At 70.1% G+C, this 57,671-nt stretch carries 50 protein-coding genes, 1 tRNA gene and 1 pseudogene; 16 read left to right on the forward strand and 36 right to left on the reverse strand.

All coding sequences use genetic code 11. The annotated features are described in order from the left end of the window. Positions 1-195, reverse strand: a 195-nt coding sequence (locus tag ACWIE7_RS00525; RefSeq protein ID WP_454068333.1) for an SAM-dependent methyltransferase, incomplete at its 3' end; no start/stop codon positions are given. Then, a complete protein-coding gene (locus ACWIE7_RS00530) occupies positions 192-965 on the reverse strand; it encodes an SDR family NAD(P)-dependent oxidoreductase (protein WP_454068334.1) in 774 nt (257 codons plus the stop codon). The genes ACWIE7_RS00525 and ACWIE7_RS00530, both read right to left, overlap by 4 nt. Before the next feature lie 85 nt (positions 966-1,050). Between ACWIE7_RS00530 and ACWIE7_RS00535 the strand changes: the two genes are divergently transcribed. Then, positions 1,051-1,458 (forward strand): PPOX class F420-dependent oxidoreductase, encoded by a 408-nt coding sequence (locus ACWIE7_RS00535; RefSeq protein ID WP_454058171.1) that lies wholly within the window; start codon positions 1,051-1,053, stop codon positions 1,456-1,458. 5 nt (positions 1,459-1,463) lie between these two features. Here the strand turns inward: ACWIE7_RS00535 and ACWIE7_RS00540 are convergent, their stop codons facing one another. After that, positions 1,464-2,570 carry a M24 family metallopeptidase gene (locus ACWIE7_RS00540; protein ID WP_452098832.1) on the reverse strand — a complete coding sequence of 369 codons (1,107 nt, stop codon included), beginning with the start codon at positions 2,568-2,570 and terminating at the stop codon, positions 1,464-1,466. 90 nt (positions 2,571-2,660) lie between these two features. Here ACWIE7_RS00540 and ACWIE7_RS00545 point away from each other — a divergent pair, with 90 nt between their 5' ends. Beyond that, on the forward strand, positions 2,661-3,590 hold the full coding sequence (locus tag ACWIE7_RS00545) for a 5'-3' exonuclease (RefSeq protein WP_454058172.1): 930 nt from the start codon (positions 2,661-2,663) through the stop codon (positions 3,588-3,590). Between the two features lie 127 nt (positions 3,591-3,717). Here the strand turns inward: ACWIE7_RS00545 and ACWIE7_RS00550 are convergent, their stop codons facing one another. The 10 genes and pseudogenes from ACWIE7_RS00550 to ACWIE7_RS00595 form a co-directional block, all read right to left on the reverse strand. Beyond that, positions 3,718-6,396, reverse strand: coding sequence for a DEAD/DEAH box helicase (locus tag ACWIE7_RS00550; protein ID WP_454068335.1), 2,679 nt, complete (start codon positions 6,394-6,396; stop codon positions 3,718-3,720). Further along, entirely contained in the window at positions 6,380-7,354 is a 975-nt protein-coding gene (gene tatC, locus ACWIE7_RS00555) for a twin-arginine translocase subunit TatC (protein WP_454058194.1), read from the reverse strand. The genes ACWIE7_RS00550 and tatC overlap by 17 nt, the downstream gene beginning before the upstream one ends. 114 nt (positions 7,355-7,468) lie before the next feature. Further along, entirely contained in the window at positions 7,469-7,849 is a 381-nt protein-coding gene (gene tatA / locus ACWIE7_RS00560) for a Sec-independent protein translocase subunit TatA (RefSeq protein ID WP_454068336.1), read from the reverse strand. 108 nt (positions 7,850-7,957) lie between these two features. Continuing rightward, the gene (locus ACWIE7_RS00565; protein ID WP_452098837.1) at positions 7,958-8,932 is read right to left on the reverse strand and encodes a helix-turn-helix transcriptional regulator; all 975 of its coding nucleotides are present in this window, start codon (positions 8,930-8,932) and stop codon (positions 7,958-7,960) included. Next, a complete protein-coding gene (locus tag ACWIE7_RS00570) occupies positions 8,929-9,897 on the reverse strand; it encodes a helix-turn-helix transcriptional regulator (RefSeq protein ID WP_452098838.1) in 969 nt (322 codons plus the stop codon). The genes ACWIE7_RS00565 and ACWIE7_RS00570 overlap by 4 nt, the downstream gene beginning before the upstream one ends. Positions 9,898-9,908: 11 nt before the next feature. Further along, a complete protein-coding gene (gene pafA / locus ACWIE7_RS00575) occupies positions 9,909-11,315 on the reverse strand; it encodes a Pup--protein ligase (RefSeq protein WP_454068337.1) in 1,407 nt (468 codons plus the stop codon). Between the two features lie 5 nt (positions 11,316-11,320). Then, a complete protein-coding gene (locus ACWIE7_RS00580; protein ID WP_454058176.1) occupies positions 11,321-11,497 on the reverse strand; it encodes a ubiquitin-like protein Pup in 177 nt (58 codons plus the stop codon). A 43-nt stretch (positions 11,498-11,540) separates the two neighbouring features. After that, positions 11,541-13,049: a depupylase/deamidase Dop gene (gene dop, locus ACWIE7_RS00585; protein WP_454068338.1), complete on the reverse strand. Its 1,509-nt coding sequence runs from the start codon at positions 13,047-13,049 to the stop codon at positions 11,541-11,543. A gap of 26 nt (positions 13,050-13,075) precedes the next feature. After that, positions 13,076-14,746, reverse strand: a pseudogene (gene arc, locus ACWIE7_RS00590) (proteasome ATPase); the annotation flags it as partial. A 103-nt stretch (positions 14,747-14,849) separates the two neighbouring features. Beyond that, positions 14,850-15,689, reverse strand: coding sequence for a tRNA (adenine-N1)-methyltransferase (locus ACWIE7_RS00595; protein WP_344996005.1), 840 nt, complete (start codon positions 15,687-15,689; stop codon positions 14,850-14,852). Positions 15,690-15,804: 115 nt separating this feature from the next. Between ACWIE7_RS00595 and ACWIE7_RS00600 the strand changes: the two genes are divergently transcribed. Together ACWIE7_RS00600 and ACWIE7_RS00605 are read left to right on the forward strand one after the other, a co-directional pair. After that, entirely contained in the window at positions 15,805-16,707 is a 903-nt protein-coding gene (locus ACWIE7_RS00600) for a RecB family exonuclease (RefSeq protein WP_452099058.1), read from the forward strand. Further along, positions 16,704-17,471 (forward strand): thioesterase family protein, encoded by a 768-nt coding sequence (locus tag ACWIE7_RS00605; RefSeq protein ID WP_452098843.1) that lies wholly within the window; start codon positions 16,704-16,706, stop codon positions 17,469-17,471. The genes ACWIE7_RS00600 and ACWIE7_RS00605 overlap by 4 nt, the downstream gene beginning before the upstream one ends. A 116-nt stretch (positions 17,472-17,587) precedes the next feature. Here the strand turns inward: ACWIE7_RS00605 and hisG are convergent, their stop codons facing one another. The 4 genes from hisG to metH form a co-directional block, all read right to left on the reverse strand. Next, on the reverse strand, positions 17,588-18,439 hold the full coding sequence (hisG, locus tag ACWIE7_RS00610; RefSeq protein WP_454058178.1) for an ATP phosphoribosyltransferase: 852 nt from the start codon (positions 18,437-18,439) through the stop codon (positions 17,588-17,590). 46 nt (positions 18,440-18,485) lie between these two features. After that, the gene (locus ACWIE7_RS00615) at positions 18,486-18,749 is read right to left on the reverse strand and encodes a phosphoribosyl-ATP diphosphatase (protein WP_230928958.1); all 264 of its coding nucleotides are present in this window, start codon (positions 18,747-18,749) and stop codon (positions 18,486-18,488) included. Then, a complete protein-coding gene (locus tag ACWIE7_RS00620; protein WP_454058179.1) occupies positions 18,746-19,462 on the reverse strand; it encodes an HAD family hydrolase in 717 nt (238 codons plus the stop codon). The genes ACWIE7_RS00615 and ACWIE7_RS00620 overlap by 4 nt, the downstream gene beginning before the upstream one ends. Positions 19,463-19,598: 136 nt before the next feature. Beyond that, on the reverse strand, positions 19,599-23,159 hold the full coding sequence (gene metH / locus ACWIE7_RS00625; RefSeq protein WP_454068339.1) for a methionine synthase: 3,561 nt from the start codon (positions 23,157-23,159) through the stop codon (positions 19,599-19,601). 50 nt (positions 23,160-23,209) lie between these two features. Here metH and ACWIE7_RS00630 point away from each other — a divergent pair, with 50 nt between their 5' ends. Further along, on the forward strand, positions 23,210-24,136 hold the full coding sequence (locus ACWIE7_RS00630; RefSeq protein ID WP_454068340.1) for a PAC2 family protein: 927 nt from the start codon (positions 23,210-23,212) through the stop codon (positions 24,134-24,136). Positions 24,137-24,142: 6 nt separating this feature from the next. Here ACWIE7_RS00630 and mshC read toward each other — a convergent pair whose 3' ends face one another. The 5 genes from mshC to ACWIE7_RS00655 are packed head-to-tail and all read right to left on the reverse strand — an operon-like array spanning position 24,143 to position 28,434. Continuing rightward, on the reverse strand, positions 24,143-25,396 hold the full coding sequence (mshC, locus tag ACWIE7_RS00635) for a cysteine--1-D-myo-inosityl 2-amino-2-deoxy-alpha-D-glucopyranoside ligase (protein ID WP_454058182.1): 1,254 nt from the start codon (positions 25,394-25,396) through the stop codon (positions 24,143-24,145). Positions 25,397-25,423: 27 nt separating this feature from the next. Then, positions 25,424-26,203 (reverse strand): SCO1664 family protein, encoded by a 780-nt coding sequence (locus ACWIE7_RS00640; RefSeq protein ID WP_454068341.1) that lies wholly within the window; start codon positions 26,201-26,203, stop codon positions 25,424-25,426. Then, positions 26,200-26,787 carry a DUF3090 domain-containing protein gene (locus tag ACWIE7_RS00645; protein WP_452098849.1) on the reverse strand — a complete coding sequence of 196 codons (588 nt, stop codon included), beginning with the start codon at positions 26,785-26,787 and terminating at the stop codon, positions 26,200-26,202. The genes ACWIE7_RS00640 and ACWIE7_RS00645 overlap by 4 nt, the downstream gene beginning before the upstream one ends. A gap of 55 nt (positions 26,788-26,842) precedes the next feature. Beyond that, positions 26,843-27,547: a histidine phosphatase family protein gene (locus tag ACWIE7_RS00650; RefSeq protein ID WP_230928951.1), complete on the reverse strand. Its 705-nt coding sequence runs from the start codon at positions 27,545-27,547 to the stop codon at positions 26,843-26,845. A gap of 41 nt (positions 27,548-27,588) precedes the next feature. Further along, positions 27,589-28,434, reverse strand: a complete 846-nt coding sequence (locus ACWIE7_RS00655) for an undecaprenyl-diphosphate phosphatase (protein WP_452099059.1) — start codon at positions 28,432-28,434, stop codon at positions 27,589-27,591. Between the two features lie 187 nt (positions 28,435-28,621). Here ACWIE7_RS00655 and ACWIE7_RS00660 point away from each other — a divergent pair, with 187 nt between their 5' ends. Together ACWIE7_RS00660 and ACWIE7_RS00665 are read left to right on the forward strand one after the other, a co-directional pair. Next, complete coding sequence (locus tag ACWIE7_RS00660; protein ID WP_454058184.1) at positions 28,622-29,650, forward strand: YncE family protein; 1,029 nt, start codon at positions 28,622-28,624, stop codon at positions 29,648-29,650. 37 nt (positions 29,651-29,687) lie between these two features. Continuing rightward, the gene (locus ACWIE7_RS00665) at positions 29,688-30,773 is read left to right on the forward strand and encodes a quinone-dependent dihydroorotate dehydrogenase (RefSeq protein ID WP_452098851.1); all 1,086 of its coding nucleotides are present in this window, start codon (positions 29,688-29,690) and stop codon (positions 30,771-30,773) included. A 19-nt stretch (positions 30,774-30,792) separates the two neighbouring features. Here ACWIE7_RS00665 and ACWIE7_RS00670 read toward each other — a convergent pair whose 3' ends face one another. Then, positions 30,793-31,335 (reverse strand): YbhB/YbcL family Raf kinase inhibitor-like protein, encoded by a 543-nt coding sequence (locus tag ACWIE7_RS00670; RefSeq protein ID WP_454068342.1) that lies wholly within the window; start codon positions 31,333-31,335, stop codon positions 30,793-30,795. A gap of 190 nt (positions 31,336-31,525) precedes the next feature. Between ACWIE7_RS00670 and ACWIE7_RS00675 the strand changes: the two genes are divergently transcribed. The 4 genes from ACWIE7_RS00675 (at position 31,526) to ACWIE7_RS00690 (ending at position 34,806) form a co-directional block, all read left to right on the forward strand. After that, positions 31,526-31,611 (forward strand) — tRNA-Leu (locus ACWIE7_RS00675). 185 nt (positions 31,612-31,796) lie between these two features. Next, positions 31,797-33,245, forward strand: a complete 1,449-nt coding sequence (locus ACWIE7_RS00680; RefSeq protein ID WP_452098853.1) for an SDR family NAD(P)-dependent oxidoreductase — start codon at positions 31,797-31,799, stop codon at positions 33,243-33,245. Between the two features lie 2 nt (positions 33,246-33,247). Beyond that, positions 33,248-33,760, forward strand: coding sequence for a mycothiol transferase (locus tag ACWIE7_RS00685; RefSeq protein ID WP_454068343.1), 513 nt, complete (start codon positions 33,248-33,250; stop codon positions 33,758-33,760). Next, a complete protein-coding gene (locus ACWIE7_RS00690; protein ID WP_454068344.1) occupies positions 33,757-34,806 on the forward strand; it encodes a nucleoside hydrolase in 1,050 nt (349 codons plus the stop codon). The genes ACWIE7_RS00685 and ACWIE7_RS00690 overlap by 4 nt, the downstream gene beginning before the upstream one ends. A gap of 17 nt (positions 34,807-34,823) precedes the next feature. On the opposite strand, the gene ACWIE7_RS00695 is transcribed toward ACWIE7_RS00690, so the two are convergent. Beyond that, positions 34,824-35,897, reverse strand: coding sequence for an NAD(P)/FAD-dependent oxidoreductase (locus ACWIE7_RS00695; RefSeq protein WP_454068345.1), 1,074 nt, complete (start codon positions 35,895-35,897; stop codon positions 34,824-34,826). Positions 35,898-36,064: 167 nt separating this feature from the next. Here ACWIE7_RS00695 and ACWIE7_RS00700 point away from each other — a divergent pair, with 167 nt between their 5' ends. Together ACWIE7_RS00700 and ACWIE7_RS00705 are read left to right on the forward strand one after the other, a co-directional pair. Then, positions 36,065-37,498 carry an acyltransferase family protein gene (locus ACWIE7_RS00700; protein WP_454068346.1) on the forward strand — a complete coding sequence of 478 codons (1,434 nt, stop codon included), beginning with the start codon at positions 36,065-36,067 and terminating at the stop codon, positions 37,496-37,498. 124 nt (positions 37,499-37,622) lie between these two features. Continuing rightward, entirely contained in the window at positions 37,623-38,417 is a 795-nt protein-coding gene (locus ACWIE7_RS00705; RefSeq protein ID WP_452098858.1) for a class I SAM-dependent methyltransferase, read from the forward strand. A 168-nt stretch (positions 38,418-38,585) separates the two neighbouring features. On the opposite strand, the gene meaB is transcribed toward ACWIE7_RS00705, so the two are convergent. From meaB to ACWIE7_RS00720, 3 genes are all read right to left on the reverse strand, one after another. Beyond that, the gene (gene meaB / locus ACWIE7_RS00710) at positions 38,586-39,620 is read right to left on the reverse strand and encodes a methylmalonyl Co-A mutase-associated GTPase MeaB (protein WP_452098859.1); all 1,035 of its coding nucleotides are present in this window, start codon (positions 39,618-39,620) and stop codon (positions 38,586-38,588) included. Between the two features lie 65 nt (positions 39,621-39,685). Continuing rightward, a complete protein-coding gene (gene scpA / locus ACWIE7_RS00715; protein WP_454068347.1) occupies positions 39,686-41,977 on the reverse strand; it encodes a methylmalonyl-CoA mutase in 2,292 nt (763 codons plus the stop codon). A gap of 1 nt (position 41,978) precedes the next feature. After that, positions 41,979-43,724 (reverse strand): methylmalonyl-CoA mutase family protein, encoded by a 1,746-nt coding sequence (locus ACWIE7_RS00720; protein ID WP_454068348.1) that lies wholly within the window; start codon positions 43,722-43,724, stop codon positions 41,979-41,981. Positions 43,725-43,957: 233 nt separating this feature from the next. Between ACWIE7_RS00720 and ACWIE7_RS00725 the strand changes: the two genes are divergently transcribed. Continuing rightward, entirely contained in the window at positions 43,958-44,593 is a 636-nt protein-coding gene (locus tag ACWIE7_RS00725; protein WP_452098862.1) for a TVP38/TMEM64 family protein, read from the forward strand. Here the strand turns inward: ACWIE7_RS00725 and ACWIE7_RS00730 are convergent. Beyond that, positions 44,577-45,398, reverse strand: coding sequence for a DUF3097 domain-containing protein (locus ACWIE7_RS00730; protein WP_452098863.1), 822 nt, complete (start codon positions 45,396-45,398; stop codon positions 44,577-44,579). The two genes, ACWIE7_RS00725 and ACWIE7_RS00730, sit on opposite strands and share 17 nt — an antisense overlap. A gap of 67 nt (positions 45,399-45,465) precedes the next feature. Between ACWIE7_RS00730 and ACWIE7_RS00735 the strand changes: the two genes are divergently transcribed. After that, entirely contained in the window at positions 45,466-46,293 is an 828-nt protein-coding gene (locus ACWIE7_RS00735; protein ID WP_452098864.1) for a hypothetical protein, read from the forward strand. 10 nt (positions 46,294-46,303) lie between these two features. On the opposite strand, the gene ACWIE7_RS00740 is transcribed toward ACWIE7_RS00735, so the two are convergent. From ACWIE7_RS00740 to ACWIE7_RS00775, 8 genes are all read right to left on the reverse strand, one after another. Further along, positions 46,304-47,347 (reverse strand): ferrochelatase, encoded by a 1,044-nt coding sequence (locus ACWIE7_RS00740; RefSeq protein WP_452098865.1) that lies wholly within the window; start codon positions 47,345-47,347, stop codon positions 46,304-46,306. A 1-nt stretch (position 47,348) separates the two neighbouring features. Further along, entirely contained in the window at positions 47,349-48,194 is an 846-nt protein-coding gene (inhA, locus tag ACWIE7_RS00745) for an NADH-dependent enoyl-ACP reductase InhA (protein ID WP_454068349.1), read from the reverse strand. 1 nt (position 48,195) lies between these two features. Next, positions 48,196-48,927: a 3-oxoacyl-ACP reductase FabG1 gene (gene fabG1 / locus ACWIE7_RS00750; protein WP_230928934.1), complete on the reverse strand. Its 732-nt coding sequence runs from the start codon at positions 48,925-48,927 to the stop codon at positions 48,196-48,198. Between the two features lie 69 nt (positions 48,928-48,996). Next, positions 48,997-49,977, reverse strand: a complete 981-nt coding sequence (locus ACWIE7_RS00755) for a VWA domain-containing protein (RefSeq protein WP_452098867.1) — start codon at positions 49,975-49,977, stop codon at positions 48,997-48,999. Beyond that, the gene (locus ACWIE7_RS00760; protein WP_454068350.1) at positions 49,974-50,951 is read right to left on the reverse strand and encodes a DUF58 domain-containing protein; all 978 of its coding nucleotides are present in this window, start codon (positions 50,949-50,951) and stop codon (positions 49,974-49,976) included. The genes ACWIE7_RS00755 and ACWIE7_RS00760 overlap by 4 nt, the downstream gene beginning before the upstream one ends. After that, positions 50,948-52,012, reverse strand: a complete 1,065-nt coding sequence (locus ACWIE7_RS00765) for an AAA family ATPase (RefSeq protein WP_372459525.1) — start codon at positions 52,010-52,012, stop codon at positions 50,948-50,950. Before ACWIE7_RS00765 ends, ACWIE7_RS00760 begins: the two co-directional genes overlap by 4 nt. A 141-nt stretch (positions 52,013-52,153) precedes the next feature. Then, positions 52,154-53,713: an NlpC/P60 family protein gene (locus tag ACWIE7_RS00770; RefSeq protein WP_454068351.1), complete on the reverse strand. Its 1,560-nt coding sequence runs from the start codon at positions 53,711-53,713 to the stop codon at positions 52,154-52,156. 348 nt (positions 53,714-54,061) lie between these two features. Next, on the reverse strand, positions 54,062-54,601 hold the full coding sequence (locus ACWIE7_RS00775; protein ID WP_452098870.1) for an Rv1476 family membrane protein: 540 nt from the start codon (positions 54,599-54,601) through the stop codon (positions 54,062-54,064). Between the two features lie 242 nt (positions 54,602-54,843). Here ACWIE7_RS00775 and ACWIE7_RS00780 point away from each other — a divergent pair, with 242 nt between their 5' ends. Then, on the forward strand, positions 54,844-57,651 hold the full coding sequence (locus ACWIE7_RS00780) for an aconitate hydratase (protein WP_454058410.1): 2,808 nt from the start codon (positions 54,844-54,846) through the stop codon (positions 57,649-57,651). Positions 57,652-57,671 lie beyond the last annotated feature (20 nt).

The raw sequence follows: 57,671 nt of genomic DNA on the forward strand, positions 1-57,671 counted from the left end.
GTCCACGACCCTCGCGGTGGGCGGCATCAGGGACATGGCCTCCCGGGGCACGAGGCCGTGGGCGTGGAGGCAGGTCCCGCTCATCGCGATCAGGCGTGAGGCCCGTACCGTGAGCAGGTCGACAGGGCCGGGTCCCACCCCGACGAGGTGCACCTGCGCGGGCTCGCCGGACGCGGGCCCTCCCGGGCGGCTCACCGGGGCATCCGTCGCCAGATCGGCTGGGGTACGAGACGGGCGACGGCGAACATCACCCGCAGCTGCCACGGTATCCACACGACACCCGCGCGGCGCGCGAGAACGCGGGCGACCACGGCGTCCGCCACCTCGTCCGGGGTCGAGGAGAACGGTGCGGGATCCATGCCCGTGGTCATGCGACCGATCACGAAGCCCGGCCGCGGGATCACCAGGGTGACGCCGGTGCCGTGCAGAGCGTCGGCCATCCCGGAGGCGAAACCGTCCAGTCCCGCTTTGGCCGACCCGTACACGTAGTTGGCGCGCCGGACGCGCTGCCCGGCTACCGACGAGAACGCCACGAGAACGCCCTGCCGGCGGGATTTCATCCGCTCGGCCAGCGTCGTCAACAGTGCGGCCTGGGCCACGAAGTCGGTGTGGAGGATCTGCGCGGCGGCCTCGGCGTCCCGCTCGGCGATCTCCTGGTCACCGAGGATGCCGAATGCGAGGACCGCGATGTCGACGGGGCCGACCCGGGACTCGATCCGGTCGACCACCGCGGCGTGGGTGCCGATGTCGTCGGCGTCGAAGTCCATGATCTCTACCGCGGCAGCGCCCGCCGCCTCGAGCGGAGCGGCAAGCGTCGATACGTCGCCGCCCGGCCTGGACGCCAGCACGACGGTACGACCGGGCGCGAGGCGGCGCGCCACGGCCAATCCGATCTCACTGCGGCCGCCGAAGATGACGACGACCTCGCCACCGGGCCGGGAGGACGACGATGCGGGTGTGGGCATGTGCTCAGTGTTTCACGCAGGCCCGCGCCGGCGGGCCTCACGGCCCACCTCGGCGATTCCTGACCGCTGTGGCAGTCTCGAGCACATGGCCCGCACCCTGACCGAGCTGTCCGACGAGGCTCACCAGTTCCTGTCGACCTACCATCTGGGCACACTGACCACCCTCCGTGCCGACGGGTCCCCGCACGTCGTGGCCGTGGGCTTCACGATAGATACCGAAGGCGGGCTCGCCCGGGTGATCACCAGGCGCGGGTCACAGAAGGCGCGCAATGCCGAGCGGGGCGGCCGCGCGGCGGTGTCCCACGTCGACGGCGGCCGCTGGCTGACCTTCGAGGGCCCGGTCCGGCTGCTGACAGACGCCGACGCGGTTCACGAAGGCGAGCGCCGATACGCACTACGGTACCGGGAACCGCGCCCGAACCCCGAGCGCGTGGTGGTCGCGATCGAGGTCGACCGCGTGCTCGGATCCGCCCGGATGTTCACCGGCGCCTAGTCCCTCTACAGGACCCGGAGGCCCCGCTCGCCGTTGTTGAGATCGCGACGGCCGTCCGCGGTCACCGCGACGATGTCCTCCAGCCGGGCACCCCAGTGCCCGTCCAGGTAGATTCCCGGCTCGACGGAGAAGGTCATCCCCTCGGCCAGCACGGTGTCCGCCCCGGGCGCCACGAACGGCGGCTCGTGCAGCCCGAGCCCGATCCCGTGACCGGTGCGGTGGATGAACCGCTCCCCCAGCCCGGCCGCCGCCAGGTACTCACGTGCCGCCGCGTCGACCTCGCCGATGGCCACCCCGGGCCGCACGGCCTCGCGTGCCAGTCGCTGCGCCTCCTGCAACGCGGCGTACTCGCGGGTGACCTGCTCGGACGGCTGGCCCATCGAATAGGTGCGGGTGCAGTCGGAGTGGTAGCCGCTGGGCAGCGGCCCGCCGATGTCGACCACGACGACGTCACCCGCCTGCACCACGCGGTCGGAGACCCCGTGGTGCGGGTCCGCACCGTGCGGGCCGGAGCCGACGATCACGAACTCGGCGTGCGTGAGCCCCACCGCCTCGATGGCGGCCGTGATGAGTTCACCGACCTCCGACTCGGTCCGTCCCACCTGCAGGAACTCGCCCATTCGCTCGTGCACGGCATCGATGCGGCGGGCGGCCTCGGCGAGCTCACCCACCTCGTGCGCGTTCTTGACGGCCCGGACGTGATCGATCACGTCCGAGGCCAGCACCACCTCGCCGTCGACGCCCTGCTGTAGCGGCACCAGGTGCAACGCCGGCATGGCGGTCGACACCGACACCCGTCCGGACACCTTCCCCGCGACCAGCGCCACCGCGTCCGTCCCGTCCGCCCACGGGTGCACGGTCGCGCCGACCTGCTCGGCGGCACGGCGGACCGGATCGGTGAGCTCGAGTGACGGCAGGATCAGCAGCGGCGCGTCACCGGCCGCGGGGACCACCAGCGCGGTGAGCCGCTCGTGGGAGTCCATCCGTAGACCTGTCAGGTAGGCCATGTCCTCCCCGGAATAGACCACCACGTGGTCGATCCCGATCTCCCGCGCGCGGGCGCGGACGGCGTCGAGGCGGTTCGGGTGGAGATCCGGGGAGTCGGCATTCATGTCCCCCAGAGTAGGCCGAGCCGCGCTTCGCCCGCCTCCGTCGGCGGCTATCCTTGCGGGGTGGTCCAGACCAGATCTCCAGGAGGCGCGATGTCCCAGGGGCCGTTGATGGTTCTCGACAGCGCCGGGCTGTGGTTCCGGGCGTTCCACTCGGTCCCGGAGAAGATCACCGGCCCCGACGGCGCCCCGGCGAATGCGGTGCGTGGGTTCTGCGACATGGTGGCGGTTCTGGTCGAGGAGTACTCGCCGAGCGGGCTCGTGGCCGCGCTGGACCGTCAGTGGCGGCCGGATTGGCGCGTGGCGCTGTTGCCGTCGTACAAGACGCATCGGGTCGGCGACGACGGCGAGGAGGACGCCCCCGCCTCGTTGGCGCCACAGGTGAATTCGATCCGTGCGGTCCTGTCCGCGGCGGGCATCACCCAGGCGTGGGCCGAGGACGCGGAGGCCGATGACGTGCTCGCCGAGCTCTCCGCCCGCGATCGAGAGGTACTGGTCGTCACCGGCGACCGTGATCTGTTCCAGCTCGCATCGGCGTCCACCACGGTGGTGTACGTGGGCGCCGGGATGAAGAAGCGGCTGGCGTACACGCCGGGGGTGGTGGCCGAGCGCTTCGATCTGCCCGAGGCCGCCGATGCCGGCGTGTACGCCGACTACGCGGTGTTGGTGGGTGACGCCTCGGACGGGCTGCCCGGTGTGGCGGGCGTCGGTGCCAAGACCGCGGCGACTCTGCTGCGCGAGTACGGCGATCTCGACGGGATCGTGGCCGCGGCGACGGACCCGGGATCGGGGCTGACCGCACGCCAGCGCAGCTCCGTCCTGGCGGGCACCGACTATCTGGACGCGGCCCGCGGGGTGGTCCGTCTGGGCGGGCGGGCGTTCGAGCTGGAGTTCGACGGCGACACCGACGGCCGACGCGGTCCGGTCGACGATGGGCGACTCGAAGAGCTCGGTCGGGCGACCGGACAGGCCCGGGCGATCGGCCGGCTGGTCGAGACGACGGCGACGCTGGACGAGGCCTGAACCCGTCCCTCTCCTGATATTCCCCCGCTGCGGCCAACATCGAGAAGAGCGTTCGACGCACCTGTCTCTCGCGTTTTGTGTGCCGAACACTCTTGTCGATGCGGGAGTGGGCGCGGGAGTGGGCGGGTCAGGCCATGTGGTCGAGGACGACGCCCCGCCGCAGCGAGCCGACCGCGGATCGTGCGGTCCGGGCGAGGTCGGGTTCCGCGACCTGGCCCACCTGCGCGAGTACGTCCACCACCAGGCGGGCGGATCGGACGAAGTCGCCGGCGGTCAGCTCCACGCCTTCCTGCCACGAAGCGGCCAGGATCGAGGACAGGGCGCCGCCGGATACCCAGTGGTGGAGCACCGGCGCGAGACCGGCATCCAGGTCGGGGGTCGCGGGCAGCCGGTGCGCGCGTTCGACCCCGGCGACGTCCGAGGCCACCCGTTCGGTGTCCGCCAGGGCGGTGCGCAGGGTCTCGTCCGACGGTTCGCGAACGGCCGATTCGCTGCGCGGGTGCGCGACCACGGTGGCGATCACGGCGGCCAGCCCTGCCGGGTCGAGTCCGCGCCAGACGCCGCGTCGGAGGCACTCGGCCACGAAGAGGTCCTGTTCGGTATGCACTCCTGCCAGGAGTCTGCCGGCATCGGTGGCGCGCAGCGCGCCCTCGTACTCCGCCAGGTACCCGAGCTGTAGTAGCAGCTCGACGATGCGGCGGAACCGGCGGGCCAGCGAGTCGGAATCCGCATCGACCTCGGCGGTGAGGGCGGCGACATCGGCATCGGCTTTCGCCCAGCGTTCGTGTAGGCGGGCGAGCTTGTCGATGCCGGGATCGTCGTGGAGCGGATGCTGGCGCAGCTCACGGCGCGCGGCGGCGATGCGGGGATCCTTGCGCATCGGCTTCCCGCCGGAGTTCTTCATGCGTCCCTTGGCCTTGCCCCGCAGGTGCTCCATGCGTTGGACGAGCGCTCTCTTGGCGCGCCCGTCGAGCTTGCGTCGGCCTCTGGGCAGGTCCACCCGGCCGACGGGAACGGGCGGTACGGAGAAGTCGTGCTGGTGCAGCCACCCTGTCCAGCCGGTGTCGGTGAGGCACAGCAAGGCCGGGTCGGACGGGATGTCGGTGCGCACCTGCAGGACCGTGGCGACGATCCCGTATCGCTTGCGGCCGACCGTGATGACCGAGCCCGCGGTCTGCCTGAGCATCGCCTCACGGACGGCGGAGAGCCGGTCGTCGCGTGAGGATTTCTCGACCTTGCGCTCGAGCCGACTCAGATTCGAACGGGCCGCCATGTACTCATCGAGCTCCTCGTCGCCTCCCGCCTCGACGAGGGTGGCGCGCATCCGGTCACGCTCGTCGGCGCGGCGCTCGATCGCGCGGGAGCGTGAGACGAGTGTCCGGTCCGTCTGGAACTGCGCGAAGGACCGGCCGATCAGCGAGGTGGCCTCGTCGACTCCACGTTGCTCGACGAGGTTGACCGCCATCGAGTAGTCGGGTGCGAAAGCGCTGTGCAACGGGAAGCGCGGAGTGTCCACGAGGGCCGCCAACGCGTCGAGGTCGAGATCGGGCTGACTCAGGACGACCGCGGTGCCCTTGGTGTCGATACCGCGCCGGCCGGCGCGGCCGGTGATCTGTGAGTACTCCGACGAGGTGAGCATCGCGTGGGTGTCGCCGTTGAACTTGGTGGTCTTCTCGAGCACCACGGCGCGCGCCGGCATGTGGATTCCCAACGCCAGGGTCTCCGTGGCGAACACGACCTTGATGAGCCCCGCCGAGAACAACTCCTCCACGACCGTGCGGAACAGCGGGAGCATCCCCGCGTGGTGCGCCGCGATCCCGCTGACCAGCCCGGCCCGGAACGCCGGGTAGTCGAGGGCGTCCAGGTCGTGCTGCGGGACCGGGGCGCACGCGGCGTCCACATGAGAGGCGATGCGCCGGGACTCCTCCCCGGTCGTCAGCCGCAGCCGGGCGCGGCGCATCTGCGCGACCGCACCGTCACACCCGGCGCGGGAGAAGACGAAGTAGATGGCGGGCAGCAGACGCTCGTCGTCGAGCTTGTCGATGACATCCCGACGGCGGGCCCACTGCGCGCCCTGACGGGGGGCCACCCGCTCGTCGTGGTACCCGGCGTGGGTTCGCCGGCGCTGTTCGGCAGCCGCCCGGACGGGGACCAGGTCTCCGTCGGTGTAGAGCATGTGGGCCAGGGGCACGGGCCGGTGATCGGAGAGCACCACGGCGGTGTCACCGCGGATCTCGGTGATCCAGTCGCCCAGCTCGTCGGTGTTGCTCAGCGTGGCCGACAGGCCGACCAGCCGCACCGCGGGATCGAGGGTGAGGATGATCTCCTCCCACACCACGCCTCGTGACCGATCCCCCAGGTAGTGGATCTCGTCCATCACCACGCAGTCGAGATCGTGCAGCGCCGATGATCCGCTGTAGATCATGTTCCGCAGGACCTCGGTGGTCATCACCACGATGGGCGCGTCCGCATCGATGGAGTGATCGCCGGTGAGCAGGCCGACGTTCTCCGGGCCGAACCGCTCGCGGAACTGACGGAACTTCTGGTTGCTGAGGGCCTTGATCGGCGTCGTGTAGAAGCACCGGCCCCCGCCGGCGAGAGCACGATAGGCCGCGTACTCGCCCACCAGCGTCTTGCCGGAGCCTGTGGGAGCCGACACGAGGAGGTTGCGCCCGGCGTCCAGGGCGGTGAACGACTCGAGTTGGAACGGGTCCGGGGTGAATCCCTCGCCGGAGAGGAACGAGTCGAGCAGCTCTCCGGAATGGTCTCCCTCGTCGGGGCCGGTGATGTCAGGTGATGTCGTCATACGGTGACCCGCCGCCGGTGGGCGCCTGGAGCGGGCTGGAGTTGTGCGGCGCGGGGGCGCCACCGGCGGGAGCGGAGGTGGGTACCGGAGCCGGACGACCCAGCGGCCCCGAGGCGCCGATCCCACCCGAGGAGTCGATGCCCCCGGACGCCTCGATCGGGGACGCCGATTCGTCGTCCACCTCGAGCCACTCCGCGCGGGCCTTCTTCTTGCGCTTGTCGCGCAGGCGGGCGAACTGGATGGAGAACTCGACCAGGATGCACACGGCCACGGCGAGCGCGAGCATCGAGAACGGGTCCTGCCCGGGCGAGGCGACCGCGGCGAACACGAAGATGCCCATGATGATCCCGCGACGGGACTTGGCGAGCATCTCGTAGCTGAGCACCCCGGCCACGTTGAGCATCGCGAGCAGCAGGGGGATCTCGAAACTCACGCCGAAGATGAGGATGAGCTGGATGAGGAAGGTGAAGTACTGCGTTCCCGACAGTGCTGTGGTCTGGACGTTGTCGCCGATCGACAGCAGGAACTCGAGGGCGTGGACGATCACGATGTACGCCAGCACCGCGCCACCGATGAACAGCACGGCGGCGAGGGTCGTGAAGACGATGCCGTAGCGCTTCTCGTTCTTGTGCAGCCCGGGCGTGATGAACGCCCACAACTGGTAGAGCCAGACCGGACTGGAGATCACGATGCCCGCGGTGGCCGACACCTTGAGTCGGAGCATGAACTGCTCGAACGGGCCCGTGGCCAGGAGGCGGCACTGGTCGCCGTCCCCGAGCTGAAGCCGGGCGCCCGGCGGGATGTCACAGTACGGGCCGGTGAGGATCTCACCGAGTGACGGGATCACGCCGATGCCACTGCCGTACCACCAGAAGCCGAAACCCATGAACACCACGATCGCCGCCATGGCGATGAGCAGCCTGGTGCGCAGTTCGTAGATGTGCTCGATGAGCGGCATCGTGCCGTCCGGGTTACGCCGACGACGACGGCGCTTGGACAGCAGGCGACCGGCGCCCCCCTGTGGGGAGGCGCCGGTCGTCGGGGACCCGGTATCAGTCATCGATGAGGAGACCTACTGCCCCTGCCCGCCCTGGTACGGAGCGGTGGGGTCCGAGTGCTGCTGCGGCTGCTGCGGCGCGGCGGGAGTCCGGTGCTGCTGAGGGTGGGGCTGCGGCTGGGAGACGGGCTGCTGATACTGCGGGGCCGGTGCCGGTGCCGGCTGCTGGCTCTGCGGCTGCACGTACTGGGCCGCGTTCGGCTGGCCCTGGGTGAGGGCCTGGGGCTCGTCGTTCTCCGCCGGGGAGCCGTCGTTCTGCATCTCCTTCATCTCGGACTTGAAGATGCGCATCGACCGCCCGAGACCGCGCGCGGCGTCCGGGAGCTTCTTCGAACCGAACAGCAGGAGCACCACCGCGAGAACGATGAGCCAGTGCCAGATGCTCAACGCACCCATGTCAACCTCCGTTTGTCTGACAACGTTTCCATGCTAGCGCACCCCGCGCGACCGCCGACACCGCGGTATCGGCGTTTACCGGCGGTGACCTGCACGTTCACGGAACATTCACATCCCTGGCGCGGGCTCTTCTTCCGTCGGTTCCGACACACTTCCGGTGTAGACGGCCAGACCCGCGGTGGCACGCTCCGCGATCTCCCTCGCGAGCACGGGATCGGCCGGTGTCACCACGTCGGCGTGGCCCAGCAGGAACCGCACGAGCCAGGCCCGGTCGAAATACGCGATCTCGACGTCCAGATCGCCGTCCGGGCGGCGGGCCACGGAATGGAAACCGAACTCGTCGAGGAACCAGGCACCGGCCGCGGGGACGATCGCCCGCTCCAGGCGGCGCTCACCCTCGCCGTCGTCCTGGGGCTCGGGTCCCAAAGCGCGGCGCGGTCCCACCTCCTCCACACGGCTCATCCGGTCGGTCCGGAACGTGCGCCACGCGCCCGAGCCACGGTCCATCCCGTGGACGTAGGAGTGGCCGTCCGCGACCGACAGCCTGGCCGGGTCCACCACGCGGATGGTCGAGCTGTCCGAGCTCGCGGAGTGGTAGACGAACCGGAGTGCGCGACCCGAGTGGACGGCGGTGCGAACCACGTCGGCGTCGGAATCCCCTGTGTCGGATCCGTGGGGCGCGGGGGCGCTCTCGGCGCCGGCCGCCGTCCGCAACGTGGCCAGCAGATCGCGCAGCGCGGCCTGTTCGACGACCTCGGGGCGGTCCAGGAACACGGCCAGCCCGGTCTCCAGGGTCACGGCCTCGGCGGCGGTCAGCCGCACGGGCCGGTCGATGCCGGCGGTGAACGTCACCTCCACCATCTCGGCGTCGTCCAGATCCTCCGCGGAGAAGGCGAGGTCGATGAGGTCGCCGGGGCCGTAACCGGGTAGGCCGCAGGACCACAGCTGCCACAGGGCGTACCGCAGCGCCTTGTCGGTCATCCCCAGGTCGCGCGCGGCCTCGGAGACGGGGACGGCGCCGCGGCTGTGGAAGTACGGGACCACGCTGAGCAGGGTCGCGAGCGGGACCGAACGAGTGCTCATCGGATCGCCTCCTCGGCGGCGGTCAGGATCGACACCACGCGGACGCGGAGCTCGGCCGGCCGCAGGGCCACCGCGTCGGCACCCTGGGCCGCGACGAGCGAGGACAGTTCACCCAATGGTGCGGACAGCTCGAGATCGGTACCACTGCGATCGAAGCGATGGGCCGACGTCTCCGAGCGGGCCATGGCGCGGAGTTCCGCTGCCCGAGCCTTGGCCGCCCACACCGTGGCCTGTACGACGGGGTTGAGCCTCGAGACCGCATCGTCGAGCAGTTCGAGAACGCGCTCGGTGGGCGGCACCGGGGCGGTGCGCCTGCCGCGGCCGAGACGAACGTCCGACATGCGGATCAACCGGAACGTACGGGGCTCGCCGCGGTCCTGGTCATGGCCCACGAGATACCAGTGCCCGTGCCGTGAACCGGTCCACCAGGGCTCCACGCGACGGTCGCTGGACTCGGTGGCCCCCGCGGGAGTGTGGGAGAACATCACCACGGCGCCCTCCGCTGCAGCCTCGGCGACGACCGCCGCGGTGGCCAGTTCGGCGGGGTCCTCGACGGAGACGGTCGTACCGACGTCCCGCACCGGATCGATGCCCGCGGCGGTGAGCTTGGCCAACGCCCCGTCCGCGCGGGCGGACCGCTCCCCTTCGCGCCAGACCTCGGCGGCCACCGCGAGGACTCCGGTCTGCTCGGCCGTCAGGGTGATCTCGGGGAGCTCGTAGTCACGAGCCGGGATCCGGTACCCGGCCGGCGAACCGTGGGCCAGCGACGCCCCCTGCTCGAGCGGCACGCCGGCGTCGCGGAGTTCGCGCTTGTCCCGCTCGAACATGCGCAGGTAGGCGGCCTCGTTCTCGCAGTCGTCGTAGCCCTGCACCATCCGGCGGATCTCGTCGGCCGACAGGTAGGCGTTGGTCGAGCGCAGACAGATCACCAGGTTGACCAGTCGCTGTGACTTCGAGGTGGACACGTGCAGGAACGCTATCGTCCGAGCGCGGAGATCAGGTCGTCGACACGCGGGTCCCCGTCGGCGAACGGGTCCGTCAGCGCGACGGTCGGGAGGGTGCCGTCGGTGACCTTGAGATGCACCCAGTCCACGGTGTGGTCCCGCCCGGCCTCGCGCGCGGCGGTGATGAATCGACCACGTAGTGCCGCCCGGGTCGTCTCGGGGGCGACCGCCCGTGCGTGCTCGACCTCGGCGTCGTCCACCACCCGGGAGACCAGACCGCGCCGCTCCAGGATGGAGTGCAGACCTCGGCCGGGCCGGATGTCGTGGTAGGTCAGGTCGATCTGCGCGAGCCTGGGGTGGTCAAGGTCGACGCCGGTCCTGTCCTGGACCTGCCGGATCAGCCGGAGCTTGGCCGCCCAGTCGATGTCGGCGGCGATCGAATCGTGGTCACCCGATTCGACGGCGTCGAGTACGCGCTCCCACAGGGCGACGCACTCGGTCACCACGTCGCGGTCGTCGCGCTCCCAGCCGCCCGCGTCCAGGTACCGGTGGACCGCGGCCAGGAACTCCCGCTGGATCTCCAGGGCGCTCATCGTGGTGCCGTCGGTCATGGCCACGGGGCGGGTGCCGGTCAGGTCGCGGCTGATCTCGCGGATCGCACGCACGGGGTGCGCCACGGCCATGGGACGCAGCTCGACCCCGGCCTCGAGCATCTCCAACACCAGCCGCGTGGTGGCGATCTTCAGCAGCGTGGTGGTCTCGATCATGTTGGAGTCGCCCACGATCACGTGCATGCGCCGGAACCGGGTGGAGTCCGCGTGGGGCTCGTCGCGGGTGTTGATCAGCGGCCGGGAACGGGTGGTGGCCGAGGAGACCCCGTCCCACATGTGCTCGGCCCGCTGCGAGAAGCAGAACGTCGGTCCCGGGGTCTGGTCGAGCCCCACCCCGGGGGGCGTGCCCGGCAGGATCTTGCCGGCGCCACAGTAGAGCTGCCGGCTCACCAGGAACGGCAGCAGTGTGGTGCCGATGCTGCGCACCTGGGTGGCGCGGTCGAGCAGGTAGTTCTCGTGGCACCCGTAGGAGTTGCCCACCGTGTCGGTGTTGTTCTTGAACAGGTAGACCTTCGCGTCGATCCCCTCGGCGGCCAGCGACTGTTCGGCGCACAGTCCGAGGTCGTCGACGATCCGCTCCCCCGCCCGGTCGTGGGCCACGAGCTGGCGCAGGCCGTCGCATTCGGCCGTGGCGTACTCGGGGTGCGAGCCGACGTCCAGGTAGAGGCGCGAGCCGTTCTCGAGGAAGACGTTCGAGCTACGCCAGCGCTCCACGACGGGGCGGAACAGGTAGCGCGCGATCTCGTCGGCGCCGAGCGACCGGGCACCCTCTCCCCCAACGCTGGTGATCCCGAACTCGGTCTCGATCCCGACGATGCGACGCAACATGGGGTCTACTGCCCGCCCTTCTGGACGTAGGACTTCACGAACTCCTCGGCGTTGGTCTCGAGGATGTCGTCGATCTCGTCGAGCAGCGAGTCGGCGGCGCTGGTGTCGGTGGCCTTGGCGACCTGGCCGGCCTCGTCGTCACCGTCGCCGGGGCCGCCGGCGTGCTTCTGGATCTGGGCCATGGTGGTTGCTCCTTGTTCGCTGGTGCTCTGCTGTCGGCGGTGATCAGGTGGTGGGGCCGTCGGGCCCCAGGAAGCCGGGGTTGGCCTCGCAGAACTCCCGGCTGCCGGTGTAGGGGTCGGAGAGGTCGACGTGCCGTTCCCGGCCGCGGGTGTCGACGACGACGACGTGGTCCCATCCGGCGGCGTGGACGCGATCCCCGAGTTCGGCCAGGAAACGTCCGCGGGCCCAGGCCCGCGTCGTCTCCGGGGGTGTCGTGATGGCGGCGTCGATCTCGGCATCACCGGTGAGCCGGCGGATCGCGCCCTTGGCGACCAGTCGGTTGTAGAGGCCACGCCCGGGGTCGATGTCGTGGTACTGGAAGTCGATCAGGGCGAGCCTGGCGTGGTCCCAGCCCAGGCCGTCACGGGTTCGGAAGCCCTCCAGCAGCCGGAGCTTGGCCGGCCAGTCGAGCCGGTCCGCGCACGACATCGGGTTCTCCTCGAGGGCGTCGAGGATCTCCCGCCACTCGGCGAGCACCTCGAGAGCCCACGCTGGTCGGCCGGAGCCGTCGCCCACCATCTCGGTGACCCGCGCCAGGATCTCCCGCTGCATCGCCAGTGCGGTGATCTCACGGCCGTCGGCGAGCGGCACCGTCGCCGTGAGGCCCGGGTCGTGGCTGATCGTGTGCACGGCCTCGACCGGGTCCGTGGGGAGCAGATCCGCGAAGTCGACGCCGGTCTCGATCGCGTCCAGCACCAGGCAGGTGGTGCCGATCTTGAGGTAGGTGGACAGCTCCGCCATATTGGCGTCACCGATGATGACGTGCAGGCGTCGCCACGTCTCGTCGGTGGCGTGCGGTTCGTCGCGCGTGTTGATGATCCCGCGGCGCAGCGTGGTCTCGAGCCCGGTCAGAACCTCGATGTAGTCGGCCCGCTGGGAGATCTGGAACCCGGCGGTCTGCCCTTCCTGACCGATGCCCACCCTGCCCGCGCCGGTGTACACCTGCCGCGACAGCAGGTGGGTGGCCAGACTGAGGGTCAGCGCGTCGAAGTCCACGTCGCGACGCACGAGGTAGTTCTCGTGGGCGCCGTACGAGGCCCCCTTGCCGTCCACGTTGTTCTTGTAGAGCTTGAGCTCCGCGTTGTCCTCCGTGGTCGAGGACTCCACGCCGGCCCGGTGCATGATGACCTCGCCCGCCTTGTCCCAGATCACGGCGTCCCGCGGCGAGTCGACCTCCGGGGCCGAGTACTCGGGGTGGGCGTGATCGACGTAGAAGCGCGCGCCGTTGGTGAGCACCCGGTTGGTCACACCGAACTCGCTGGGGTCGTACGCCCGGGCGATGCCGAGGTCGAACCCGCGGGCGTCCCGGAGCGGCGACTCGGACTCGTAGTCCCACCGCGCCTCGTCGGCGCCGCCCGCGCCCTCACCCGGATCGGTGTAGGCCTTGACCACCTGGGTCGAGGTGACGACCGAGCTCAGCAGCGGCTGGCTCACGGCGACGATCCCGAACTCGATCTCGGTTCCGATGATCCGGCCGCGCACGGGGCGGGGCGGGCGGGCACTCGCGTTCATGCGCTCTCTTCCCTGTTCGGCACGGTGACCTCCACGACCCGCTCGCCACGCACGCCGGTCAGGCGCGCCCACTCCTGTGGGTTGGAGGTGTTGGGCAGGTCGGTGTTCTCCGCGAACTCGGCCTCCACGGCGTCCAGGAAGTCGTCCGTGGTCAGGCCCTTACCGGTGCCGTGCACGATGTCCTTGATCGCGAGCTTCTTGGCGCGGTCCACGATATTGCGCAGCATGGCCCCCGACGTCAGATCTGCCAGGTACATCGAGGAGCGGCGGCCGGAGGCGAACACCAGGTGTGCGTACGTGGTCGAGGCATCACGGGTGTAGAGGCGCTCGGTGACGCGCTGGATCAGAGCCGCCACGTGTTGGTCGGCGGCGGCCCCCGCCATGTCGTCGGGGTCGAAGCGCAGATCGGTGGTGACGTACTTGCCGAGGATGTCGACCGCCGCCTCCCGGTCCGGGCGGTCGATCCTGATCTTCAGGTCCAGCCGGCCCGGGCGCAGGATGGCCGGATCGATCATGTCCTCCCGGTTGGAGGCGCCGATCACGATGACGTTGCGCAGGTCCTCCACGCCGTCGATCTCCGCGAGCAGCTGCGGGACGATCGTGGTCTCCATGTCCGAGGAGACGCCCGATCCACGGGTCCGGAAGATCGAGTCCATCTCGTCGAAGAAGACGATCACCGGATTGCCCTCGGTGGCCTTCTCGCGGGCCCGTTCGAAGATCGAGCGGATGTGCCGCTCCGTCTCGCCCACGTACTTGTTGAGCAGCTCGGGGCCCTTGATCGACAGGAAGTACGAGTTCGGGTATCGGCCGTCGTCCACGTCGTCGCCCCGCGACACCGCCGCGGCCCGGGCCAGCGAATGCGCCACAGCCTTGGCGATGAGTGTCTTGCCGCAGCCGGGCGGGCCGTAGAGCAGCACGCCCTTCGGCGGCGCGAGATGGAACTCGCGGTACAGGTCATGGTGGATGAACGGGAGCTCGATCGCGTCGCGGATCTGCTCGATCTGCTGGCCGAGCCCGCCGATGTCCGAGTAGTCGACGGTCGGGACCTCCTCGAGCAGGAGTTCGTCGACCTCCGCCTTGGGCACCACCTCGTACGCCACGGCCGCCTTCGGGTCCACCAGGACCGCGTCACCGGGCCGTACCGGCGCCGGATGGTCGGCGGTCCGGCTGCCCCGGAGGTGATCGGCCAGGTGCACGATGTGCTCCTCGTCGTTCCCCATGACGACCCGGGCACGCAGCCCGTCCGCCAGGACGTCCCGGAACATCGCCGTGACGCCGGTGGTGGGCAGGTCGGACGAGGCCTCCAGGACGGTCAGCGCCTCGTTGAGGCGGACCGTCGTGCCGACCGTGAGCGTCGCCGGTTCCACGCCGGGCGCGAGCGTCAGCAACATACGGCGGCCGGAGGTCATGACCTCGACGGTGTCGCCGTCCACCGGCTTCGAGAGAACGACCCCGTAGGTGCTGGGCGGATTGCCGAGCCGCTCGACCTCGCCCTTGAGGGCCTCGAGCTGGTCCCGGGAGTCCTTCAGCAGCTCCGCGAGACGCACGTTGCGGGCGCCGAGGGCATCGATCTTGACCGTCTTCTCGCGATCCGACCGGGCCCCCTCGTCGGCCGCCTTGCGCAGCCGCACCAGCTCCGCCCGGTCGACCGAGACCCGATCATCACCCTGTCCGGCCGGGGAACGTCCCTCGGTCACGCGATCACCTGCCCTCCGGTTCGCCGACGAGACCCCTCGTCGTCGTCACCTCCACCCTATCGCCGCGGTGAGGCGCGGGCGCGCCGGCCAGGCTGTTATCCGATCAGCCCTTTCCGGCGCGGCGTTTGGGCTTGAGGGTGGTCACACCCTCGGCGAGGCGACGCGCGGTCACCAGGAACGCGGTGTGGCCCTGCATGCGGTGCTCGGGGCGCACGGCCAGACCCACCACGTGCCACCCGCGGTTGATCGACTCCCACGCGCGGGGCTCCGTCCAGCACTGCTGGCGGCGCAGGCCCTCCACCACATCCGACAGCTGCGTCGTGGTGGCCACGTAGACCACCAGTACGCCGCCCGGGACCAGGACGTCCTTCACGGTGGGCAGGCACTCCCACGGCGCCAGCATGTCCAGGATGACCCGGTCGACCTGACCGTCCAGCTGCTCGACCGACGTCTCCGCCAGATCCGCAACCCGCAGATCCCAGTTGTCGGGCAGGTCGCCGTAGAAGGTGCGGACGTTGCGCTCGGCGTGTTCGGCGTGGTCCTCGCGGATCTCGTAGGAGAACACCCGGCCCGACGGGCCGACCGCGCGCAGCAGCGAACACGTCAGCGCGCCCGAACCGGCTCCGGCCTCCAGGACGCGTGCGCCCGGGAAGATGTCGCCCTCGTGCACGATCTGCGCCGCGTCCTTGGGATAGATGACCTGGGCGCCACGGGGCATCGACAGCACATAGTCGGTGAGCAGCGGCCGCAGTGCCAGGTAGTCGGCGTCCTTGGTCGAGGTGATGATCGACCCCTCGGGCGCACCGATGAGATCGTCATGCTTCACCGCGCCGTGATGGGTGAAGAACTCCGCCCCCTCGACCAGGACGACGGTGTACTTGCGCCCCTTGGTGTCGGTGAGCTGCACGCGGTCGCCGATCGCGAACGGGCCGGATCGCTGCACTGTGGACCTCCAGGGTGACGGTGGGGGCCGGATGTCCGACCGGTTGTCTACCCTGCCAGGTGTGATTGATCCCCTCGAAATCGGTGACGGTAACAATGTGGGCGCCGCCCGGGACATCGGCGGCGGCGAGGATGTCGGTGGCACCGGCCCGGTCGTCCCCGAGCGTAAGCCGCTGGCGCTCTCGGCCTCGCGCGCGTCGGACTTCCAGCGGTGCCCCCTGCAGTACCGGTTCCGTACCGTGGACCGGATCCCGGAGCCAAAGACGCGCGCACAGGTGCTCGGCACGGTCGTGCACTCCGTGCTCGAGGAGCTGTACGGACTCGAGCAGTCGGAGCGGGCCCCGCAGCGTGCCGCGCAGCTGGTGCCCGGCGCCGTGGAGCGCTTCTACGAGGTCGAGGGCGGCGCGGAGGTCGTCCCGCTCGCGGGGCGGGACGAGTTCCAATCGGATGTCGCCGCGATGGTGGCCGGGCTCTACGGCGTCGAGGACCCGCAGCGCTTCTCCCCCGCCTCGTGTGAGCAGTACCTCGTCACGGCCACCTCCGCCGGCACCCCGCTCCACGGCTACCTCGACCGCGTGGACCTGGCGCCGACCGGTGAGGTGCGGGTGGTGGATTACAAGACGGGCAAGCCGCCGCACCCGCGTTTCCAGGACCAGGCCATGTTCCAGATGCGGTTCTACGCGCTGATGTACCAGCGCATCCACGGGGTCCTGCCCGCCCAGCTGAAGCTGATCTACCTGAAGAACGGCAGCTGGCTCACCCTCACACCGGATCTGGCCACGATGGTCGAGACGGAGTCCACGCTGGACGCCCTGTGGACGGAGATCGAGGAGGCCGGCAGGACCGGGGACTTCCGCCCCCGTACGTCGAAGCTCTGCGGCTGGTGCGATCATCAGGCGTTGTGTCCGGCGTTCGGGGGGACCCCGCCGGAGTACCCGGGCTGGCCCGGGTCGCGAGTGGTGCCGGTCGATGCCCCGAATCTGCTGGCCGGTGATCAACGAACCGAGGAGCGGTCATGACGGAGGCCTATTACGAGCGGCTGGGTGCCGAGGACGGCTGGGAGGTGTTCCGGGCGTCCGAGCACACCGTGAGCGCGTGGGGGCCGGAGCTCCAGCACGGGGCGCCGCCGTCGGCCATACTCACCCGCGCCATGGACCGACTCGACGGAACCGACGGGACCCGCATCTCCCGGATCGCGGTGGACCTGCTGGGCCCGGTACCGCTCGGTGAACTGCGGACGCGGGCGCGGATCGCGCGCCCGGGCAAGCGGATCCAGCTCGTCGAGTCGGAACTCGAAGCGGGCGGCCGCGTGGTGGCCCGCGCCAGCGCGTGGCGGATGCGTGCCGGGGACACCTCGGCGGTGGAACAGACGGTCGACAGCCCACGGGTACTGCCCGCGGCCGACTTCGACAGCTCGTTCTTCACCCGGTGGACCAGCGGATACATCGACTCGCTGCAGATTCGCGGTGCCGAGGACGGGATCGTGTGGGCGCGCCCCAGGTATCCGCTGGTCGCCGGCGAGACAATGTCACCGGTCGAGCACGTCATGTGCATCGCGGACATCGCCAACGGGGTCGGAGCGGTGCTGGAACCGACCGAGTGGCGCTTCCTCAACACCGATCTCGTCACGCACCTCCATCGCCTGCCCCGGGGCGAGTGGATCGGGGTGGACGCCCACGCCTCGATCGGACCCGACGGGGTCGGTGCGACGTCCGGAACGCTCTATGACGCGTCGGGCGCGCTCGGGCACACGCTCCAGGCATTGCTCATCGAGCCGGTGTAGATCCCTGCCGGCGGGCGCCGTCGAAAGGGGCTGGGAAGCCGGACAGCCCCGGAAAGCCTGAACGCGTGGCGTCCGGTCCTCCGTGGCTGACGGCGATTCGCCGAGTGTTGTGGGCGTCAGCCCATCCGGCAGGAACGGATATCGGTCGCGATGATCGACTTCGCGCCGGCCACGGCGAGTTTGTCCATGATCGAGTTGACCCGCTTGCGCGGCACCATCGACCGCACCGCGATCCACGCCGGGTCCGCCATCGGCGAGACCGTCGGCGACTCGAGGCCGGGGGTGATCGTCGAGACCTCGTCGAGCAGTTCACGGGGGCAGTTGTAGTCGAGCATCATGTACTGCTGTGCGAACACCACGCCCTGCAACCGCGCGCGCATCTGGGCCATCGCCGGCGACACATCGGCGTCGATCCGCGAGATGAGCACACCCGAGGAATCGCACAGGATGTCGCCGAACGCCTCAAGTCCGTGGACCTTGAGGGTTCGACCGGAGCCCACCACGTCTGCGATGCAGTCCGCCACGCCCAGCTGGATCGAGATCTCCACGGCGCCGTCGAGACGGATGACCTCGGCCTCGATCCCGCGGTCGGCGAGATCGCGTCGGACGATGTTGGGGTACGAGGTCGCGATCCGGGAGCCCGCGAGACGCTCGGCCGACCAGCCTTCGCCGGCCGGGCCCGCGTAGCGGAAGGTCGAACGGCCGAAGCCCATCTCCAGCAGTTCGTCGACCTCGGCCATCGAGTCGGCCGCGAGATCCCGGCCGGTGATACCCAGATCGAGACGGCCGGAGCCGACGTAGACGGCGATGTCCTTCGGGCGGAGGAAGTAGAACTCGACATCGTTCTCGCGGTCGATCAGCGAGAGATCCTTGCTGCCCTCCGGTCGGCGGCGGTACCCGGCCTCGGAGAGCATCTCGGAAGCGGACTCGGACAGGGCGCCCTTGTTGGGCACTGCGACGCGCAGCATGGTGGCTCCTGGGAATAGGTGCGTAGGGGTGGGCGTGGGTGACGGTCTACAGATGTCGGTAGACGTCTTCGAGGCCCAGGCCCCGCTTGAGCATCATGACCTGCGTCCAGTAGAGAAGCTGGGAGATCTCCTCCGCCAGTTCGGCGTCCGACTGGTATTCGGCTGCGATCCAGACCTCGCCGGCCTCCTCGATGACCTTCTTGCCGAGATGGTGTACGCCCTTGTCGAATGCGGTGACGGTCCCGGAGCCCTCAGGGCGCGCGGCGATCCGCTCGGACAGTTCGGCGAACAGCGAGTCGAAGGTCTTCACACGCCCGATTCTCCCACAGCGACAGCGGCGGGTGTCCCTGAGGTGAGCGTGTGCAGTGCGGAGACCCCGACACCCACGAGTGTCGGGTGGGTGTGTGCGCCGGTCACGTCGGGCTGACCATCAGTGGACGGCACGTACAGCACGCGGCAGCCGGCGGCCACGGCGGCGGTGGCGCCGGTGACGGAGTCCTCGATCGCCACCGAGGAGCGGGGGTCCACACCCAGACGCGCGCAGGCGAAGAGATAGGGGTCCGGCGCGGGCTTCGCGTCGGGGACCATGCACCCGGTCACCACCACGTCGAATCGCGACCGGTTGATGAACTCGAGGGGCACCTGAGCCACGTCTGCCGTCGTGTTGGTGACCAGCGCCACCGGGGTTCCGGTCTCCGCGATCTCCGCGAGGAGCTCCTCCGCCCCGGGGCGCCACGTCATGTCGGTCCGCATCAGTTCGGTGACCCGTGAATTGAGCCGGTGCGCGAGACGATCGAACTCCTCCCCCTCGATCCGGTGGCCCGTGTATTCACCGAGGATCTCGAAGAAGCCGTGCAATGAGTTTCCGAGCGTCCGCTCTCGAGTCGACTCGTCCAGGGGGCGCCCCATGTGCTCGGCGAGCTCATAGACGGCGACGTCCCATAGTCGTTCGGTGTCGACGAGGGTCCCGTCCATGTCGAGACAGATGGCGGACGGGGCACGATCACACGCGATGCTGGTCACGGCCTACTGTCTACCCGAACGCCCCGACCCGAGGAGTGGGCGTGCGCGGACGGGGGCACGCCCACTCCCCCGGCGAGCACACGGAAACGACGACGCGGCCCGGACCGCTGTGGGTCCGGGCCGCGTCGCACACCGATCAGGTGTTGAAGTACTTGGCCTCCGGGTGGTACAGCACGAACGCGTCCGTGGACTGCTCGGGGTGCAGCTGGAGCTCCTCGGACAGTTCGACTCCGATCCTCTCCGGCTGAAGCAGGTCGATCACGACCTTGCGGGACTCCAGATCCGGGCACGCCCCGTAGCCGAAGCTGTACCTCGCGCCGCGGTACTTCAGGTTGAAGTACTCATCGATGCTGTCCGGGTCCTCGGCGGAGACGGCACCCTCCGGCAGTCGGAGTTCGTCGCGGACGCGGCGGTGCCAGAACTCGGCGAGGGCCTCGGTGAGCTGGACGGAGAGGCCGTGCACCTCGAGGTAGTCGCGGTAGTTGTCGCCCGCGAACAGCTCGTTGGCGAAGTCCGCGATGGGCGTGCCCATCGTGACCAGCTGGAACGGGAGCACGTCGACCACGCCTTCCGCCCGGCACCGCTCGCGGGATGCCAGGAAGTCGGGGATGGACAGGAATCGTGGTCGCTGCTGACGGGGGAAGGCGATCTTGTGGATCACCTCGGCGTCCGGCCGCGGTTCGGCCAGCACCCAGATCTCGTCGCCGACCGAGTACGCCGGGAAGTACCCGTAGACCACGGCGGCGTGGGACAGGATGCCCTTGGTGGTCAGGCGGCTGATCCAGTCCCTCAGCCGCGGACGGCCCTCCGTGGCGACCAGCTCGTCGTAGTCGGGCCCGTCGCCGCCGCGGGTGCCGCGCAGTCCCCACTGGCCGAAGAAGAGCGCGCGCTCGTCCAGGTGGCCGGCGTAGTCGGCGACCGGGATGCCCTTGGCGATCCGCGTTCCCCAGAACGGCGGCGTCGCGATGGGCTGATCCGCCGCCACGTCCGACCGTTCCGGGACGACCACGGGCTCGGCCTCCGCCGCGCGCTTGGCCGCGATCCGCTCCGAACGGGCGCGGCGCTCACGACGTTCGGCGGCCTTGGCCGCGGACTCCGACGACTCGGCCATCGGGACACCGGTGCGCTTGGAGGTCATCACCTCGTCCATCAGACGCAGGCCCTCGAACGCGTCGCGGGCGTAGAACACGTCGCCCTTGTACATGTCGGCCAGGTCGACCTCGACGTACGCGCGCGTCAATGCGGCTCCGCCCAACAGCACCGGGAACTCGTCCGCGATCCCCTCTGTGTTGAGCTCGGACAGGTTGTCCTTCATCACCACGGTGGACTTCACGAGCAGGCCGGACATGCCGATCACGTCGGCCTTGTGCTCGCGGGCCGCGGAGATGATGTCCGCGATCGGCTGCTTGATGCCGATGTTGACGACGTCGTAACCGTTGTTGGACAGGATGATGTCCACCAGGTTCTTGCCGATGTCGTGGACGTCGCCCTTGACCGTCGCCAGGACGATCCGGCCCTTGCCGTCCTCGTCGCTGGCCTCCATGTGGGGCTCGAGGTGGGCGACCGCGGCCTTCATCGTCTCCGCGGACTGCAGCACGAACGGTAGCTGCATCTGCCCGGACCCGAAGAGTTCGCCGACGGTCTTCATGCCGTTCAGCAGGTGCTCGTTGATGATCTGCAGCGGCGGGATCTGCTCCATCGCCGCGTCGAGGTCCGCCTCGAGACCCTTTCGCTCACCATCGACGATGCGTGCGGCAAGGCGCTCCATCAGTGGCATCGCCGCGAGTTCGGCGGCCCGGGCGTCCTTGGCACTGGCGGCGGAGACTCCCTCGAACAGCTCCATGAACACCTGGAGCGGGTCGTAGCCCTCGCGGCGGCGGTCGTAGACCAGGTCCAATGCGACCTCACGCTGGCGCTCGTCGATCTTGCTCATCGGCAGGATCTTGGAGCTGTGCGCGATCGCCGAGTCGAGGCCGGCCTGGATGCACTCGTGGAGGAACACGGAGTTGAGGACCTGACGGGCCGCGGGGTTCAGGCCGAACGAGATGTTCGACAGTCCCAGCGTGGTGTGGATCGCCGGGTGCGCGTCGGTCAGTCGTCGGATGGCCTCGATCGTCTCGATACCGTCGCGACGTACCTCTTCCTGACCGGTGGAGATGGGGAAGGTCAGGCAGTCGATGATGATGTCGTCCTCGGCCACCCCCCAGTTCGCGGTGAGGTCGGCGATGAGACGTTCCGCGATCTCGACCTTGCGGTCCGCCGTGCGCGCCTGGCCCTCCTCGTCGATGGTGAGTGCGACCACGGCGGGACCGTGCTCGGCGACCAGACGCATGATCTTCTGGAACCGGGAGTCCGGCCCGGCACCGTCCTCGTAGTTCACCGAGTTGACCGCGCAGCGGCCGCCCAGGTGCTCGAGGCCCGCCTTGATCACCTCGGGCTCGGTGGAGTCGAGCATGATCGGGAGCGTGGAGGCGGTGGCGAAGCGGCCCGCGAGTTCGGCCATGTCGCCGGCGCCGTCGCGCCCGACGTAGTCGACACAGAGATCGACCATCTGGGCGCCGTCGCGCATCTGCTCCTTGGCGATATCCATGCAGGTGTCCCAGTCGGAGGCCAGCATGGCCTCACGGAACCGCTTGGAGCCGTTGGCGTTGGTGCGCTCGCCGATCATGATGATGCCGGCGTCGGCCCGCATCGGCGTGGAGGTGTAGAGCGAGGAGACGGCATTGATCGGCTCGACGGGTCGCTCGGCCTTCGTGCGGGACAGGACCTGCTCCTTGAGCCGCGTGATGTGCTCGGGGGTGGTGCCACAGCAGCCACCGACCATCGTCAGGCCGAACTCGGAGACGAAGTCCGCGACCTGGGGCGCGAACTCCTCGGCACCGAGCGGGTAGATCGCACCGTTCGGGCCCAGCTCGGGTAGGCCGGCGTTGGGCATGACCGACACCGGGATCTCGGAGTGCTGGGACAGGTAGCGCAGGTGCTCCACCATCTCGGACGGGCCGGTCGCGCAGTTGAGCCCGATCATATCGATCCCCAGGGGCTCGAGCGCGGTGAGGGCGGCGCCGATGTCCGAGCCGAGCAGCATCGTGCCGGTTGTCTCGATGGTCACGTGCGAGATGATCGGCAGCCGACGGCCGGCGGCGGCCATTCCGTCTTTACAGCCGAGCACGGCCGCCTTGACCTGGAGCAGGTCCTGGCTGGTCTCGATCAGGTAGGCGTCGGCGCCGCCGCGGGCGAGGCCCTCTGCGGCCTGGGCATAGGCGCTACGGATCTCCTCGAAGGTGGTCTGACCGAGCGAGGGCAGTTTGGTGCCCGGACCGAGTGACCCCAGGACCATGCGGGGGGTCCCGTCCTCGGACGGGCCCATCTCGTCGGCGACCTTGCGGGCGATGGCCGCCCCCTTCTCGGCGAGCTCGCCGATCCGGTCGACGATGTCGTAATCACCGAGGTTGGACAGGTTGCAGCCGAAGGTGTTGGTCTCGACGAGGTCGGCGCCGGCCTCGAAGAATGCGCGGTGGATGTTCTCGACGACGTCGGGCCGGGTGGCGTTGAGGATCTCGTTACAACCCTCGAGGCCGAGGAAGTCGCCGTCGACGGTGAGGTCAACAGCCTGCAACATCGTGCCCATCGCCCCGTCGCCGATCAGCACACGCCCACGTGCGGCATCCAATAAGGGCGAATCGAAATCGACAGACATGGGCCCCAGTGTATGGGTGAGGCGGAATCGGACGTACGTAGGCTGTACTGATGACTGTCGAATGGAGTCCTGACGGGCATCTGGATCTGGAGAGCCCGGTCATGATCGTGGCCTTCGAGGGCTGGAACGACGCCGCGGATGTCGCGACCGGGACGATCGAGCATCTCGCCCTCAACCTGGAGGCGCGGGAGATCGCGGAGATCGGCGGCGACGAGTTCTTCGACTACCTGGATCAGCGCCCTGTCATCCGGCATTCGGGCGGGGTATCGCGGTCGATCGAGTGGCCGCGCATCGTCGTGTCCGCGTGTCGTCCCGATGGCGTGGCCAATGACGTGTTGCTCGTCCGCGGCCCGGAGCCGGCATTGAGGTGGCGCACTTTCGCCTCCCAGTTCGTCGACCTCGTGGACACTCTCGGGGTGTCCCAGGTGGTTCTGCTCGGGGCGTACCTGGCGGATGTCCCGCATACGCGTCCGGTGCCGCTGACCGGCACTGCGTTCAGCCGTCAGCGCATGTCGTCGATGGGGGTCGAGGCCTCCGACTACGAGGGGCCCACCGGGATGACCGGGGTGCTGCAGCAGATGCTGACCGAGGCCGGTGTCCCCACCCTGAGCCTGTGGGCGGGGGTCCCCCACTACGTGGCGTCGCCGCCCAATCCCCGCGGCACGGAGGCGATGCTGTCCTGGCTCGCGGAGAACCTGGGCATGGCCGTGGCGATGGACGCCCTCCGGGCGCAGTCCAGGACCTGGGTGGAGAAGGTCGACACCGCCGCGGGCGAGGATGAGGACCTCCGTGACTACATCCGCTCCCTGGAGGAGCGGATGGACGAGGAGAACGAGATCGACCACGGGGACGACCCGGAGCCGGACCGGGGACGTGCCTCCAGCGGTGAGGCGATGCCGCTCGTCGACGGCGACGCGATCGCGGCGGAGTTCGAGCGCTTCCTGCGCGGGGACCGGGACGAGCCGGAAGCCGGCTGACGCGGGTCAGTCGGCGGATGCACGGACGCCCAGCAGGGCGTCCAGGGCGGTGGAGATCAGCTCTCCCGCCACGGGGTCGGTCGATTCCCCGGCCAACGTCGCCGCCGCCCAGGAATCGATCGCCTCGAGAGCGCCCGGGGTGTCGAGATCGTCGGCCAGCCGCGCCCGCAGGGTTGCGATACTGGCACCGGCATCGGCACCGGCGCCACGGGCGATAGCGGTGTTCCAGGTCGAGTAGCGGACGCGGGCCTCGTCGAGGATCTCGGCAGACCACGAACGGTCGGTGCGATAGTGGCCGGCGGCCAGCCCCAGCCGGATGATCGCCGGGTCCACGCCCTCCTCGCGCAGTGTCTGCACGCGGACGAGGTTGCCGAGTGACTTGCTCATCTTGACGCCGTCGAGGCCGATCATCGCCGAATGCACGTAGAACCGGGCGAACGGACGCTCGTCACAGGCGGCCTCGGCGTGGGCAGCGGAGAACTCGTGGTGTGGGAACGCCAGGTCGCTGCCCCCGCCCTGGATGTCGAAGTTCATCCCGAGACGGTTGCGTGCGATCGCAGAACACTCGATGTGCCAGCCGGGGCGCCCCTCTCCCCACGGCGAGGGCCACGAGGGCTCACCGGGTCGCTGCACCCGCCACAGCAGGGCGTCCAGGGGGTGCTCCTTGCCACTGCGGTCCGGATCGCCCCCGCGCTCGGCGAATGCAGCCGCCATCTCGTCGTCGTCATATCCCGACTCGTAACCGAAATCCGGCGTCGCTCGATGGCGGTAGTAGACATCCGAGTATCCGTCGACCTCCGGGTCGATGCGGTAGGCGTGCCCGCGCTCGATCAGCTCGCCGACCATCTCGACCACCTCGTCGATCGTCTCGGTGGCCGCCACGTACTGCTGTGGTGGGAGGACGCGCAGCGCCTCCATGTCGGCACGGAACCGATCCGTCTCGGCATCGCCGAGCTCGCGCCAGTCCACGCCGTCGCGGTCCGCCCGCTCGAACAGCGGATCGTCGACGTCGGTCGTGTTCTGGACGTAGTGGACGGCATGGCCCGCGTCCAGCAACTGTCGGTAGACCAGATCGAAGGTCAGGTACGTCGCGGCGTGACCGAGATGAGTCGTGTCATACGGGGTGATCCCACAGACGTACATCCGTGCGAGAGGCCCGGCCGCCACCTCACGGACCGCACCGCCCGCGGTGTCGAACAACTTGAGGGGAACGCCGTCGCCGGGAAGTGAGGGGACGACAGGCGAGGACCACGAGTGCATGGGGCCGAGTCTAGAGACCCGGCCGGATCAGAAGAGCGGCCAGGGTAAGGGGTAACCCGGGCCCGGGACGGGGAACCGCCCGTCGGTGAGGAGCCCGTCCACGCGCCTTGCCAGCGCATCGATCTCGTCGGACGAGAGCAGGTGTGTCAGTCGGCTCGCGAGGCCGCCCTCCCAGGCCAACTCCCCGGCGAGCCTCGTCAGGTCTGCCACGTCACCCCCGACGAGGGGTTGACCGGCCCACCCCCACAGTACGGTGCGGACCTTCGGGTCCACATGGAACGACAACCCGTGGTCGATCGCCCAGGAGCGACCGGCGCGGTCGACCAGGACGTGGCCGCCCTTGCGGTCGGCGTTGTTCACCACGAGGTCGAGCAGGGCGATACGGCGAAGTCTGTCGTCGGTGTCGTGGGCGACGACGACCTCCTCGCCCCGGGAGCCCTCACCCCGGAGGACCACCGCGCGGCCCTCCGGAACCGAGTCGACCGGATGGACATCCACGGGGTCGTAGGCGCCGCCCACGCTGTCGCGTTCGTCGATCCACCGCTGTGCCATCCCCCGGCCACCCGGGCCGTGTGCCGTGACCGTCTCGGGGATCAGATCCCACCCCAGGGCCGCGGCCACCACAAAGGCCGCGACCTCCCGGGCTGCGAGGCTCCCGTCCGGGAAATCCATCAGGGGCCTCTCCCCCGCCGACGGCTTGTACACCCATCCGTCTCCGTGCTGATCCACACAGCGGTACACGGCGTTGCTGCCGGACGGGATCCGGTGCAGGACGGTGAGTTCGGGGCCGGCTGACGATCTGGTCACGGATCGATGAGCTCGGTCAGTGCCTCACCGGATCGTGGACGGTAACCGTTGAGCCGGACGCACAAGTGGCCGGTGGTGTCGATCGGCTCACCACACAACGGGCAGGGCTCGCGGCCCGCGGAGACCACCTTGTCGCTGCGCAGGACGAACTGCCGGGCGCGCTGCGGGGTGAGGAACACGCGGAGTGCATCGGGTGCGTCCTCGGAGTCCGACAGCACCACCGACTCGTCCGTGGCCGACGGGTCGATCGCCAGGAGCTCCACGACGACCTGACCCCTGTCGCCGTCCCAGCCCAGACCCATCGTGCCCACGTTGAACTCGGGGTCGACCGGCATCTCTAGCGGGTCGAGGTCATCGACCATCCCCCCCGCCGGCGGTACCGGGAAGTCGGACTTGCTGGCGATCTCGTCGAGCAGATCCCCCATCCGGTCGGACAGGATCTTTGCCTGTTGCTTCTCACACCTCACGGTGATGGTGCGTCCGGACTCCGTGGCCTGGACGAAGAAGACCCGCTCGCCGGGCTGGCCGACCGTGCCCACCACGAACCGGGTCGGCTCGCGGAACTCGTGGACTGCCCTGCTCATGCCGGTCGTCTCCTCGTGTCGGTGTGTGGATCTGTGCGGGTGGTGGTGCGGTTCATCAGGGTACGTTCCCGCCCGGCACGGCATCGGATTCAGAGTGCCCGTCGGTCGGGGTGCCCACGTGTCCGGCCGGGTCGCCGTGAAGACCGGTCAGGTCGCCGCCGGTGTCGTTGACCCGGAGCACGAACGGGCGGTGCGGGGTGTACCGCACCACCGAGAGGGACGCAGGTTCCACGACGATCCGTTGGAACTGGTCCAGGTGCATCCCGTACGCGTCGGCCAGGACCGACTTGATCACGTCGCCGTGGCTGCAGGCCACCCACAGCACGTCCCGGCCCGCCTGCTCGGCGAGGTGCCGGTCATGGCGACGGACGGCGTCGACGGCCCTGGTCGCCATGGCCGCCAGCGACTCGCCCCGCGGGAACACCGCGGACGAGGGATGCTGCTGTACCACCGACCACATGTGTTCGGAGGCGAGTTCCTTGAGCGGCCGCCCGGTCCAACTCCCGTAGTCGACCTCGGTCAGACCGTCCTCGATCACGGGATCCAGACCGAGGGCGCCGGCGAGCGGTTCCACCGTCTGACGGCATCGCATGAGCGGGGATCGGACGATCGCCCCGACCGGGAGTCCGGACAACCGACCGCCGAGCTCGGTCGCCTGGGCGAGGCCCGTCTCGTCGAGTCCGACCCCCGGCGTCCGCCCGGCGAGAGTGAGCGCGGTGTTGGCGGTGGAGCGGCCGTGCCGGAGCAGGATGACGGTCATAGGAGGCAGATTACCGACGCGGCATCGATCAGGCGGTCACGTCAGGTCGCGGGGATGGTGCCGGTGGCGAGCAGGCCCATGACCAGCAGGCCGAGAATGATGCGGTAGCCCGCGAACCACGCCAGCGAGTGCTTCTGGACGAAACGCAGGAGCCAGGCGATCGCGGCGTAGCCGATGACGAAAGCGATCGCCGAGCCGACCAGTAACTGGACCGCGCTCGCCGACTGTCCGACCGACGGCTCGAACGCGTCCGGAAGACTGAACAGCCCCGAGGCGAGGACGGCGGGAATGGCGAGGAGGAACGAGAACCTCGCCGCCGCCTCGCGGGACATGCCCAGGAACAGACCTGCGGAGATGGTGCCGCCCGAGCGGCTCACCCCCGGGATGAGCGCGAGGCATTGGGCCAGCCCCATCACGATCGCGTCCTTCATCTTCAACCCGGCCAGGGATTTTCCGTCGACGGGACGGTCCTGCCTGCCGACCTTCTCCGCGATGAGGAACACGAAGGAGAAGAGGATCAACACGATGGCGGTGATCCAGAGGTTCCGCGCGGCGTCCCGGATGAGGTCCTTGCCGACGAACCCGATGATCGCGATCGGGATGGAACCCACGATGACGAACCACCCGAGGCGATAGTCCGGGTCGTCGCGACGCGACGAGTCGAACACCCCTCGGAACCACGCCACGAGGATTCGGACGATGTCCTTGAAGAAGAAGACGAGGACCGCGGCCTCGGTGCCCAGCTGGACCACCGCGGTGAACGACGCTCCGGCGTCGGCCCCGAACCACCAGGTCGAGAAGATCCGGAGGTGGCCGGAGGAGGAGACGGGGAGGAACTCGGTGAGTCCCTGGAGCGCTGACAGCACGATGACCTGGATCCAGGACATGCCTTCCAGCGTCGGTGCGGCGAGGACCGTTGTGTTCACGGTGCGGCTCTTTCTCGTAGAGGTCAGGCATGGGCGGGGGTCACGACGCACTCGTGTGCCGGTCGCACGCCGTGAGGGTAGTCGCCCGGCCCTGATCGGCGCCTGGTGACCTGCGTGGTGGACAATAGAGCGCGTCGAAAGGAACACCGTGACCCGTCGTGTCCTCCGCCGATCAGGCGTGCCCGCCGCACTTCTCGCGCTCGTTGTGGGGCTCTCCGCCTGCTCGTCCGCGACCAGCCAACTCGAGGAGGGGCAGCTCGCCCAGGGCAGCGCGGCTCCGGCGGAGTCTCCGCAGGTCTTCGAACCCGAGGGCGGAGAGCTCGTTCCGGTCCCGGGATCGGTCCGGGCGGTCGTGGCGGTCGGTGATCGGGTCGCCGTCCAGTCGCAGACCGGGCGCGACCTCCAGATCGGCCGTGTCGACGGCACCAGGTGGATCCCCGAGCACTCCGTCGAACTCCCCGCGGACGCGGGTACCGCCACCGGGGGTGACGACGGGTCGTTCGTCGTCCCCTACCCCGACGGCGTCGTGGTGGTCTCCCCGGAGGGGCGGTCGAGGCAGATATCCGGGATGGGGCCGGTCACCGCCGCTGCGGTCACGCAGGAGGGGAAGCTGATCACGGGCACCGCAGAGGGTGAGGTGGTGATCCGCGACGCCGAGGGTGTCGAGGAGACGCGGCTCGAGGGTCTGACCTCGGTGGACTCACTCACCGTGGCACGGGACGGGTCCGTCACCGCACTGAGTCGTACGGACACCGTGATCGCCTCGATCGACCCGTCCGAGGAGGTCGCGGGCCCGCTGCTGCGGGCCGGTCGCGGGGCCGGGATGATGAGCGACCTCGGCGAGGGGTCCCTGGTCGCCTCCGACACTGTGGGAAACACGCTCCTGGTCTATTCGACCTCCCCGGTGCGCCTCCATCAACAGTTCCCCGTAGGGGCAGCTCCGTGGGCGGTCGCCGAGGACCCCTCCCGGTCCGTCGTGTGGGTCACCTCTACCGGGACCAACACGGTTCAGGCGTACGATCTCGGCGACGGGATCGGTGTGCTGCGCGCGGAGATCCCGACGGTGCGCCAGCCCGACGCCCTGGCGGTCACCGACTCCGGCACCGTGGTGGTGGGGTCCGCGGATGGCGCCGGGCTCCACCTGATCCGACCGAACCTGGCCGGCCCGGCCGGCTGACCTTCGCCGACCGCAGACGTCTCACCTGAGGAGAACCGTGTACGCGCTGCTCAAGAAGCTGCTGTTCCGCTTTCCCGCGGAGCGGATCCACCACCTGGTGTTCGGTCTGATCAAACTCCTGACGCTGATCCCGCCGCTCGGGTCCCTGGTCCGGCGGATCCTCGGGGTGCGCGACCCTGTTCTCTCGCAGGAGGTGCTCGGCCGCACCTTCCCCGGTCCGCTGGGGCTGGCCGCCGGGTTCGACAAGAACGCTGCCGCGGTCGATTCCTGGGGCGCGATCGGGTTCGGGTTCAGTGAGGTCGGCACCGTCACGGCCTCCGCCCAGCCCGGCAATCCCGCCCCCCGTCTGTTCCGGCTGGCGGAGGACCGCGCGATCCTCAACCGGATGGGGTTCAACAACCACGGGGCCGGAAACGCGGCCAACAACCTGCGCCGGCGACGCAGCAGCGATCCCGTGGGCATCAACATCGGCAAGACGAAGGTCGTCCCCGCGCAGGACGCGGTACGTGACTACGTCGCCTCCGCGACCATGCTCACCGGGCTCGCCGACTACCTGGTCGTCAACGTCAGTTCCCCCAACACGCCCGGGCTGCGGGACCTGCAGGCCGTCGAATCGCTTCGGCCCATCCTCGCGGCGGTACGCGATGTGGCGACGATTCCGGTCCTGGTGAAGATCGCTCCCGATCTCGACGACCGGGACATCGACTCGGTGACCGATCTCGTCCTGGAACTGGGTCTGTCCGGGATCGTCGCGACCAACACCACGATCTCGCGCGACGGGCTGCGCACGCGCGCGACGGACGTCGAGACGCTGGGCGCCGGCGGCATCTCCGGGGCACCCGTCGCCGCCCGTTCGCGTGAGGTGCTCTCGCGCATCTACTCCCGGGCGGGCGGCAGAATCGTCATCATCTCCGTGGGCGGGGTCGAGACGCCGGAGGACGTCTGGGATCGGATCACCCACGGTGCGGATCTCGTGCAGACCTACACGGGATTCATCTTCACCGGCCCGTCACTGCTGTGGGAATCCAGCCGCCTGGTGGCACGACGCCTCCGCCAGGGCGGGTACAGCTCCCTGGCGGAGGCGGTCGGGTCGGCCGTGCGATCCGGTCCAGCTGATCGCTGAGCCCGCGCAGCGCGCCGTCCTACTGCTCGTAGAGCGCGGTGGTGGTTCCGCGGGCGAGGCCCTGGCCGAACAGATTGAAGCCGAGGAAGGCGCACGAGGCGTCATCGCCGAGTTCGATCACGTCCCCCACCGCATGGACGGCGAGGATGTAGCGGTGCGGTCCGTGGCCGGCCGGGGGCGCCGCACCCACGAAGCCCTTGAAGCCGGCGTCGTTGCGCAGCACTGCGGCCCCCTCGGGTAGCCCCGAGGTGTCGCCGGCGGTGCACGCGCCCTCCGGAAGGGACGTCACGTCCGTCGGGATATTGGCCACGGCCCAGTGCCAGAACCCGGAGGCGGTCGGCGCGTCCGGGTCGAAGACGGTCACGGCGTAGCTCTTCGTGCCCTCGGGGCCTGCGCTCCAACTCACCTGCGGTGACTTGTCCGCACCTCCCTCGACGCCCATCACGCCGCCCAACTGTGCCGGGCTGAGGGTGGCGCCCTCGGTGTAGGACTCGCTGGCCACCTTCAGCAACGGCAGATCCGGCAATGCGAGGTAGGGATCGGGCACACGGAACTCGGTCATCGTCATCCTCCTGAATCGGACTCCACCGGAGGGTGTCCTCCAGCCGGTCACGTCCCTGTCTACCAGCGATGACCGGGACGCGCCGGGAGGATCCGGCGCCCGATTTGGTCAGCGGATCAGGCATCGGCTAATGTCATTCCTCGCACGGCCAAGGCGGGGAGATCCCCGCACCGGCGGAGCAGGTGTGCAAGCGCGAGTGGCGGAATGGCAGACGCGCTAGCTTGAGGTGCTAGTGTCCTATTAACGGACGTGGGGGTTCAAGTCCCCCCTCGCGCACACTGTGTCGAGACAGTAGAAGGGCCCCGGATCCGATTGGATCCGGGGCCCGCTCTCGTTTCCAGGGGATTCCCGGGCTCCGGTTCGGGGGACCTCGCAACACCGGTGTGGGACCGGCGTGACGGGGGCCGCACCCGCGGCGCTCGGTTTAGGGTCCGGCGACGTGGTCGTCGTACCGTGTCCTGGTGACCGGCATCGATCCAGACGACTTCGACACCTTCCTACAGGTCCTCGACCAGGCGGCGGCGCTCGACGTCGATCATCCCGACTCGATCCGCGTGCAGCGGTCGGTGGGCCACATGTTCAAGCTCCTCAAGAAGACCCGACGCTCCGAGGTGCGCCGCGCACGCCAGGAGGCCGACAAGGCGGTCATCGAGGCCACCGCGACCGGCTCGCCCACCCGCATCGACGACGAGACGGCCGGTATCCGCCTCGTCTCCACCACCCCGGGCGCCGTCGCGGGCCATCTGCAGCGCGCGATGGCCTGCTACGTCTGCAAGCAGCGCTTCACCCGCGTCGACGCCTTTTATCACCAGCTGTGTCCCGACTGCGCTGCCGCCAACCGGGCCCGGCGCGACCCGGCGATGAACCTGTCCGGGCGGCGCGCGCTGCTCACCGGTGGTCGTGCGAAGATCGGCATGTACATCGCGCTGATGCTGCTGCGCGCTGGTGCGGACGTCACCATCACCACCCGCTTCCCCCGCGACGCGGTGCGCCGTTTCGCGAAGATGGACGACTACGCGGACTGGGCCGACCGGATCCACGTGATGGGCGTGGACCTGCGTGACCCGGCGCAGGTGGTGGCGCTGGCCGACGAGGTCGCCGCCGCCGGACCGCTGGACATCCTCATCAACAACGCGGCGCAGACGGTGCGCCGCTCCCCCGGCTCCTACTCCGGACTCGTGGAGGGCGAGACGGCGCCGCTGACCGGCCGGGCCGCCGACATCCCCATGGTGACGATGGGACGCACCTCCGAGCTCCACCCCGCCGCCCTCATGGGTGGCGAATCGGCCCTCATCGGCAGCGCGGAGGCCGAACGGGAGGCCGACCACATCGCGACCCTCGCGCTACAGGCCGGGTCGTCGTCCCTCGAGCGGATGGCCGCCGGCACGGCCATCGACGCTGGCGGGCTCCTGCCGGACGTGGTGGACCACAACAGCTGGGTGGCGACCGTCGAGCAGGTCGAGCCGATGGAGATGCTCGAGGTGCAGCTGTGCAACTCGGTGGCGCCGTTCATCCTCGTCTCCCGCCTTCGCCCCGCGATGGCGGCGTCGAAGGCGCGGCGCAAGTACGTCGTCAACGTCTCGGCGATGGAGGGCCAGTTCTCGCGCCGCTACAAGGGGGCCGGCCACCCGCACACCAACATGGCCAAGGCGGGCCTGAACATGCTCACCCGAACGTCCGCGGAGGAGATGTTCGCCGAGCACGGCATCCTCATGACCGCCGTCGACACCGGCTGGATCACCGACGAGCGCCCGCACGTGACCAAGGTCCGCCTGCATGAAGAAGGCTTCCACGCGCCCCTGGACCTGGTCGACGGCGCCGCGCGCGTGGTGGACCCGATCGTGCGCGGCGAAGCCGGCGAGGACCTGTACGGCTGCTTCCTCAAGGACTTCGAGCCGAGTCCGTGGTGAGCGTGGACCCCGCTGCCGCCGCCGCGCACCTGGTGCTCAGCACCGAGCTGGTCGCGGGCATCCGGTCCGCCATCGCCGACCTCGGTGGGGACGGGCCGGGCACGCTGGTCCACGTGGCGCCGACGGGCCCCGGGTCCAGGTGGCCGTCGAACAGCGCGGCCGCCCTCGTGCACCACCTGTGCGGGGTGATCACCTCGTGGGGTGCGGCCTGCCTGGGCGCCGAGGAGGTCGTCCGCGAGCGGGCCGCGGAGTTCGAGTTTGCCGGGCCGGTCGGTCCGGAGGTGGACCGGCTCGCCGATCTGGTGGACCGGCTGCCCGGGTGGGCCGCGGCCGCCCGCGACCGCGGGACCCTCGCGCACCCCACGGGGACGGCGTTCGACGTGGCCGCGGCGCGCCGGGCGGGGACGCTGACCGTCGACTGGGTGCTCGCGCACATCCTGCACGACGTCGCCGGGCACCTGGGACACCTCGAGGTGACCCGGGACGTGCTGCTGGACCGCGCGCCGGGCCCGTGAGCCGGCACCCGACCCCGGTCCTGCTCGACTGCGACCCCGGCATCGACGACGCGCTGGCGATCGCCTACCTCGTGGCCGAGCACCTGGCGGGGCGCATCGAGCTGGTCGGCGTGGTCTGTACGGCCGGCAACGTGGGACTCGATGACACCGTGGCCAATGCGCTGGCGTGGCTGGACCTGGCCGGTGCTCCCCCGCTACCGGTCTGCGCTGGTGCGGCCGGTGCGATCGCCGTCCCGCACGTGTTCACGCCCGAGACGCACGGCCCCCGTGGTGCGGGGCACGCCGTTCTCGAGGTCGGGACCGGGGCGGAGACGGCGACGACGAGGCGCGCCGATCCCCGCGACGGCGCCGATCTCTGGCTGGACGCCGCACGCGCTCACTCCGGTGAGCTGGTGGCGATCGTGACCGGCCCCTCGTCCACGCTGGCCGGCGCGCTGGCGGCGGAACCCGCGTTGCCCGGGCTGGTGGGCGACCTGGTGGTGATGGGCGGAACGTTCCGTGGCCATCCGGGCAACACCACCCCGGTCAGCGAATGGAACGTGGACGTCGACCCGGAAGCCGCCGACGCGGTGTGCCGGGCGTGGGAGGACGCGAACAACGCTGACGCATACGTCTCGGGGCCGCTGTGGTGCGGGTTGAACCTCACCGAGCGGGCGGTGTGGACGCCGGAACGGTCCGCGCGACTGGTCGCGGCGTCGGACACGTCATTGACGCGGGCGTTGGCCGAGGCGCTGCGGTTCTACTTCGAGTTCCACGAGTCCGTCGGCGAGGGGTACCTGGCGCAGGTGCACGACCCGTTCGTGGCCTGGCTGGCCCTGCATCCGGACGCGGTCGAGTCCGTGCCGGCGAGCGTGCGGGTGGAGTGCCGCGGTGAGCACACACGGGGGATGACCGTCGAGGACCGGCGCGGGCACCGGGGGCGGGCGCCCAACGCGCGGATCGCGACCGACGTGCGCACGCCGGGCGGCCCGGACGCGGTGCTGGACGACATCTGTGCGGCGATCGCCTCGCTCGCCGGGTCGGGCTCACCGGGCGGTCCGGGCTGAGTCAGCCGGTCGGCCTGTCAGTCGGTCGGCCTGGTGAAGTTCCGTGTCGGAGGCGCCGGGTCAGGCACGTCAGGAGCGGTGGCGTGCCCGCGCAGTGAGGTCGCGCACGCCACGCCGGCCGCGGCGCCGGTGCCCACGGCGATAGGTACCAGCTGCAGTCCGGTCACGATGTCGCCGGCGGCGTACACGCCGTCGACGCTGGTCAGTTGCAGCGCGTTGACGACCAAGCCGCCCTCGTCGTCCGTCTCGCAGCCCAGGGACGTGGCGAGTTCGTTGGTCGGGTGATGCGCGTAGGAGAAGAACACCCTCGACCCCGCGATCACCCTCCCGTCGGCGAGCCGCACACCGTCCAGTGCGTCCGGTACCCCGACCAGTTCGCGCGCGACGCCGTCGATCACCTCGATCTGGTGTTCGGCGCAGGCCGCGCGCTGATCGTCGTCGAAGGACGGGTCGGAGTCGCTCTCGGTGATGATCACGACCTCCGAGGCCCAGTCCAACAGTTCGGAGGCATACGCCGGTACGTGCGCGCCGGCGCCGAGCACGATGACCCGCCGACCCGCGGCTGTGAGGCCGTCACAGGCCGGGCAGTGGTGCACATCGACCCCGTAGTGCTCCTCGATACCCGCGATGTCGGGCAGTCGGTCGCGCACCCCGGTGGCGAGGATGATCCGCTTGGCGGTCACGATGATCTGACCATCACCGTCAGAGGGGGCGATCCGGGCGAGGAACCGGTCGTCGGAGTCCTTGATCAGACTGGTGACGGCCCCGCCGAGCCGGCGGACCGTCGGGTACTCGTCGAGACCTGTGTTGATGTCGGCGTAGAACTCGGCCGGAGTGGTGGGGCCGGTGCCGAGCATGCCGTGGATCCGCCGGGCCGAGAGGTTCCGCTGAGCCCCGGCATCGACGAGCACGGTCGAGCGCTGGTACCGGCCCACCCAGGTGGCAGCGGACACCCCGGCCGGCCCGCCGCCCACCACGAGAACGTCCACGGCGTCGGCCACCGCGTCGCTCGTGCCGGTAACGCCATGGTCGGCCACCGCGTCGCTCGTGCCGGTAACGCCACGGTCGGCCTCGCCGGAGTCGTCGGTCATGGGCACTCCGATCTGGGGAGGGGTGTTGCCACCCTAGCGGGTGGTCGCCGGGCGGAACTAGAACCGGTGTTAGGCTCCTGCGGATGTGCCGGGCGGCCTGTGGAGGTGCCCGGGCGCTGGCGTCGTCGCACTTCGCCGTCGTCCCCTTCACCGCCCCGGGAGAGTCCATGAGGTCCGTCGCCGCCGCTCTGATCATCGTCGCGGGCGGGGCGGTCGCTGCCGGGGTCTCCGCGCGGCGCGCGGCGGTGGCCCGGGGTGAAGTGGAGCCCCTGACGGCCTCGGTGCGAACAGCCGTGACGAACGCGCGGGAGAGCGTCCGCGGGTCCGTGCGACGCCGGGTGCGGCAGCGGGCGGAGTCGGCGGTGCCCGCGGCCGGGCCCCGCGCGGCGACGTCAGGGGGAGTCGGTTCGGCGGCGCCGATCGCGGGGTCGTGGCGGCCTGTGACCGAGCACGGGACGACGGGCTCGGCATCGCGGCGGCCCGCGGGCGCCCGGGGCTTCGTGCCCGCACTCGAGGGGATCCGGGGCCTGGCTGCAGTGGGGGTGCTGACCACGCACGTCGCGTTCGTCACCCGGTCGTCCTCGGGGTCGCCGCTCAAGCGAGTCTTCGGGCGTCTGGACCTCGCGGTGGCGGTGTTCTTCGCCAAATCAGGATTCCTCCTGTGGCGCACCCACGCCTCCCATGCCCGGCGGGACGAGCCCGGGGCGGCCCGGCCGACCAGGGAGTATCTACGCTCCCGGTTGGTCCGGATCATGCCCGCCTACGTGGTGCTGGTGGCCGCCGCGATGCTGTTGCTCAAGCAGAACCACGTCAACGGCCCCACCTCCTGGCTGGTGAACCTCACCCTCACGCAGATCTACACCTCCGAGTTCCTGGTCGCCGGGTTGACCCACGCCTGGTCACTGGCCGTGGAGATGGCGTACTACCTCGCCTTCCCCGTCCTGTGGACCGCGATGAAGGGTCTGCGCGGCGACGCCGCCGGTTGGCGGATCCCCGTGATCGCGGCGTTCGGCGCATCGGGCCTGGTGTTCCCGATGCTCCCCTGGCACGGACTCGGAATCCTGCCGCCGTACGTCAACGAGCAGATCCTGCCGCCCGCGTTCACCGCGTGGTTCGCCGCCGGCATGCTGCTGGCCGAGGTGGCAACTGCCCCTCCCGGAACCCTCGTCCGTCTCTGTCGTGACCGTCTGGCCCGGTGGGGCTGGTGGGTCGTCGGCGGTGCGGCACTGGTGGCCACCACCGTGCCGGCGTGGTTCTCCGAGGGCTTCGTCCACCCCGGCCCCGTCGAGTTCGCGGCGCGCACCGGGCTCGCGGGGGCGATGGCGTTCCTGGTGCTCGCGCCGGTGGTCCTGGCGCCGGAGGGCACGCGGTTCCCGGTGTTGGAATCGATGCCCCTGCAGAAGGTCGGCGCGTGGTCGTACGGGATCTTCCTGTGGCACCAGCTGATCCTGCTGGCCTCGTTCCCGCTGACCCGTACGTCGTTGTGGGCCCGCCGGATGTACGTCATCTGGCCGGTCACGGTGGCCGGTTCGCTCGCTGCGGGCGCCGCGAGTCACCGCTTCCTCGAGGAGCCCGCGCGCCGGGCACTCGAGCGTCGCTGAAGCGCCGTCCCGATCTCGGACCTCCGTCGGTGAGGTTCGCCTATCGCGATGACTATTGGTCAGGGTAGCCTTTCCTAAAGAAGGCCTGCCTTGGTGGGCGCTGACGCAGACGAAGGGACCTCCCATGACCTCCAGCCCGCCGCTCCCCCAGCACGAGCGCGACTCAGAGTCCGTCGCGGGCCACTGGCTTCTCGCCCGGGTGGGCAAGAAGGTCCTACGCCCCGGCGGCCGCGAGTTGTCCGAGTGGATGGTCCACGCATCCACCGTCACCGGCAAGCGCGTCGTCGAGTTCGCGCCGGGCCTGGGCCTGACCGCGTCGCTGCTGCTGGACGAGTCTCCGTCGTCCTACACCGGGGTCGACTCCGACCCGGAGGCCGTCGAGGTCACGCGATCCGCCATCGGCGGACGGGGTGCCGTGGTCGTGGCCTCTGCGCAGGAGACCGGCCTCGAGTCGGCGTCAGCCGACGTCGTGGTGGGCGAGGCGATGCTCACGATGCAGGGCGATTCGACCAAGAAGCAGATCGTGGACGAAGCCGCCCGTGTGCTCGACTCGGACGGCCGCTACCTCGTTCATGAGCTGTGTCTGGTTCCCGATGACCTGGACGACTCGATCAAGACCGAGATCCGCAAGGACCTGGCCCGGTCGATCCGCGTCAACGCACGCCCGCTCACCGTCTCGGAGTGGAGCGAACTATTCGAGACAGCCGGATTCGAGGTAGAGGCCACCGAGCTCCGCCCCATGGCGCTGCTCCAGCCGCGGCGCATGCTCGCCGACGAGGGCGTCGTCGGCCTCGCCCGGATAGTCCGCAACCTCCTCCGTGACGCCGACGCCCGAAAGCGGGTGCTGGCGATGCGCAAGACCTTCACCACCCATGACGAGCACATCAGCGCCGTCGGGTTCGTCCTGCGCAAGCGCTGACCCGCCCCGCCATCCCCGGCACTTCTCGCAACCGCTCCTCGGCATGAACGCCCGCTCCCGCCTCCGGGCACGCGGGAGTTCACGAAGAGGGGCGGCTGTGCGTGTGGTGCACACGCGCTGGCGCGGATGCCAGGGGTGGGCGAGGCTCGACCGGAAACGTGCGCGCGGTCAGGAGTCGAACGCGTCGATGATCGCCTGGGCGGCCAGCGCCGCCGTGAGGGTGCCCTCGCGGACCTGCCTCTCCACGTCCGTGGCGGTCTTCCGCACGTCGGGATCGGCCTCGAGCCGCGCCATGAGCGTGTCGCGCACCATCGACCACGTCCACTCGACCTGCTGCCGGGCACGACGGCCGACGACCTCCCCGACCTTGTCCATCTCGGACTGATGCCGTTGCACGGCGTCCCAGAAGCCGTCGAGTCCCTCTCCCTCGAGCCCCGACATAGTGAGGACCGGGACCTTCCACACCGCATCGGCGGGGCGGACCAGCCGGAGCGCGGCGCCGAGTTCACGCGCGGCCCGCTGGGCGTCCTTGACGTGCGGTCCGTCGGCCTTGTTGACGGCCACCAGGTCCGCGAGCTCAAGCACGCCCTTCTTGATGCCCTGCAACTGGTCGCCTGTGCGCGCGAGGGTGAGAAACGTGAAGCAGTCGACCATTCCGGCGACGGTGACCTCGGACTGGCCCACGCCGACGGTCTCCACGAGGATCACGTCGAAACCGGCGGCCTCCAGCAGCACCATCGACTCCCGGGTCGCCTTGGCGACGCCACCGAGGGTTCCCGACGTCGGAGACGGCCGGATGTAGGCGCGAGGCTCCGTGGAGAGCGTCGCCATCCGGGTCTTGTCCCCGAGGATCGAGCCACCGGTCCGGGTGGATGACGGGTCGACCGCCAGGACCGCGACCTTGTGTCCCTGCTCGACGAGGTACAACCCGAACGACTCGATGAACGTGGACTTGCCGACCCCCGGTACCCCGGTGATCCCGATCCGTAGCGCGCCGCCCGAGTGGGGCAAGGCCCCGAGCAGGAGCTGCTGCGCCTTCTCCCGGTGCGTCGGGTTGGTGGACTCGAGCAGCGTGATCGCCCGGGCCAGAGTCGGGCGGCGATCCTCGAGGACGCCCGCCAGCAGGGCGTCGACGTCGATCTCACGACGCGGGCGCGGACCGGTCGCCGCCGGGACCGGCCCGCGCACCGTACCGGTGCCCAAGGTGGTGGACAGACTGCCCGAGAAATTGCCCGACCCCGCGGGGTCGGGTCCGGAGCCGAGGCGGGTCAGGACCCCACCTCCGTGCCGGCCTCCTCGCCCGAGGCGGTCAGCTCGTGCCCGAGCTCGCCCGCCAGCGAACCGAGCAACTCGATCGCGGCCTCCGCGATCACGGTGCCGGGCGGGTAGATCGCGGCCGCGCCGGCATCGTAGAGCTCCTGGAAGTCGCCCGGTGGGACGACACCACCGACGGTGACCATGATGTCCTCACGGCCCACCTCGGCCAGCGCCGCGCGCAGCGCCGGGACCAGCGTGAGGTGGCCGGCGGCAAGCGAGGACACGCCCACGACGTGGACGTCGGCGTCGGCGGCCTGCTGGGCCACCTCCTCCGGTGTCTGGAACAGGGGGCCCATGTCCACGTCGAAGCCGAGGTCGGCGAACGCGGTGCCCACGACCTTCTGGCCGCGGTCGTGGCCGTCCTGACCCATCTTGGCCAGCAGGATGCGGGGACGACGTCCCTCCTGCTCGGCGAATGAGTCGGCCATCTGCATGGCCCGGGTGACGTTGTCCACGGCGCCCTCCTTGGTGACCTCCTGCCGGTACACACCGGACAGGGTCTTGATCTCGGCCTTGTGTCGACCGTAGACCTTCTCGAGAGCGTCCGAGATCTCACCGATACTGGCCTGGGCCCGGGCGGCGTCGATCGCGAGCGCGAGCAGGTTGTTCTCGAGGTCGCTGCTGGGGCCGCCCGAGGCGGCCTCGGTCAGGCGGGCGAGGGCGGCCTGGCAGGCCTGCTCGTCGCGCTCCGCACGGAGCTTCTCGAGCTTGGCGACCTGCTCGGCGCGCACCCGGGAGTTCTCGACCTTGAGGACCTCGATCTCCTGGTCCTCGTCGACGACGTACTTGTTGACGCCGATGACCGGCTGGCGGCCGGAGTCGATACGGGCCTGCGTGCGGGCCGCGGCCTCCTCGATACGCAGCTTGGGGATGCCCTCCCCGATCGCCTGCGCCATGCCGCCGGCCTCTTCGATCTCGAGGAGATGGAGACGGGCCTTGTCGGCGAGCTGAGCCGTGAGCCACTCGATGTAGTAGGAACCCGCCCACGGGTCGATCGGCCGGGTGGTGTTCGACTCCTGCTGCAGGAGCAGCTGGGTGTTGCGGGCGATGCGTGCGGAGAAATCGGTCGGCAGCGCGAGCGCCTCGTCGAGGGCGTTGGTGTGCAGAGACTGCGTGTGGCCCTGCGTGGAGGCCATCGCCTCGATCGCCGTGCGGGCGACGTTGTTGAACACGTCCTGGGCGGTCAGCGACCAGCCGGAGGTCTGCGAGTGGGTACGCAGCGACTTGGACTTCTCATTCTTCGGACCGAACTTCTCGACGAGCTCGCTCCACAGCAGGCGGCCGGCACGCAGCTTGGCGATCTCCATCGAGAAGTTCATACCGATGGCCCAGAAGAAGGACAGCCGCGGCGCGAACTTGTCGATGTCGAGTCCGGCCTCGAGCCCGGCGCGGATGTACTCGACACCGTCGGCCAGCGTGTACGCGAGCTCGAGGTCGGCCGTCGCCCCGGCCTCCTGGATGTGGTAGCCGGAGATCGAGATCGAGTTGAACCGCGGCATCTTCTGCGAGGTGTACGCGAAGATGTCCGAGATGATCCGCATCGACGGCTTGGGCGGGTAGATGTAGGTGTTGCGGACCATGAACTCCTTGAGGATGTCGTTCTGGATGGTCCCCGCGAGCTGCTCCGGCGTCACCCCCTGCTCCTCTGCCGCCACGACGTAGAACGCCAGGATCGGTAGCACCGCGCCGTTCATCGTCATGGACACCGACACCGCCGACAGGTCGATGCCGTCGAACAGCTCACGCATGTCGAGGATGGAGTCGATCGCGACGCCGGCCATGCCGACGTCGCCCGCCACGCGCGGGTGATCGGAGTCGTAGCCACGGTGTGTGGCCAGGTCGAACGCGACCGACAGGCCCTTCTGGCCGGCGGCCAGGTTGCGACGATAGAAGGCGTTGGACTCTGCGGCGGTGGAGAAGCCCGCATACTGGCGGATCGTCCACGGCTGGTTGACGTACATCGACGGGTACGGCCCGCGCAGGAACGGGGCGGCGCCGGGCACGGTGTCCAGCGGGAAGGGGGTGACCTCGTCGCCTGCGGCCTCCTCGGTCGCGGCGCCGGCCGTGCCCTTCTCCACGCCGTCACGGTCGGCCTTGGTGTACACGCGCTTGACGTCGATGCCCTCCGGGGTCTCCCAGTGTGCGTCGGCGGCGACGCCGCCCTCGACCGCGGTGCCCGCGGTCTCGGTGTCGGCGGCGGCCTCGCGGAGGGGGGCGGTGCTGAAATCGGGGAAGGTCGTCATCTCACTTCACTCCCAGCTGGTCGAGGAGGGTGGACAGGGCGGCGACGGCGTCGATGCCGAGACCCAGGTACCCGTCGGGGCGGTCGGTGGCGTCGGCGGGGAAGCCCTTCTCGGCACCCGCGAGGTACACGGTCGTCACACCGGCGGCGCGCAGGGCGGCGACGGCATCCGAGCCCTCGGCGGCGTAGCGCTTGTCGGCGCCACAGATCACGGCGACCTCGGCGTTCTCGCGAGCATCGGCGTACTGACCGGCCTCGGTGACGCCCGGGTTGCGGGCCTCGATTCCGCCGGCGGCGAGAAGGTTGGCGACGAAGGTCACGCGGGGCGTGGTCTCCGCCTGCGGGCCGAGGCAGGCGACGAGGGCCGTCGGACGCGATCCGGTTGATTCGAGATGGGCGTTGGAGCGGTCACGCAGGTCCTCGAAGGCGCGACCGTAACGGTAGCCCCCGCCTCCTCGACGGGACTCGTCGAACGCGGGCTCACCGAGGTTCGGGAACTCCGAGACACCGGTGATCGGGGCCTTGCGGTGCGCGATGTCGGCGTCACGGGCGTCCCGGACCCGGGCGATGGATTCGGCCACGGAGCCGGAGCCGATCGCGGCGGTGAGGCCGCCCGCGGCTTCGATGGTCTGCAGGACGGACCACGCGGCGTCGGCAAGCGAGTCGGTGAGCGACTCGACGTACCAGGAGCCACCGGCGGGGTCCACGACGTGGCCCAGGTGGGACTCCTCGAGAAGCAGCAGCTGGGTGTTGCGGGCGATGCGGTCGGCGAAGGAGCGGGACGTGCTCTGGAGACCGCCGGGAACCGAGGCGTCGAACGGCAGGACCGTGACGGAGGTGGCACCGCCGACGCCCGCCCCGAATGCGGCGAGCGTGGTGCGGAGCATGTTCACCCACGGGTCGCGACGCGACATCATCGCAGAGGAGGTGACCGCGTGCTGCGCGGCGCCGCCGGCCTCCGGGGCGCCGAGGAGCTCCGCGGCACGGGCCCACATGAGGCGACCGGCGCGGAACTTGGCGATCGAGGCGAACTGGTCGTCGGTCGCGGCCAACCGGAACGAGATCTGGCGGAGGGCGGCGTCGGCGGGCATTCCCGCCGAGATCAGGGCACGCACGTACTCGAGCCCGGCCGCGACGGCGTAGGCGAGCTCCTGGGCGTCCCCGGCGCCCTCGGCGTGGAACACGGTGCCGTCAGCGACGAACGTCCGGATGGTCTCCTCGCGCTCTGAGACCCGGGCGGCCAGACGCACGGCGGCGTCCAGTCCGATGGAGCCGACCCCGGCGTAGGCGGCGGTGACCGGGGCGGCACCCAGATCGGCGACCACGGCCGAGCGGTCCTGCACCCCGTCACCGGCGGTCCGGCGCTGGTCGAGTAGTTCGAGGTAGGCCTCGGCGACCTCCACCAGATCGGTTCCGGACTCGAAGGTCACCGGCGCCAGATCCAGGTAGACGTCCTTGAGGACGGCGGCCAGATCGGCGGCCTCGACGGTGAGCCACAGTGCCGAGACACCCTGCTCGAGCTGGTCGAGGATCCGCGTGTTGACCTGCGAGACGTCACCGGTGGCCTCGACGCGGGCACTGACGTGCCAGCCGTTCTCCGGAAGTCCCGCACGGTTCCCGCCACGGACGTAGGGGAACTCCCCCGGCGCCGGACGCTCTGCGATCTCGTCCGCCCGCGTGTACAGCGGGTTGATCTCGATCCCGTCCCGCGTGGTCGCGATCAGCGAACGCCAGGCGTCATCAGGCATGTCGGCGGGATCCTTGCGGGCGGCCTTCGCGAGGACGGCTCCCACAGATGCGTACCAGGAGTGAAGGTCAGGACCTGGGGTCGGACTGGTCACCGGTACCTCGTTCTCTTGTGGAGTGAAGGGGGTCACCTCGGGACTCTAGTGCAGCGCTTCACACCGCAGGAACACGCCCTGGAGTGCGGGGAGTTCTCGGGGGGGAGAACCCCGGGGCCCGTGGGGCTACAGTCATCCCGGTGCGCGGACGGGTGATCGGTTGGGTGGTGGCGGTCGTTGTCGTCGTCGTCCTCGCGACCCTCGTTCCCGCCCCGGGGCTGGAACAGCTTCGCTCCTGGGCGGGCCAGCTCGGACCGTGGTTCGCACCGGCGTTCTTCGCGGCGTACGCGGTGGTCGCCGTCGCGCCGGTCCCCCGCTCGACGTTCACCTATTCGGCGGCGGTGCTCTTCCCGCCCGCGGTGGCCATCCCGTGGTCCCTCGTGTCGACCGGCATCGCCGCAGCGCTCGCCTTCGAACTCGTACGGCGGCTCGGACACAAACGCACCGCGGCGCTGCGCGCCGACCCGCGGATCGCGAAGGTGGACGCGCGCCTGCAGCGCCGGGGTTGGCTGTCGGTGGGCAGCCTGCGACTCGTCCCGGCCGTGCCGTTCTCGGTCGTCAACTACGCCGCCGCGCTGACCTCGATCCGGCGACGTCAGTTCCTGCCGGCGACCGTGATCGGCAGCGCACCCGGCACGGTCGCCGCGATCATGCTCGGCAACTCGCTCACCGCGGGCGAGGGCACCGCGGCACTGTGGGCGACCGCCGGGTTCGCCGCAGTAGGCCTGGCGGGGATGGCGCTGGATGCGCGGATGCCGGTCACGCGGGCTCCGTGACGAAATCCACCAGCCTTTCCACCGCGCCGAGCAACGTCGGCTCGACGTCGCGGTAGCTGCTGACCGACGACAGCACGTGACGGAACCCGTCGGCGGGCTCGCCCCAACCCAGGCGGGAGCAGATGCCGGTCTTCCAGTCCTCGCCGCGGGGGACGACCGGCCACTCGCGGATACCGACGGCGGCGGGTTTGACCGCCTGCCAGATGTCGACGTACGGGTGACCGGTCACCAGGACGTCCCCGCCCAGCCCGGCCACGATCCGCGACTCCTTGCTGCCCTCGACCAGGTGGTCCACCAGGACGCCGAGGCGCGCCTGCGGCGTCGGGCCGAAGTCGGCCACGAGCCCGGGCAGGTCATCGATGCCGTGGAGCGGCTCCACCACGATGCCCTCGACCCGGAGGTCATGGCCCCAGATCTTCTCCACCAGCGCCGCGTCGTGGATCCCCTCCACCCAGATCCGGCCCGCACGGGCGGTCCGGGCGCGGAGTCCCTCGACCTTCCGCGAACCCGAGGCCGTCACCGCGGGCCCGGTGGTCGCTCGGGGCGCGGGCTTGCGCAGTGTCACCGGTGATCCGTCGAGGAGGAACGCCGACGGCGTCATGGCGAAGAGGCGGACCCGGCCGTGTCGGTCCTCGAGCTTGACGAACTCGCCGTCGTAACTCCGGTCGAAGCCCACGACCGCGCCGCAGAATCCCGACCCGGCGTCCTCGACCACCAGATCCCGCTCGGCGTCCACGACGGGGACCTGCGGGCGGCGTCGCCGCGCAGTTCCGGACAGGACGTCGGAGCCGTACATATCAGCCATGGCGTGACACCGTAGCCGCCGCGACGACGATCGGGGCGGTGGCGCACCGGCGGTAGGATCGATCGTCATGTCACGACCCCTCGCCACCAGTACCGCGCTCTCCCCCGCGTGGGCGCTGCCCCTGCACCTGCTGCGCACCGCGTGGGCGGACCAACCGTTCGATGCCCTGAGCTCGTACGTCAGCGGCCTCGCCCAGTCCCACCTGGTCGAGATCGTCGGCGAGCCGGTCGCCGGGCTCGCCGACGTGGATCCGGCGGCCGGGGCAGTGGGGATGCTGCCGGACATCGTGCGGCACCTGCGCCGTGTCGGCGCGTCCCACCCCGCCGCGGAGATCCTCTCGCTCCTCACCACCGCGCCCGGCGACTCGTCGAGCCTTCCGCCCGTTCCCGCGGTGCGTGCCGATGTGGCGGAGGCCGGATGGGGCGTTCTGATCCGGGATCCGCAGAGCCGCGAGGGGCTGTGCCTGACCTGTGTGCGGCCGCATGTCGACGTCCTACGGTGGCGGATCCGGGGCGTCACCGACTGCCCGGTGGCGCCCCAGCCGGCCGGGCCGTCGGAGGCGTTGTACGAACTCGGCCGTGCCGTGGAGGACGCCGCCGAGCTCATCGAACGGTCCGCGGCCGCTCAGGGGGCAGGCGCCGCCGGCCCGATAGACGTGCACGCAGCCGTCACCCGCGTCCCCGCGGGACTGCCCGCGCGCGTGCTCGAACTCGTCGATCGCATCGACAGGGTCGAGGCGATCACCTCGCTCGCCCTGGCCCGGCCGGGGCTCGGCGTCGACCCCGCGACGCGCGAGCCGATCCTGCGCCGCCTGGTGGCGGTGAAGGACGCGGCGCGTCGGTCCGCCGTGGCCGCCGCCGGCGAATCGGCGCTACGGGAGTGGGGACCCCGCTGAACGTCACTGTTCAGCGGGCGCAGCAGCCGATCCCGCAGCGGGCCCCGTTGCGGTTGCGACCGAGCGCGGGAACGCTGCCCGGTCGTGGCTGCGTGGTGCCGGACTCGACCTCGTCGAGCAGCTCGACGACCATCCGGGCGAACTCCCGGCTCGGGCCGGGCGTCGCGCAGCGGGTGACGGTCACGCCCAGCTCGCGGACCTCGTCCACGAGCTCGGTGTCGAGGTCCCAGATGACCTCCACGTGATCGGAGATGAACCCGATCGGGACGACGACGACATCGCGGGTGCCGCGGCTGGTGGCGAGATCGCTGACGTGGTCCACCACGTCCGGCTCGAGCCACGGGACGCTCGGCGGCCCGGAACGCGACTGCCACACGACGTCGTACTCCGCCACCCCGGCTGCCCCGGCGACGAGCCGCGAGGCCTCCTGGACCTGACGGCTGTAGAGGTGGCCGCCCAGCGCGGGCGGGCCGGCCACCTCGTCGGCCGCATCGGGGACGGAATGGGCGGTGAAGACCACCCGCGCACCCGGGGCCGCGGCGTCGATCGCCCGGCGCAGGTCCGCGGCGAAGCGCTCCACGAACAGCGGGTGGTCGTAGAACTGACGTAGCCGGATCATCGTGGGCGCGCCCGCGACCTGCTGTCGGACGCGCTCGATGTCCTCGTTGTACTGGGCGCACCCGGAATAGCCGCCCCATGCGGAGGTGGCGAACACCGCGGCGTGGCGAACCCCGTCGGCCACCATCCGGCGGACGGTGTCCTCGGCCATCGGCGTCCAGTTCCGGTTGCCGAAATACACCGGCAAGTCGCGTCCCCGATCGGCCAACTCGGCCTCGATGTTGGCGATGATCTCGCGGTTGAGGTCGTTGATAGGGCTACGCCCGCCCAGGTGCCGGTAATGCGTGGCCACCTCTTCGAGCCGCTCCCTCGGGATACCGCGACCCCGGGTGACGTTCTCGAGGAACGGGATCACGTCCTCCTGCCCCTCGGGGCCGCCGAAGGACAGGAGCAGCAGTGCGTCCACCGGGCCCGCGGCCGGGTTCGGGTCTGTCACGTCACTGTCCCTGTTCGCTGAAGGACACGGTGCCGGCGCCGCCGTCGGCATAGACCACGGTGCCTGTGGTCGCCGCCATCAAGTCCGAGAGCAGGGCGACGGCGGTGGTGGCGACTGCGGTCGGGTCCTCGACGTTCCAGCCGAGGGGCGCCCGTCGCGCCCACTCCCCCTGCATCTGGTCGAGCTCCCCGCCCGGACCGAGCGCATCACCGGCGATCGCCTTGGCGGCGAGGGTCTTGATCGGCCCAGCCGCGATGAGGTTGGAGCGGACCTGATCCGGCCCCAGCTCCCGGGCGACGTAGCGGTTCACTGCTTCGAGGGCGTTCTTGGCGACCGACATCCAGTTGTAGAACGGCATCGAGAACCGCGGATCGAAATCCAGTCCGATGATCGACGCACCCGGGTTCAGGAGCGGTCGAACGGCCTTGGCCAGGGACGCGTAGGAATAGGCGGAGACCTCCAGCGCCACCGCCACGTCCTTCCACGGGGCGTCGAGGAACGGGTCGCCGAGACAGCTCGGCGGAGCGAAGCCGATGGAGTGCACCACGCCGTCCAGTGAACCCGTGTGCTCGCGGACCCGGCCGGTCAGAGCCGCCAGGTCCTCGTCGCTCTGCACGTCCAGCTCGACCACCGGCGGGCGCTCCGGAAGTCGCTTGGAGATGGCCTTGACCAGCGACGGCCGTCCGAACGCGGTGAGGATGACCTTCGCACCGTGGAGTTGGCAGTGCTTGGCGATGTGGAAGGCGATCGACGCGTCGGTGATGACGCCGGTGACGAGGATCGTCTTACCGGCGAGCAGCCCGGTGCCCGCGCCCGTGTTGTCGGTGTCGGTGTCGGTCCGGCTCATGTCAGTGCCCCATTCCCATTCCGCCGTCGACCGGGATCACGGCCCCGGAGATGTAGCCGGCGTCGTCACCGGCGAGGAAGCTCACGGCCCCGGCGACGTCGTCCGCCGAGCCCTTGCGGCCGAGCGGGATCGCCGCGACTGCGAGCTCCTGGGTCTTGTCGTCGAGGTCCGCGGTCATGTCGGTGTCGATGAACCCGGGGGCCACGACGTTGGCCGTGATGTTGCGCGAACCGAGTTCGCGGGTCAGCGACCGTGCCATGCCGATCAGCCCGGCCTTCGAGGAGGCGTAGTTGACCTGGCCGGCGGTGCCGGACTGCCCGACCACCGAGCCGATGAAGATCATCCGCCCGAACCTGGCCCGCAGCATCCCGCGCGATGCGCGCTTGGCGACCCGGAACGCCCCGGCGAGGTTCGCTTCGACCACTCGCGTGAACTGCTCGTCCTTCATGCGCATCAGCAGGGTGTCGTCGGTGATGCCGGCGTTGGAGACGATCACCTCGACGGGCCCGAACTCCGCCTCGACCGCGGTGAACGCGGCATCGACCGAGTCGGCGTCAGTGACGTCGCACCGGACCCCGAACAGGCCCTCGGGGGCGCCGGAGCCGCGGTGGGTGACCGCGACCCGGTGGCCGTCCGCGCGGAGTCGTTCGGCGACCGCCCTGCCGATCCCCCGGTTACCGCCGGTGACGAGGACTGTCCGTGGCGCGGTGTCGCGCCTGCTCTCGGAAACCATGTGCCCACCCTAGCGAGCGGCTCCCCCGGGTCGGACCGCGAGTGCTCCGGTTACGCAGGGGGGTCGGCGTCAGGGGATACGCCTGTGTGCGGTGAGCGAGCCGGCGGCCGCGAGCATCGCCAAGAGCGAACCGGCGATGAGCCACGGCCGGGAGGCGTCCGCCTTCTTCCACTCGTAGCCGATCTGCTCCTCGAGGGTCCGGTAGACCGAGTCGAGCTCCTCGAGGCTGGAGGCGGTGAAGAAGTCGCCGCCGGACAACTCGGCGATGGTCTTGAGGGAGGCGTCATCGACCGGCACCGGCTGCGGGCGTCCCTGGATGTCGACGGTGCCGTACATGGTGCCGAACGAGATCGTGGACACGGGGATCCCGGCCTCCGCGGCGCGCTCGGCCGCGGTGAAGGCGCCCCGCTCCTCGGTCGGCTGCGCGGGGACCGTCTCCTTGCCGTCGGACAGGAGCACGATCCGTGCCGGCGGCGCCTGATCCGGGCCGCCGAGGCTCTCGGTGAAGGTCGTGATGGCCTGGGTGGCGGTGTAGATGGCCTCGCCGGTGGCTGTGCGCTCGTCGAGGCGTAGTCGTTCGACCGCGCGCACCACGGGGCCCCGGTCGGTGGTGGGTGCCACGAGCATCGAGGCGGTCCCGGCGTACGAGACCAGGCCGAGGTTGACGCCCTGGGTGAGGTTGTTGGCGAAGGTCGTCGCCGCCTGCTGCGCGGCCTCGATCCTCGAGGGGGCGACGTCGGTGGCCTCCATGGAGAGGGAGACGTCGACGACGAGCATCACCGTCGCCCGGTTACGGGGGACCTTCTGCTCCTTCTGGGGCGCGGCCATCGCGATCACGAGGCTGACCATCGACAGGATGAGCAGCACCGCCGGTACATGCGTGAACCACCGCCGGCCCCGGGTGTCCACCGACCGGAGAACGCCGAAGTTGCCGAAGCGGACCGTCCTGCGCTTCTTGGACCGCAGGGCGATGATGTACCCGATCGTGATGGCCAACGGCGCGGCGAGCAGGAGCAACCACAGCGGGTGCTGGAACTCGGACAAGCTCATGGGGTCGCCTCCTCCGCGGGCTGTTCACCGGGCAGGTCGCGGTCCAGGTTCTCCCCGGTGGGCAGCCCGCCCTGCCTGCGGACACCGACGAAGTCGATCACGTCACGGACCCAGTCGCGGTCGGTGCGCAGCGCCAGGACGGGGGCGCCGCAGCGGCGTAGCGCTGTGTGAACCGCGGCGCGATGCTCGGCGGCCACACGCCGATAATCCGCCGCGAGAGCATCGTCCACCTCGAGTTCGAGGACCTCTCCGGTTGCGGGATCCTGCAGCAGCGCGGCGCCGACGGCCGGAAGGGCGATGTCGAGTGGGTCGGCCACGTGCACGGCCAGGAACTCGTGGCGGGTGCCGAGGACGCGGAGCGAGCGCTCCCAGTCGATCTCGGACAGGAAATCCGAGATCACCACGACCAGTCCGTGCCGCCGCGCCGCGTTGCGGACGGCGTGGAGGCAGTCGACGAGCGCACCTCCCGGTGCGACCTCCGGAGCGGCGCGGGAGACATCCTCGAGCAGCCGCCGGACGTGGTCCCGCCCCCCGGTGGCGCGCAGTACGCGGGGCCGACCGTCACCGGTCAGGATCATGCCCACCCGACTGCCGCCACCGGCGGAGAGGAATCCGACCGTCGCGACAGCGGCCTCCACGACCCGGCGCTTGGCGCCGTGCCGGCCCTCGACGTCCAGCGACGCGGACAGGTCGACGACGAGCCACGTCTCCAGCTCGCGGTCGGCGATGGTCTGTCGGATATGCGGGATGGTCGTCCGGGCGGTCACGGACCAGTCCATCGTCCGGACGTCGTCACCGGGCTCGTAGGCGCGGGCCTCCCCAGGCTCGGTACCGGGGCCGGGGAGCAGACCCCGGTGATCGCCGTTGAGGACACCGTCCAGTCGCCGTGTGACGAGCAACTCGAGCTGGTTCAGGGCGGCACGGGACGACACGTCGCCCCGGTCGTCGCGCCGCTCCCCCTCCGCGGAGGTCACGGTGAGGGCGGCGGGCCGGCCTGGGCCGGGACCGCGCTTATCTGCGGCAGCGGGACGGCCTCGAGCACCCGGCGGACGACCGTGTCCGCGGTGATCTCGTCAGCGAGCGCGTCGTAGGTGAGGACGAGCCGATGGCGCAGCACGGCGGGCAGGACGTCGACGATGTCCTGGGGCACCACGTAGTCGCGTCCGCGGACAAGGGCGAGGGCGCGCGCCGCGGTGACCGTTCCCAGGGTGGCTCGGGGCGAGGCGCCGTAGGCGAGCCACCGGGCCACGTCCTCGAGTCCGTGGCGCGCGGGCTCGCGGGTCGCGATCGTCACGCGCACCACGTAGTCGACGAGTGCGTGGTGGACGAAGACCTCGCGTACGGACGCTTGTAGTCGCTGCAGCGCGTCCACACCCAGGATCCGGGTCGGCTCTGGCGGGGTGGCGCCCATCCGGTAGACGATCTCCCGCTCCTCCTCTGGACTCGGGTAGTCCACGACGAGCTTGAACAGGAACCGGTCGCGCTGTGCTTCGGGGAGTTGGTAGACGCCCTCGCTCTCGATCGGGTTCTGGGTGGCCATGACCAGGAACGGTGACGGCATGGGGAACGTCTGTCCGCCGATCGAGACATGCCCTTCGGCCATGACCTCCAGCAGCGCCGACTGGACCTTGGCGGGGGCGCGGTTGATCTCGTCGGCCAGCACGAAATTGGCCAGGATCGGTCCGAGCTCCACCTCGAACTCCTCGCGGCCCTGCCGGTAGATCCGGGTGCCGACGATGTCGGCGGGCACCAGGTCCGGGGTGAACTGGAGGCGCCGGAAGGACCCGCCCACCACCGTGGCGAAGGTCTCCACCGTCAGGGTCTTAGCCACGCCCGGCACACCTTCGAGAAGGATGTGTCCGCGGGAGAGCAGACCGACGAGGATCATCTCGATGAGCCGGTCCTGGCCCACCACGACCTTCTTGACCTCGTAGACCGCCCGCTCGAGCAGCCGCGCGTCCTCGGCCGCGGAGGCCGCGGATCCGGCGGGAGGCTCGCCCTGGGACGTCAACTGGTCGGGGTGGGTATCGCTCACCGCGGCGGGCTCCTTCGCGTGATCGGATGTTCCGGTCGCCCGGGGCGCTGCCGTCGGGCGGACATGGGGACGACCCTACCGGGATGCGCCTGCCACCGACCGGTCACCGTCGCCCGGCGGGAGCGTCACCGCGGTACGGCGTCAGACCAGTCGGACGGCCATCGGGCTGATGCCGGCCATACGGACGGGTGAGATCTTGACGACGTCGCCGGACTGCGGTGCCTCGACCATCTTCCCGTCGCCGAGGTAGAGGGCGACGTGCCCGGGCCAGAACAGCATGTCGCCGCGCTTGCGATCGGCCACGGGAACCTGCGGTCCCGCGGTGTACTGGTAGCCGGTGTAGTGCGGCAGCGCCTTCCCGACACCTGCGAACGCGTAGATCATCAGTCCGGAGCAGTCGAAGCCGACCTTGTTGTAGTCCCCGTGACTGTCCGCCACGCCGCCGTCGCGGATGCCCTTGGTGGGGCCGTTGGCGTCGCCGCCGCCCCAGGCGTAGGTCACGCCGAGCTGTGACAGCGCACGGTTGACGACGGTCTCCACGCGGGCCGAGCTCGACGGTGTGCCGGCGTCGACGCCGCCATTGCCCTGGCCCGGCCTGGTCGGGGCGGCCGGACCGTCGGCGAGTGAGCCGAAGTCGGCCGCGCTGATAGCGTCGGCGACCTGCTGGACGATGGCCTCGGTGTCGCCGTTGATGCCGGCGTCCACGGCTGCCCCGACACTGCCGGCGTCGATCGCCCCGCCCGCAGCACGGGTGAGCTCATCCGAGGACCCGCCGGCGAACTGCCGGATGGCGCCGAGATCGAGGTGGGAGGGCAGGGCAAAGGCGATGTCAGCCGCCTGCCGGCCGGCTTCGGGCTGGTCGGCGAGCGCACGGACGGCATGTTCGCGCATCGCGGTCTCGTCGACGGTGACCTCGTTCGCGCCGCCTGTGGCGGGCCCCGCCGGGGACGCCCCGGCGGCGGCGAGTGCGGTCTGCTGTTCTTCGAGGTCGCGGGTGAGCTGCTCGACCTCCGATTCGAGGGTGGTGACCTCGCTCGAGACCGACGTGACCTGGGCCGCTGCGCCGTCACGGCGAGCCGAGGCGTCGTCGTATCGCTGCGCTGCCGCCTCCCGGGCGCCGAGCGCTTCACTCTCCCTGCGGGCGGCCTCATCGGCGGCGGCGACCATGTCGCCCACCACGCTCCGCTGATCGGCTGCTGCCCGCTGCAGGTACTCCTGGCGGAGGCCGGCGTCGGCCGGGTCGCCGGGGTCGAGTAGCGCTGATGCGGCGCCAGGGGCGGTGCCCTGGCGGTGCAGGAGCCGCGAGTAGTCGTCCAGGGTTCCGCGCGCCGACTCGACACCCGACTCGGCCTTCTCGCGTTCGGTCACGGTGCGGTCGGCATCCGCGATGGCGCGATCGAGTTCGACGCGGGCCATCTGCAGATCGACCAGCGATTTGTTGACGTCCTCGCGCGCGACGGCGATCCCCTCGCGTTTCGCATCGAGACGAGCTGTGGCGTCGGCGACCGCACGGATCAGACCACTGATGTCACCCGGGGCGACCCGGGTGGCTTCCTGGGCGGTGGCGACAGGTCCCTGGACGACGGCGGTGCCGGTCGCCAGGACGAGAGCCGCGGCGACGGCGGCGCGCCCGGGCGCACGGCCGGGGCTTCTACGGTTGCGCACCCCACGGGTGCGCCGCGACGAATGGTCGGGCTCCACGTTTCACCTTCCGCTGACCGCACCGGGGTGCGGCGTCTCGCGCGGCCCGTTCGACGGGTCGCGTGCCCGAGTCGGTGGAGGACGTCCCGTGATGCCTTCCCCTGCGCCACTGGAGTCACAACCGGCTCGGTAGAACCTATGGTTCCTTAAGCACCGTAGGTCACAGCGAGCACATGTGAAACATCAGGCGGCAAAATACACTGCTGTAACTTGAAAAACCGGTTTCGCGGCGGCGTGTCGCCGTGGATGTGGTACCGATGGCCTCGCCTCCGATGGCGGGCGAGACGCGGCGGGGCGGCGGTGGAGCGGCCGGTCGTGAACGCGGAGGTGAGACGTGCTCCGGGTGGGTCAGCGGCGTCGGCGGCGCAGGACCGTGGCGAACGCGATCACGGCCACGATGGCAAGGACGAGGGTGATCGCGGTGAGTGCACCCCAGGGCGGGGCGGGGGCGGCGACTTTGTGGGCGAAGACCGATGCCGAGGCGACCGGATCGAACTCCTCCCATGCGTCGTCCTGCCCTGCCTCGAGGCGGTGGCGCGGGATCGTGTCGCTGGAACTGCCCACGAATGCCGGCGTCCGGACGAAGATGGTGCCCTCGAACTCCTCGTTGAGGAACGCCGCCAGATCCCTGGCGTCGGTGTATACGGCGGCGGGCGCCTCGGTGTAGACGACCTTCAGGTCGAGGCCGCGCTCGGCCGCGTCGTCCACCACGGTGCGGAGCCCGTCGACGAACGGCTCCGGCGCGGCCACCCCGTCGTCCGCGAGGTCGGCGACGACGGCCTGGTAGTCGAGCCAGTACGGGACCTCGCCCAACTGCAACGACAACAGGGGCTCGTCCACATAGGCGAGGGTCGTCACGGCGTCATCGGGGTCGTCCACGTCGGACATGGTGCCACCTCGTCGTCGTCGTCCGGGAGAGCACGCGCCGAACGGCGTCAGATCCGGTACCGCTCCCCACGTTCGGGCGTGCCGGGCGCTAAACAGGACGGGCGTACTGCTAAATTGGTGGTCGCAGACCGGGCAGAGGGTCCACAATGGATCCTGTGTCCGACCCGGCGTCGCCCGAAGTACGACACAGGCGACACCGGGAGGGATGACTAACCGACATTCACACCACGAGTGGAGCTGACGTGACAGCAAGCATTGACAGCTTTGGCGCCAAGGGGACCCTTGAGGTCGGCGGCGAGGCCTACGAGATCTACCGCCTCTCGGCGGTCGAGGGAGCCGAGAAGCTCCCCTATTCCCTCAAGGTACTGACGGAGAACCTCCTTCGTACCGAGGACGGCGCCAACGTCACCAAGGCGCACATCGAGGCGCTCGCCGGCTGGGATCCGAGCGCCGAACCCGACACGGAGATCCAGTTCACGCCGGCGCGCGTGATCATGCAGGACTTCACCGGCGTGCCGTGCATCGTCGACCTGGCCACCATGCGTGAGGCCGTCGAGACCCTCGGTGGCGACCCGAACAAGGTCAACCCGCTGGCGCCCGCCGAGATGGTCATCGACCACTCGGTGATCATCGAGTCGTTCGGCGGACCGAACTCCTTCGAGAAGAACGTCGAGATCGAGTACCAGCGCAACGAGGAGCGGTACCAGTTCCTGCGATGGGGCCAGGGCGCCTTCGACGACTTCAAGGTCGTCCCCCCGGGGACCGGCATCGTCCACCAGGTCAACATCGAGTACCTCGCCCGCTCGGTTATGGTGCGGGGCGGCCAGGCGTACCCGGACACCTGTGTCGGCACCGACTCGCACACGACCATGGAGAACGGGCTCGGCGTGCTCGGCTGGGGCGTCGGCGGCATCGAGGCCGAGGCCGCCATGCTGGGCCAGCCCATCTCGATGCTCATCCCGCGCGTCGTGGGCTTCAAGCTCACCGGCTCGATCAAGCCGGGCGTCACCGCGACCGACGTGGTGCTCACCATCACCGAGATGCTGCGCAAGCACGGTGTGGTGGGCAAGTTCGTGGAGTTCTACGGTGCGGGTGTCGCGGCCGTGCCGCTCGCCAACCGCGCCACCATCGGCAACATGAGCCCGGAGTTCGGTTCGACCTGTGCCATGTTCCCGATCGACGGCGAGACCATCGACTACCTGCGCCTGACCGGTCGCGACGAGGAGCAGCTCGCCCTCGTGGAGGCCTATGCCAAGGAGCAGGGCATGTGGCTCGACCCCGAGGGCACCGAGCCGGTGTTCTCCGAGTACCTCGAGCTGGACCTGGGCGAGGTCGTGCCGTCCATCGCCGGCCCCAAGCGCCCGCAGGACCGCATCGAGCTGTCCGACTCCAAGAGCGCGTTCCGCAAGGACATCCACAACTACGTCCACAGCGGCAGCGGGAACGACGACGTCCGCGACATGGTCGCCGAGGGCGGGGCCACCCCGCCCGTCCCCCACGGCGCCAAGCTGTCCTTCGCGGACGACGGTTCCGTGCGAGCCGACGCCTCCGTCGGGTCCGACGGCCGCCCCTCGCTGCCCGTGCCGGTCACGGTCGACGGCGGCAATGAGATGATCCTGGACCACGGCATCGTCACGATCGCCTCGATCACCTCGTGCACCAACACCTCCAACCCGTCGGTCATGATCGGCGCCGGTCTCCTCGCGCGCAAGGCCCACGAGAAGGGCCTCACCGCCAAGCCGTGGGTCAAGACGTCCATGGCCCCGGGCTCGCAGGTCGTCACCGAGTACTACGAGCGCGCCGGCCTGTGGCCCGACCTCGAGGCGCTCGGCTTCTACCTGGTCGGCTACGGCTGCACCACCTGCATCGGCAACTCGGGCCCGCTGCCGGAGGAGATCTCGTCGGCGATCCAGGAATACGACCTCACCGCCACCGCGGTGCTGTCCGGTAACCGCAACTTCGAGGGCCGGATCAACCAGGACGTCAAGATGAACTACCTGGCGTCCCCGCCCCTGGTCATCGCGTACGCGATCGCCGGCACGATGGACTTCGACTTCGAGGCCGACGCCCTGGGCAACGACAAGGACGGCAACCCCGTCTACCTCAAGGACATCTGGCCCTCCTCCGAGGAGATCGAGTCGACCATCAAGGCCTCCATCTCCTCCAAGGAGTACACGGAGAAGTACGCCGACGTGTTCGCCGGTGACGAGCGCTGGCGTGGCCTGAGCACTCCGGACGGCAAGACCTTCGAGTGGGACGACAAGTCGACCTACGTGCGCAAGGCCCCGTTCTTCGACGGCATGGAGATGGAGCCGGACCCGGTCTCGGACATCAAGGGCGCACGCGTCCTGGCCAAGCTCGGCGACTCGGTCACCACCGACCACATCTCGCCGGCCTCGACCATCAAGCCGGGTACCCCGGCTGCGCAGTACCTCGACGCGAACGGCGTGGAGCGGAAGGACTACAACTCCTTCGGTTCGCGTCGTGGCAACCACGAGGTCATGATCCGCGGTACCTTCGCCAACATCCGTCTGCAGAACCAGCTGCTGGACGGTGTGTCGGGCGGCTACACCCGGGACTTCACCCAGGAGGGCTCGCCGCAGGCGTTCATCTACGATGCCGCCCAGAACTACGCGGCGCAGGACATCCCGCTCGTCGTGCTCGGCGGCAAGGAGTACGGCACCGGTTCGTCCCGTGACTGGGCCGCCAAGGGCACCCGTCTGCTCGGCGTGCGTGCCGTGATCACCGAGTCGTTCGAGCGTATCCACCGCTCCAACCTCATCGGCATGGGCGTCATCCCGCTGCAGTTCCCCGAGGGCGAGTCGCACGAGACCCTCGGCCTCGACGGCACCGAGTCGTTCGACATCTCGGGCATCGAGGAGCTGAACAACGGCACCACGCCCGAGACGGTCAAGGTCGTCGCCACCAAGCAGGACGGCGGAACCGTCGAGTTCGACGCCAAGGTGCGCATCGACACCCCGGGCGAGGCGGACTACTACCGCAACGGCGGCATCCTGCAGTACGTGCTGCGCAACATGATCAAGGGCTGATCCCCTCTCACATCGACGGC

The sequence above is a fragment of the Dietzia sp. NPDC055343 genome (genome assembly GCF_053645265.1).

Excerpts from the sequence above, each read along its gene's own strand:
- ACWIE7_RS00670 (WP_454068342.1), bottom strand. The coding sequence starts at position 31,335 with ATGACCGAGTTCCGTGTGCCCGATCCCTACCTCGCATTGCCGGATCTG.
- tatA (WP_454068336.1), bottom strand. The coding sequence starts at position 7,849 with ATGGGTGCGTTGAGCATCTGGCACTGGCTCATCGTTCTCGCGGTGGTG.
- inhA (WP_454068349.1), bottom strand. The coding sequence starts at position 48,194 with ATGAGCCGGACCGACACCGACACCGACAACACGGGCGCGGGCACCGGG.
- ACWIE7_RS00730 (WP_452098863.1), bottom strand. The coding sequence starts at position 45,398 with ATGGCTGATATGTACGGCTCCGACGTCCTGTCCGGAACTGCGCGGCGA.
- ACWIE7_RS00545 (WP_454058172.1), top strand. The coding sequence starts at position 2,661 with ATGTCCCAGGGGCCGTTGATGGTTCTCGACAGCGCCGGGCTGTGGTTC.
- mshC (WP_454058182.1), bottom strand. The coding sequence starts at position 25,396 with ATGCACTCGTGGTCCTCGCCTGTCGTCCCCTCACTTCCCGGCGACGGC.
- metH (WP_454068339.1), bottom strand. The coding sequence starts at position 23,159 with ATGTCTGTCGATTTCGATTCGCCCTTATTGGATGCCGCACGTGGGCGT.
- ACWIE7_RS00530 (WP_454068334.1), bottom strand. The coding sequence starts at position 965 with ATGCCCACACCCGCATCGTCGTCCTCCCGGCCCGGTGGCGAGGTCGTC.
- scpA (WP_454068347.1), bottom strand. The coding sequence starts at position 41,977 with ATGACGACCTTCCCCGATTTCAGCACCGCCCCCCTCCGCGAGGCCGCC.
- ACWIE7_RS00695 (WP_454068345.1), bottom strand. The coding sequence starts at position 35,897 with ATGACCGACGACTCCGGCGAGGCCGACCGTGGCGTTACCGGCACGAGC.
- ACWIE7_RS00550 (WP_454068335.1), bottom strand. The coding sequence starts at position 6,396 with ATGACGACATCACCTGACATCACCGGCCCCGACGAGGGAGACCATTCC.
- ACWIE7_RS00605 (WP_452098843.1), top strand. The coding sequence starts at position 16,704 with ATGACGGAGGCCTATTACGAGCGGCTGGGTGCCGAGGACGGCTGGGAG.
- ACWIE7_RS00565 (WP_452098837.1), bottom strand. The coding sequence starts at position 8,932 with ATGAGCACTCGTTCGGTCCCGCTCGCGACCCTGCTCAGCGTGGTCCCG.
- dop (WP_454068338.1), bottom strand. The coding sequence starts at position 13,049 with ATGAACGCGAGTGCCCGCCCGCCCCGCCCCGTGCGCGGCCGGATCATC.
- fabG1 (WP_230928934.1), bottom strand. The coding sequence starts at position 48,927 with ATGGTTTCCGAGAGCAGGCGCGACACCGCGCCACGGACAGTCCTCGTC.
- ACWIE7_RS00535 (WP_454058171.1), top strand. The coding sequence starts at position 1,051 with ATGGCCCGCACCCTGACCGAGCTGTCCGACGAGGCTCACCAGTTCCTG.
- ACWIE7_RS00630 (WP_454068340.1), top strand. The coding sequence starts at position 23,210 with ATGACTGTCGAATGGAGTCCTGACGGGCATCTGGATCTGGAGAGCCCG.
- pafA (WP_454068337.1), bottom strand. The coding sequence starts at position 11,315 with ATGTTGCGTCGCATCGTCGGGATCGAGACCGAGTTCGGGATCACCAGC.
- ACWIE7_RS00580 (WP_454058176.1), bottom strand. The coding sequence starts at position 11,497 with ATGGCCCAGATCCAGAAGCACGCCGGCGGCCCCGGCGACGGTGACGAC.
- tatC (WP_454058194.1), bottom strand. The coding sequence starts at position 7,354 with ATGCCGCTCATCGAGCACATCTACGAACTGCGCACCAGGCTGCTCATC.
- ACWIE7_RS00540 (WP_452098832.1), bottom strand. The coding sequence starts at position 2,570 with ATGAATGCCGACTCCCCGGATCTCCACCCGAACCGCCTCGACGCCGTC.
- ACWIE7_RS00735 (WP_452098864.1), top strand. The coding sequence starts at position 45,466 with ATGTCACGACCCCTCGCCACCAGTACCGCGCTCTCCCCCGCGTGGGCG.
- hisG (WP_454058178.1), bottom strand. The coding sequence starts at position 18,439 with ATGCTGCGCGTCGCAGTGCCCAACAAGGGCGCCCTGTCCGAGTCCGCT.
- ACWIE7_RS00700 (WP_454068346.1), top strand. The coding sequence starts at position 36,065 with ATGAGGTCCGTCGCCGCCGCTCTGATCATCGTCGCGGGCGGGGCGGTC.
- ACWIE7_RS00650 (WP_230928951.1), bottom strand. The coding sequence starts at position 27,547 with ATGACCGTCATCCTGCTCCGGCACGGCCGCTCCACCGCCAACACCGCG.
- ACWIE7_RS00705 (WP_452098858.1), top strand. The coding sequence starts at position 37,623 with ATGACCTCCAGCCCGCCGCTCCCCCAGCACGAGCGCGACTCAGAGTCC.
- ACWIE7_RS00775 (WP_452098870.1), bottom strand. The coding sequence starts at position 54,601 with ATGTCCGACGTGGACGACCCCGATGACGCCGTGACGACCCTCGCCTAT.
- ACWIE7_RS00755 (WP_452098867.1), bottom strand. The coding sequence starts at position 49,977 with ATGAGCTTGTCCGAGTTCCAGCACCCGCTGTGGTTGCTCCTGCTCGCC.
- ACWIE7_RS00655 (WP_452099059.1), bottom strand. The coding sequence starts at position 28,434 with ATGTCCTGGATCCAGGTCATCGTGCTGTCAGCGCTCCAGGGACTCACC.
- ACWIE7_RS00720 (WP_454068348.1), bottom strand. The coding sequence starts at position 43,724 with ATGCCTGATGACGCCTGGCGTTCGCTGATCGCGACCACGCGGGACGGG.
- ACWIE7_RS00645 (WP_452098849.1), bottom strand. The coding sequence starts at position 26,787 with ATGAGCAGGGCAGTCCACGAGTTCCGCGAGCCGACCCGGTTCGTGGTG.